This window comes from Coriobacteriia bacterium (genome assembly GCA_003149935.1).
Classification (GTDB): domain Bacteria; phylum Actinomycetota; class Coriobacteriia; order Coriobacteriales; family QAMH01; genus QAMH01.
The window spans coordinates 173,015-230,685 of sequence record QAMH01000010.1; the positions used below are offsets into that span (position 1 = coordinate 173,015).

General features: G+C 60.0%; 56 protein-coding genes and 3 tRNA genes (2 of these 59 running past the window's edge). 11 read left to right on the plus strand and 48 right to left on the minus strand.

From position 1 onward, the window contains the following. The 4 genes from DBY20_09370 to DBY20_09385 form a co-directional block, all read left to right on the plus strand. Positions 1-677: the 3' portion of an ABC transporter substrate-binding protein gene (locus tag DBY20_09370; protein ID PWL77554.1), read on the plus strand. The gene continues 439 nt to the left of window position 1, outside the view; the window shows 677 of its 1,116 coding nt (coding positions 440-1,116); the start codon falls outside the window, past its left edge; it ends in the stop codon at positions 675-677. A 116-nt stretch (positions 678-793) separates the two neighbouring features. Then, on the plus strand, positions 794-2,113 hold the full coding sequence (locus DBY20_09375) for a molybdopterin biosynthesis protein (GenBank protein PWL77627.1): 1,320 nt from the start codon (positions 794-796) through the stop codon (positions 2,111-2,113). 140 nt (positions 2,114-2,253) lie between these two features. After that, positions 2,254-2,883 (plus strand): transcriptional regulator, encoded by a 630-nt coding sequence (locus tag DBY20_09380; protein PWL77555.1) that lies wholly within the window; start codon positions 2,254-2,256, stop codon positions 2,881-2,883. 540 nt (positions 2,884-3,423) lie between these two features. After that, a complete protein-coding gene (locus DBY20_09385) occupies positions 3,424-3,699 on the plus strand; it encodes a toxin-antitoxin system toxin subunit (protein ID PWL77628.1) in 276 nt (91 codons plus the stop codon). Positions 3,700-3,780: 81 nt separating this feature from the next. Here the strand turns inward: DBY20_09385 and DBY20_09390 are convergent, their stop codons facing one another. The 4 genes from DBY20_09390 to DBY20_09405 form a co-directional block, all read right to left on the minus strand. Then, positions 3,781-4,155 (minus strand): hypothetical protein, encoded by a 375-nt coding sequence (locus DBY20_09390; protein PWL77556.1) that lies wholly within the window; start codon positions 4,153-4,155, stop codon positions 3,781-3,783. Beyond that, entirely contained in the window at positions 4,152-4,520 is a 369-nt protein-coding gene (locus DBY20_09395) for a hypothetical protein (GenBank protein ID PWL77557.1), read from the minus strand. The genes DBY20_09390 and DBY20_09395 overlap by 4 nt, the downstream gene beginning before the upstream one ends. Before the next feature lie 67 nt (positions 4,521-4,587). Further along, positions 4,588-4,664, minus strand: a tRNA-Met gene (locus DBY20_09400). A gap of 87 nt (positions 4,665-4,751) precedes the next feature. Further along, on the minus strand, positions 4,752-6,077 hold the full coding sequence (locus tag DBY20_09405) for a hypothetical protein (GenBank protein ID PWL77558.1): 1,326 nt from the start codon (positions 6,075-6,077) through the stop codon (positions 4,752-4,754). Between the two features lie 156 nt (positions 6,078-6,233). Between DBY20_09405 and DBY20_09410 the strand changes: the two genes are divergently transcribed. Next, complete coding sequence (locus DBY20_09410) at positions 6,234-6,644, plus strand: PaaI family thioesterase (protein PWL77559.1); 411 nt, start codon at positions 6,234-6,236, stop codon at positions 6,642-6,644. Between the two features lie 93 nt (positions 6,645-6,737). On the opposite strand, the gene groL is transcribed toward DBY20_09410, so the two are convergent. From groL to DBY20_09545, 27 genes are all read right to left on the minus strand, one after another. Then, on the minus strand, positions 6,738-8,372 hold the full coding sequence (groL, locus tag DBY20_09415; protein ID PWL77560.1) for a chaperonin GroEL: 1,635 nt from the start codon (positions 8,370-8,372) through the stop codon (positions 6,738-6,740). A gap of 28 nt (positions 8,373-8,400) precedes the next feature. Next, entirely contained in the window at positions 8,401-8,685 is a 285-nt protein-coding gene (locus DBY20_09420) for a co-chaperone GroES (GenBank protein ID PWL77561.1), read from the minus strand. A gap of 227 nt (positions 8,686-8,912) precedes the next feature. Further along, positions 8,913-10,775, minus strand: coding sequence for a hypothetical protein (locus DBY20_09425; protein ID PWL77562.1), 1,863 nt, complete (start codon positions 10,773-10,775; stop codon positions 8,913-8,915). Positions 10,776-10,783: 8 nt separating this feature from the next. After that, the gene (locus DBY20_09430; GenBank protein PWL77563.1) at positions 10,784-11,695 is read right to left on the minus strand and encodes a hypothetical protein; all 912 of its coding nucleotides are present in this window, start codon (positions 11,693-11,695) and stop codon (positions 10,784-10,786) included. A gap of 18 nt (positions 11,696-11,713) precedes the next feature. Next, entirely contained in the window at positions 11,714-12,466 is a 753-nt protein-coding gene (locus DBY20_09435) for a hypothetical protein (protein ID PWL77564.1), read from the minus strand. A 25-nt stretch (positions 12,467-12,491) separates the two neighbouring features. Then, positions 12,492-12,968: a tRNA (adenosine(37)-N6)-threonylcarbamoyltransferase complex ATPase subunit type 1 TsaE gene (locus DBY20_09440; protein ID PWL77565.1), complete on the minus strand. Its 477-nt coding sequence runs from the start codon at positions 12,966-12,968 to the stop codon at positions 12,492-12,494. Continuing rightward, positions 12,965-13,591, minus strand: coding sequence for a uracil-DNA glycosylase (locus DBY20_09445; protein PWL77566.1), 627 nt, complete (start codon positions 13,589-13,591; stop codon positions 12,965-12,967). Before DBY20_09445 ends, DBY20_09440 begins: the two co-directional genes overlap by 4 nt. A 27-nt stretch (positions 13,592-13,618) precedes the next feature. Beyond that, positions 13,619-14,875, minus strand: coding sequence for an alanine racemase (locus DBY20_09450; protein PWL77567.1), 1,257 nt, complete (start codon positions 14,873-14,875; stop codon positions 13,619-13,621). After that, complete coding sequence (locus DBY20_09455; GenBank protein PWL77568.1) at positions 14,872-15,777, minus strand: NAD(P)H-hydrate dehydratase; 906 nt, start codon at positions 15,775-15,777, stop codon at positions 14,872-14,874. The genes DBY20_09450 and DBY20_09455 overlap by 4 nt, the downstream gene beginning before the upstream one ends. Then, positions 15,749-16,288 (minus strand): holo-[acyl-carrier-protein] synthase, encoded by a 540-nt coding sequence (acpS, locus tag DBY20_09460; GenBank protein PWL77569.1) that lies wholly within the window; start codon positions 16,286-16,288, stop codon positions 15,749-15,751. Before acpS ends, DBY20_09455 begins: the two co-directional genes overlap by 29 nt. Next, entirely contained in the window at positions 16,285-18,117 is a 1,833-nt protein-coding gene (glmS, locus tag DBY20_09465) for a glutamine--fructose-6-phosphate transaminase (isomerizing) (GenBank protein PWL77570.1), read from the minus strand. Before glmS ends, acpS begins: the two co-directional genes overlap by 4 nt. Before the next feature lie 140 nt (positions 18,118-18,257). Continuing rightward, positions 18,258-18,509 carry a 50S ribosomal protein L27 gene (locus DBY20_09470; GenBank protein ID PWL77571.1) on the minus strand — a complete coding sequence of 84 codons (252 nt, stop codon included), beginning with the start codon at positions 18,507-18,509 and terminating at the stop codon, positions 18,258-18,260. 19 nt (positions 18,510-18,528) lie between these two features. After that, positions 18,529-19,113 (minus strand): 50S ribosomal protein L21, encoded by a 585-nt coding sequence (gene rplU, locus DBY20_09475; GenBank protein PWL77572.1) that lies wholly within the window; start codon positions 19,111-19,113, stop codon positions 18,529-18,531. A 294-nt stretch (positions 19,114-19,407) separates the two neighbouring features. Continuing rightward, positions 19,408-20,079 (minus strand): radical SAM protein, encoded by a 672-nt coding sequence (locus DBY20_09480; GenBank protein ID PWL77573.1) that lies wholly within the window; start codon positions 20,077-20,079, stop codon positions 19,408-19,410. Continuing rightward, entirely contained in the window at positions 20,076-22,028 is a 1,953-nt protein-coding gene (locus DBY20_09485) for a TIGR03960 family radical SAM protein (GenBank protein PWL77574.1), read from the minus strand. Before DBY20_09485 ends, DBY20_09480 begins: the two co-directional genes overlap by 4 nt. A gap of 23 nt (positions 22,029-22,051) precedes the next feature. Then, complete coding sequence (locus DBY20_09490) at positions 22,052-23,074, minus strand: hypothetical protein (GenBank protein ID PWL77575.1); 1,023 nt, start codon at positions 23,072-23,074, stop codon at positions 22,052-22,054. Positions 23,075-23,097: 23 nt separating this feature from the next. Then, a complete protein-coding gene (locus DBY20_09495; GenBank protein PWL77576.1) occupies positions 23,098-24,465 on the minus strand; it encodes a rod shape-determining protein RodA in 1,368 nt (455 codons plus the stop codon). Further along, positions 24,320-26,359 (minus strand): penicillin-binding protein 2, encoded by a 2,040-nt coding sequence (gene mrdA, locus DBY20_09500; GenBank protein ID PWL77577.1) that lies wholly within the window; start codon positions 26,357-26,359, stop codon positions 24,320-24,322. Before mrdA ends, DBY20_09495 begins: the two co-directional genes overlap by 146 nt. A 12-nt stretch (positions 26,360-26,371) precedes the next feature. Continuing rightward, positions 26,372-27,163, minus strand: a complete 792-nt coding sequence (gene mreD / locus DBY20_09505) for a rod shape-determining protein MreD (protein ID PWL77578.1) — start codon at positions 27,161-27,163, stop codon at positions 26,372-26,374. Continuing rightward, the gene (mreC, locus tag DBY20_09510; protein PWL77579.1) at positions 26,931-28,055 is read right to left on the minus strand and encodes a rod shape-determining protein MreC; all 1,125 of its coding nucleotides are present in this window, start codon (positions 28,053-28,055) and stop codon (positions 26,931-26,933) included. Before mreC ends, mreD begins: the two co-directional genes overlap by 233 nt. A 6-nt stretch (positions 28,056-28,061) precedes the next feature. Next, complete coding sequence (locus DBY20_09515; protein PWL77580.1) at positions 28,062-29,102, minus strand: rod shape-determining protein; 1,041 nt, start codon at positions 29,100-29,102, stop codon at positions 28,062-28,064. 186 nt (positions 29,103-29,288) lie between these two features. Beyond that, positions 29,289-29,690, minus strand: a complete 402-nt coding sequence (locus tag DBY20_09520; protein PWL77581.1) for a nucleoside-diphosphate kinase — start codon at positions 29,688-29,690, stop codon at positions 29,289-29,291. Positions 29,691-29,753: 63 nt separating this feature from the next. Then, positions 29,754-31,430, minus strand: a complete 1,677-nt coding sequence (locus tag DBY20_09525; GenBank protein PWL77582.1) for a hypothetical protein — start codon at positions 31,428-31,430, stop codon at positions 29,754-29,756. A 33-nt stretch (positions 31,431-31,463) separates the two neighbouring features. After that, a complete protein-coding gene (locus DBY20_09530; protein PWL77583.1) occupies positions 31,464-31,994 on the minus strand; it encodes a peptidylprolyl isomerase in 531 nt (176 codons plus the stop codon). Between the two features lie 112 nt (positions 31,995-32,106). Further along, a tRNA-Arg gene (locus DBY20_09535) sits at positions 32,107-32,183 on the minus strand. Between the two features lie 21 nt (positions 32,184-32,204). Next, on the minus strand, positions 32,205-33,539 hold the full coding sequence (locus DBY20_09540) for a 23S rRNA (uracil(1939)-C(5))-methyltransferase RlmD (protein PWL77584.1): 1,335 nt from the start codon (positions 33,537-33,539) through the stop codon (positions 32,205-32,207). Positions 33,540-33,623: 84 nt separating this feature from the next. Continuing rightward, positions 33,624-33,791, minus strand: coding sequence for a ferredoxin (locus DBY20_09545; GenBank protein ID PWL77585.1), 168 nt, complete (start codon positions 33,789-33,791; stop codon positions 33,624-33,626). A gap of 228 nt (positions 33,792-34,019) precedes the next feature. Here DBY20_09545 and DBY20_09550 point away from each other — a divergent pair, with 228 nt between their 5' ends. Both DBY20_09550 and DBY20_09555 read left to right on the plus strand, forming a co-directional pair. Then, a complete protein-coding gene (locus tag DBY20_09550; GenBank protein ID PWL77586.1) occupies positions 34,020-36,197 on the plus strand; it encodes a penicillin-binding protein in 2,178 nt (725 codons plus the stop codon). A 58-nt stretch (positions 36,198-36,255) separates the two neighbouring features. Continuing rightward, entirely contained in the window at positions 36,256-37,026 is a 771-nt protein-coding gene (locus tag DBY20_09555) for a hypothetical protein (GenBank protein PWL77587.1), read from the plus strand. An 89-nt stretch (positions 37,027-37,115) separates the two neighbouring features. On the opposite strand, the gene DBY20_09560 is transcribed toward DBY20_09555, so the two are convergent. The 9 genes from DBY20_09560 to DBY20_09600 form a co-directional block, all read right to left on the minus strand. Next, positions 37,116-38,024, minus strand: a complete 909-nt coding sequence (locus DBY20_09560; protein ID PWL77588.1) for a hypothetical protein — start codon at positions 38,022-38,024, stop codon at positions 37,116-37,118. A 37-nt stretch (positions 38,025-38,061) separates the two neighbouring features. Then, a tRNA-Ser gene (locus tag DBY20_09565) sits at positions 38,062-38,154 on the minus strand. Between the two features lie 68 nt (positions 38,155-38,222). Continuing rightward, positions 38,223-39,077, minus strand: coding sequence for a nucleotidyltransferase (locus DBY20_09570; protein ID PWL77589.1), 855 nt, complete (start codon positions 39,075-39,077; stop codon positions 38,223-38,225). Further along, complete coding sequence (leuB, locus tag DBY20_09575) at positions 39,074-40,177, minus strand: 3-isopropylmalate dehydrogenase (GenBank protein ID PWL77590.1); 1,104 nt, start codon at positions 40,175-40,177, stop codon at positions 39,074-39,076. The genes DBY20_09570 and leuB overlap by 4 nt, the downstream gene beginning before the upstream one ends. Beyond that, positions 40,177-40,836 (minus strand): 3-isopropylmalate dehydratase small subunit, encoded by a 660-nt coding sequence (gene leuD / locus DBY20_09580; protein ID PWL77591.1) that lies wholly within the window; start codon positions 40,834-40,836, stop codon positions 40,177-40,179. Before leuD ends, leuB begins: the two co-directional genes overlap by 1 nt. 124 nt (positions 40,837-40,960) lie before the next feature. After that, positions 40,961-42,223: a 3-isopropylmalate dehydratase large subunit gene (leuC, locus tag DBY20_09585; protein PWL77592.1), complete on the minus strand. Its 1,263-nt coding sequence runs from the start codon at positions 42,221-42,223 to the stop codon at positions 40,961-40,963. Beyond that, entirely contained in the window at positions 42,223-44,136 is a 1,914-nt protein-coding gene (locus DBY20_09590; GenBank protein ID PWL77629.1) for a threonine--tRNA ligase, read from the minus strand. The genes leuC and DBY20_09590 overlap by 1 nt, the downstream gene beginning before the upstream one ends. Before the next feature lie 118 nt (positions 44,137-44,254). After that, positions 44,255-44,707, minus strand: coding sequence for a zinc ribbon domain-containing protein (locus DBY20_09595; protein ID PWL77593.1), 453 nt, complete (start codon positions 44,705-44,707; stop codon positions 44,255-44,257). 46 nt (positions 44,708-44,753) lie between these two features. Then, a complete protein-coding gene (locus DBY20_09600) occupies positions 44,754-46,064 on the minus strand; it encodes a hypothetical protein (GenBank protein PWL77594.1) in 1,311 nt (436 codons plus the stop codon). Between the two features lie 246 nt (positions 46,065-46,310). Between DBY20_09600 and DBY20_09605 the strand changes: the two genes are divergently transcribed. After that, entirely contained in the window at positions 46,311-48,221 is a 1,911-nt protein-coding gene (locus DBY20_09605; GenBank protein ID PWL77595.1) for a molecular chaperone HtpG, read from the plus strand. A gap of 95 nt (positions 48,222-48,316) precedes the next feature. Next, entirely contained in the window at positions 48,317-48,937 is a 621-nt protein-coding gene (locus DBY20_09610; protein ID PWL77596.1) for an MBL fold metallo-hydrolase, read from the plus strand. 138 nt (positions 48,938-49,075) lie between these two features. On the opposite strand, the gene DBY20_09615 is transcribed toward DBY20_09610, so the two are convergent. Then, positions 49,076-49,489 (minus strand): universal stress protein, encoded by a 414-nt coding sequence (locus DBY20_09615; protein PWL77597.1) that lies wholly within the window; start codon positions 49,487-49,489, stop codon positions 49,076-49,078. A gap of 11 nt (positions 49,490-49,500) precedes the next feature. Beyond that, on the minus strand, positions 49,501-50,028 hold the full coding sequence (locus DBY20_09620; protein ID PWL77598.1) for a peptidylprolyl isomerase: 528 nt from the start codon (positions 50,026-50,028) through the stop codon (positions 49,501-49,503). Between the two features lie 106 nt (positions 50,029-50,134). Between DBY20_09620 and DBY20_09625 the strand changes: the two genes are divergently transcribed. Continuing rightward, positions 50,135-50,863, plus strand: a complete 729-nt coding sequence (locus DBY20_09625; GenBank protein PWL77599.1) for a hypothetical protein — start codon at positions 50,135-50,137, stop codon at positions 50,861-50,863. Between the two features lie 78 nt (positions 50,864-50,941). Here DBY20_09625 and DBY20_09630 read toward each other — a convergent pair whose 3' ends face one another. The 3 genes from DBY20_09630 to DBY20_09640 all read right to left on the minus strand — a co-directional run bounded on the left by DBY20_09630 (position 50,942) and on the right by DBY20_09640 (position 54,702). Next, positions 50,942-52,132, minus strand: coding sequence for an IS30 family transposase (locus DBY20_09630; protein PWL77600.1), 1,191 nt, complete (start codon positions 52,130-52,132; stop codon positions 50,942-50,944). Positions 52,133-52,278: 146 nt separating this feature from the next. Beyond that, positions 52,279-54,051 (minus strand): MFS transporter, encoded by a 1,773-nt coding sequence (locus tag DBY20_09635; GenBank protein PWL77601.1) that lies wholly within the window; start codon positions 54,049-54,051, stop codon positions 52,279-52,281. Positions 54,052-54,441: 390 nt separating this feature from the next. After that, positions 54,442-54,702: a hypothetical protein gene (locus DBY20_09640; protein PWL77602.1), complete on the minus strand. Its 261-nt coding sequence runs from the start codon at positions 54,700-54,702 to the stop codon at positions 54,442-54,444. Between the two features lie 396 nt (positions 54,703-55,098). Between DBY20_09640 and DBY20_09645 the strand changes: the two genes are divergently transcribed. Then, positions 55,099-55,425 (plus strand): hypothetical protein, encoded by a 327-nt coding sequence (locus tag DBY20_09645; protein ID PWL77603.1) that lies wholly within the window; start codon positions 55,099-55,101, stop codon positions 55,423-55,425. Here DBY20_09645 and larB read toward each other — a convergent pair. The 3 genes in view from larB to DBY20_09660 are tightly spaced (at most 18 nt apart) and all read right to left on the minus strand, a layout consistent with a single transcriptional unit that may run on beyond the window. Then, entirely contained in the window at positions 55,422-56,132 is a 711-nt protein-coding gene (gene larB / locus DBY20_09650; protein PWL77604.1) for a nickel pincer cofactor biosynthesis protein LarB, read from the minus strand. The two genes, DBY20_09645 and larB, sit on opposite strands and share 4 nt — an antisense overlap. Before the next feature lie 8 nt (positions 56,133-56,140). Beyond that, a complete protein-coding gene (locus tag DBY20_09655; protein ID PWL77605.1) occupies positions 56,141-56,731 on the minus strand; it encodes an ACP phosphodiesterase in 591 nt (196 codons plus the stop codon). An 18-nt stretch (positions 56,732-56,749) separates the two neighbouring features. Then, positions 56,750-57,671, minus strand: partial view of a valine--tRNA ligase gene (locus DBY20_09660; protein PWL77606.1) — the 3' end only. Its footprint extends 1,766 nt past the window's final position; only the last 922 of its 2,688 coding nucleotides appear in the window; its start codon lies beyond the right edge, outside the window; the stop codon is at positions 56,750-56,752.

Below are 57,671 nucleotides of genomic sequence, written 5' to 3' on the forward strand. Positions count from 1 at the left end.
AGAGCCTCGATGCCCTGCAGGAGCAACTCGGCATACCAGTCGTGTTCGTCGAGGCCTATCTGGAGGACTATGGCTCGGCATACAAAACCCTCGGCGAGTTGCTCGACATGGAGGAGCGTGGCAACCAGCTCTCCGAGTATTGCAATCGCGTGTACTCCAAGGTCGAGGACACGATGAAGACGATTCCCGAATCCCAGCGCGTCAACATGGCCTACCTGCTTGGCGAAAACGGACTGAACGCGATTGCGAAGACATCCGTCCAAGCACAGGTCATCGACATGGTCGCCAACAACGTGGTCGTCGTTGACGACGCATCCGGCAAGGGAAGCGGCAACGAGATCAGCCTCGAGCAAATCGCGGTCTGGAACCCGGACCTCATCATCTTCCAGAAGGGAAGCATCTACAACACCGCGGGTGATGATCCGGCGTGGCAGGGCATCTCCGCCATCGCGAACGACAACTACTACGAGGTGCCGAACAATCCCTGGTGCTGGATGAACAATCCCCCGACCGTAAACCAGCTCATGGGCATGCAGTGGCTTCCCAGGCTGCTCTATCCCGATGCCTTCGATGACAGCATCGAGGATGTCACGAAGGGCTACTACAAGACGATGTACAACTATGAGCTCACGGATGCGGAACTGAGCGAGTTGCTCACGGGCGCGCTTCCCAAATAGGGCGCAACCGCGATTTACGATGCTGCCCCCGACGCAATACAATGGGCGCCGGGGGCATGGGCCAAGCCGCGGAACATGATTGCACCGCGAACATGACGTCGATTTTGGAGAAGATGATGAGAGACCACTCGCTGCATGTCGAACTATCCCGCCAGGAAGCGGTTGCGGAAATGACCGATGCGCTCTCCGCGTCATTTGGCAAAATCCGGCCCGAACGAGTCGCCCTCGAGGACGCATATGGCCGCGTCCTGTCACGAGACATCACCTGCAAGAGCGACGTTCCCTCGGCACTCACGTGCGCGCTCGACTCGATAGCCGTCAAATGGGACGACTTTGCCGACCTCGAGCCGGGTGCCGTTCCCGATACCAGCTCGTGGGTTCGAGGCGTCGACTGGGAGTTCGCGAACACAGGCGTCGCCATGCCAGAGGGATTTGACACGGCAATCGTGATCGAGCACGTCGAGGTATCCGACGACGAGGAGCGCGTCACTATACTCGCGGCGCCCTCCGAAAGGTTCGCGGGTACGCGAGCAGCGGGGTCGAAGATGAAGGCGAGCGATATCGCCGTTGCCGCCCCTTGCATCATTACCCCAGATGTGGCCGCGCGCATCGCCAGCGCCGGACATTCCTCGGTCGAGGTGATGGCAAGGCCGCGCGTTGCCTTCATCCCGACGGGCAACGAGCTCGTCTCTCCGAACGTCCCGTTCTCGAAGCGCGCGCCGGACAGATTCGCGGGCGCGGGACGGGTCTACGAATCGAACAGCATCGTCGTAAAGGGTAAAGTCGAGCAATGGGGCGGCGTCTACGTGCCCTTTGATATCGTTCCCGATGACCGGGATGCAATCCAGACCGCCGTCGAGCGGGCGTGTGCCGTTGCCGACATCGTCGTGCTCAACGCCGGCTCATCGAAAGGCTCAGATGACTGGTCCGTGGAGGTGCTCGAAGAGATGGGGCGCATCATCTGCCATCAGACCAACCACGGACCAGGACATCACAGCTCGTATGCCATCGTGGACGATACGCCCATCGTGGGTATTTCCGGGCCGAGCGCGGGGGCGTCCTTCACCCTGAATTTCTACTTGCTACCGATCATGCGGAAGTTCCAGGGATTAGATCCAAATCCCACGCTCGTCCCCGCACGACTTAGCGCCGAGTTTCCCAAGGGCAAGATGCACAAGCGGGCGGAAGAGGACGGCCGTCCGCTGCCAGGCGAAGAGCGTCCGGCAGAGGCGACACGGCCGGGTGAGGAGTTCTTCTCGATCAAGTTCCTCGAGCTTGCCCCCGACGCCGACGGGTGCCTGGTGGCAACCCCGCTACCCGGCCGTCCCGGGTCGCCCCAGACATACGGCGCAAATGCGCTCTACATGCTACCAGCTGGCGCATCAGCCACGATGCCCTCCCCCGGCGACATCATCATGGTCGAGCCGCTCGTGTGACGCGCCGCCATGCGCTTCGCATAATCGAAAGAAACGTGCACGGCAGTCGCTCGGCGTCTCTATCCAAGCAACGATGCGAGCTTGCGCTATCATGACAAGGCAGCATACATTCGACCCGGTCATCTAAGAGAGGCGAATCCATGGCATTCGACTACAAGAAAGAATGCAAGGAGCTCTACCAGCCCAAGAAGACACCTTCGATCATCGACGTACCGCCTGCCAACTACGTCGCCGTGCGCGGTACGGGCAATCCCAACGTCGAGGGCGGTGCATACCAGCATGCCATGCAACTGCTCTACGGCATTTCCTTCACCATCAAGATGTCCCCCAAATCGGGATGGGACATCGACGGCTACTTCCCCTACGTCGTGCCGCCGCTCGAGGGCTTCTGGAAGCAGGCCGGCACCGACGGGGCGTTCGATCTGTCGCGCAAGGACGAGTTCGAATGGACGAGTTGCATCCGCCTTCCCGAATTCGTGACGCCGGACGTCTTCGAGCAGGCAAAGAACATCGCGACGGAGAAGAAGGGCGAGGATTATTCGCCTGCCGAATTTCTGACGATAGACGAGGGACTTTGCGTCCAGTGCATGCACATCGGCCCCTACGACGACGAGCCGGTGACTATCGAGGCCATGCACCGCTTTGCCGAGGAACAGGGCCGAACCATCGATTTGACGGACACACGCCTGCACCACGAGATCTACCTCTCCGACCCCCGCCGCTGCGCACCCGAAAAGCTTAGGACCGTCATTCGCATCCCTGTGTCGTAAACCGGAGCGCTTTGAGATATGAAAAGTTAAATAATTTCAATACTTTTTCTCAAAAATATTCCGTAAGTGGTATTATATTATCGGTGCGAGTACAGGAGCGCCGCGGCGGTCATTGGAGGGGATGACAATCCGGCTTACAGACGGTCAAGGCACCCAGTGCAACTGGCATCAAATGTATGCACGATGATTTGGAAGGGTGATTATCATGGCAGAAGAAAAGGGCAAGAGCGTGGAGTTCGAGAGCTTCGAGAGCGACGCTGACGAGACCATCTCCGTCGACGAGGCCAAGGAGCAGGAGAAGAAGGCCGAGGAGCTCCGCGACTAATAGGACGCAAGCCGGTAATCACCGGTGCCCAAACTCAAGAAGGCGGGCTGTCGAGGAATCCCCTCTACAGCCCGCCTTCTCTTTAGTAGTCACAGTGGCCTGAACCTACGACCTTCGGATTATGAGCCCGGAGGTCGTAAACTTTGTATAATGACCATACACCCACCCGCGCTTCGCGAAGGAGGATTGCCGGCATGACCGCAAAAGTCTATTCGATTGATGAAATCCGTCTCATGATCGAGCCCCTTCTGCTGAAGTACAACATGGCCTCGGCGAGCCTGTTCGGATCCTATGCTCGCGGAAACGCCGACGAGTCATCTGACATCGACGTGTTACTCGTCGGAAATGAGGGTTTCAAGGCCCTCGGCATATTCGGTCTTGCCGAGGAACTACATCGCATATCTGGCAAACAAGTTGACGTATACGAGCTTTCGGAGCTAGACTCCGGCTCCTTCCGCGATACCGTACTCAGAGAAGCGGTCGCCTTATGAGAGATGATGAATTTCGGCTGCAGCGTATCAGCGAAATCGGTGACCAGCTCTCATTATTCGCCCTTCGATAAAAGGATAGCCCTATCCCTCGGCAAGGGCAGCGTAGTTCACGTCGAACATCCACTGATTGAACCAACGCATCACGCTCGTGCTGTCGTTCCTGAAGGTATTGTCCCCAAAGACGTAGTCGTAGAGCTCCCACTCAGCCAATTTGAGGGTATCTTTCTCTCCCTTTGTGGTGCAGGGCGAGAGGTACGTCATGGCGCAAAACTCATCGAGTACGTCCCACTGCGACAAGAGCTTGTCGCTGCCTTCCTGGAAGTACTTGACGAGCCGGTAAGCCTCGCCGTATACGTCCTGCATCTGCTGTTTGAAGGAGCGCTGCGCCCAAAGCTCGAGTTCATCTTCTCGCCCATGATATTCGGAAGCTTGGGACATGAACTCATCTAGCGTCATAGCACGACCCACGCTTTCAGCACGTTGTCAACCTTTTGAATCAGATCTTGATCGGCAATAACACGTGGTGTCTCGCCCCATGATCCAATTTCCATATTTGGCTTTACGTTCAGCGTCGATTCGTATTCGATATGGGAATCATCGAAGAAGATGTTCCCACCTAGGAGTTCGTCCTCTGGACCCATCTCTTCCGCGCAATTTCTATGAACCTGCATACCAACGCTTACTTTATTTGTTTTCAGGTTCACGACGAATTTGACATAGTCATCAAAATGACGAGGGCTGAGCTGCTTCAGCCAATCCATATTAACATTGTCAGTCAGAATAATGCCCAGCTTGCCGGCTTCGGTGCTCACGTTGTTCATGGGGGGCCTCCATGCAACCGCTGAGATAAAAAGAGCTCCCAATACTATATTGAGAGCTCGTTGTTCTTGGTCGCGGGGGCTGGATTTGAACCAACGACCTCCGGGTTATGAGCCCGGCGAGCTACCAGACTGCTCCACCCCGCAATATGTCGAGCAGTGCGCTTCAAGCGCGTTTGGCTATATTACGCGCGGACATATGAAAATGCAAGAACTTTTTCGACTCGTTCCCGCCTAGTCCTCTTCGTCCTCGGACTCGGTTACGGTGACGACGCACCTGATCTTGTCGATACGATGGCGATCCATGCTCAGCACGGTGAACTTGACGTGCTTGTCGTAGTGATCCATCTCCGCGACATCACCTTCGTCGGGAATGCCATCGGTAAGCGCCATGAACAGACCGCCCACGGTCTCGACCTCGTCGGCCTGCTCGGGCCTGAACCCGATGATCTCCTCGAGGTCGTCGATGGCAAGCGCGCCGTCAATCTCGAAGTTGCCGTCGGAAAGCTCGACGACTTCCCCTTCTTCGTCATCGTGATAGTACTCGTCATCGACACGGCCCACGATCTGCTCGACCACATCGGACATGGTCACGATGCCAGCCGTGCCGCCGTGCTCGTCGATTACCTGGCAGATGCCCGTGCGGTTTTCCCTCAGCGTGTCGAGCAGACGCGCGATGGGCAACGTCTCGGGCACGGCGGGAAGCTCGCGGATGTTCCAGTCCTCAAGGGGCAGACCCCGCTCCTGATCGAAGAGGTCCTTTACGTGCACGAAGCCGATGACGTTGTCCTTCGAGCCACTACACACGGGATACCGCGTGTACTTATGCTCGTGAATGAGGGCAAGGTTCTCTTTGAGCGTATCCTCGGTATCGAGGCAAATCATGTCCATGCGCGGAGTCATGATGGCCTCGGCGTCCTTATCTCCCAAATCGAAGATGTTATCAACGTACTCGTTTTGCTCGGGGTCAATGAGTCCGCTTTCCGTCGACTCGTCGATGAGCAGCTTGATCTCCTCGTCGGTGTAAACCTCGTGCTCCTTTGCCGGATCATGTCCGGTCGCGCGCACGACGAGGTTGGTGATGCCGTTGAACAGCCACATGAACGGATAGGTGATCTTGTAGAAGAGCGCGAGAGGGCCTGCAGTCGCCAACGCGTACTTCTCGGTCGAGAAAATCGCGAAGGACTTGGGAATGAGCTCACCTACCACGACATGCAACGTCGTCACGATAAAAAAGCCGACGCCGACGCAGATGGGATAGATGGTGCTCTCGGGCAATCCGGCTGCAAGAAGCGGCATCTCGAGAACGGCAGACACGGCAGGCTCTCCCAGCCAGCCTATGGCAAGCGATGCGAGCGTGATACCGAGCTGGCAGGCCGAAAGGTACGCGTTTATGTTCTCGGCGATTTTCTTGGCAGCGCGTGCACCGGGCTTCTTCTCTTCGACGGCAAGCTCGATCTGAGATTTGCGGACACGTACCAGAGCGAATTCTGCGATGACGAAGAAGGCGTTCATCAAGAGGAAAAAGATGACGAGCAAAATGCTAATCACGGTAAACATTTTTGTTGCGCGGCTCCTTAACTACGACCATGCGCCCCTATTCTAGCGAATAATGCGTTTTCGGGCATCTCGGACGCGTCAATCCCGAACCCATGTACCAAGACGTTATCTATTGGTCTACACTGATGGCACTGTCTGCGAGGAAGAGGAGCAGCCATGGACTTCGACAACATCGAAGACATTCGCGCATACTTTGCCGATGACGAGTTCGCACGCAAGTGTCTGGGAGCAACCATTGACGACTACGACTTCGAGACTGGCGTCGCGACCGTGAGCATGGAAATCGATGACCGCCATCACAATGCCCAGGGCTTCGTGATGGGTGGGGTCTTTTTCTCGCTCGCGGATTACGCGCTCGCCGTCGCGAGCAACGTCAACCAATCACCGTCGGCCTCGACCAATTCCAGCATCGCCCACATGCGTCGCGTCAAGGGCAACAAGCTCAAGGCCGTAGCCCACCCCGACAAGCTCGGCCGTAACCTCGCCTTCTTCACGATCGACCTCTTCGACGAACCCGGCAATCTCGTCGCCCGCATGAGCGCAACCGTGATGCGCACAAATCACTAGCGCACCCAGCACTTACATAGCGCCCAAAGCAGCCGAAGCAACGAAAAGGGCCCGCATGAAGCGGGCCCCTCGAGTCGCCTATGGGCGCATGATTTACATCATGCCACCGGCGCCCTGCATGGCAGCGGCCATCTCGGCCATGTCTGGGCCGTCCTTGGGGACGTCGGACACGGTGGCAGCCGTAATGAGCAGCATGGTTGCCACGGAAGTGGCGTTCTGCAGCGCAGAGCGAACGACCTTGACCGGGTCAATGACACCCATGTCGATCATCTTGCCGTACTCGCCGGTCGCGGCATTCAAGCCGTAGCCGGTCTTGGAGTTCTTGATCTTGTCGATGACGACGGAGCCCTCGAAGCCCGAGTTCTCGGCGATGGCACGCATCGGAGCCTCGCATGCCTTGCTCACGATGTTGATGCCGACCTGCTCGTCGGTGTCCTCGGCCTTGAGGTCATCGAGGACGGTCATGGCGTCGATGAGCGCGGCGCCGCCGCCAGCGACGATACCCTCCTCGACAGCCGCATGCGTTGCCTGCAGCGCGTCGTCGATGCGGGACTTGGTCTCCTTGAGCTCGGCCTCGGTCGCAGCGCCGACCTTGATGACGGCAACGCCACCGGAAAGCTTGGCCTTGCGCTCCTGGAGCTTCTCGCGATCGAAATCGGAGCTTGTCTCCTCGATTTGCGCGTTGATGGTGTTGATGCGCTCCTCGATGTCGGCCTTCTTGCCCGCACCATCGACGATGGTCGTGGTGTCCTTGGTCACCTTGACGCTCTTGGCGGTACCGAGCATGTCGAGCGTGACGTCGGAAAGCGCGACACCGAGCTCCTCCATGATGGGCTGGCCACCGGTGACGATGGCGATGTCCTCGAGCATGCGCTTGCGACGGTCGCCAAAGCCGGGAGCCTTGACGGCGACAACATTGAGCGTGCCGCGAATCTTGTTGAGGACGAGCGTTGCCAGAGCCTCGCTCTCCACGTCCTCGGCGATGATGAGGAGCGGCTTGCCGGACTGCATGATGCCCTCGAGCAGCGGCAGGATGTCCTGGATGGCGGAAATCTTCTGGTCAGTGATGAGGATGTAGGGGTTGGAGAGCTCGGCCTTCATGGTCTCGGTGTTGTTGACCATGTAGGGGCTCAGATAGCCCTTGTCGAACTCCATGCCCTCGACGATGTCGATATCGATGCCAAAGGTGTTGGAATCCTCGACGGTGATGACGCCATCCTTGCCGACCTTCTCCATGGCATCGGCGATCTTCTCGCCGATCTGCGGATCACCCGCGGAGATGGCGCCGACGTTCTTGATCTCGTCGAAGGTCTTGACTTCCTTGGCGTCCTTCTTGATCTTCTCGACCAGCGCATCGACAGCCTTGTTCATGCCCGTGCGGATGGCGATCGGGTTGGCACCGGCGGTCACGTTCTTGAGACCATCGCGAATCATGACGTCGGCGAGCAGCGTGGCGGTGGTAGTGCCATCGCCGGCGACGTCGTTGGTCTTGACGGCAGCCTCGCGGATGAGCTGGGCACCCATGTTTTCGACCTTGTCCTCGAGCTCGATCTCCTTGGCGACGGTCACGCCGTCGTTGGTGATGAGCGGGGCGCCGAAGCTGCGCTCGCAGGCAACGTAGCGGCCCTTGGGGCCAAGCGTGACCTTGACAGCGTCGGCAAGTTTAGATGCACCGGCGGCAAGCGCGCTGCGCGCATCGGAATCAAAGCTAATGTTCTTAGCAGCCATTGGTAATCATTCCTTTCACATGTGATAGTTAGTCGACAACTGCGTACAGGTCTTCGGCGCGAAGAATGACGTACTCTTCGCCATCAACGGTGATGTCCTGTCCGCCATACTTGCCGTAGATAACGGTATCACCCGGCTTGACGGGAACGGGAACGAGGCTGCCATGATGGTACTTGCCCTCGCCCACGGCGATGACCTTGCCACGCTGCGGCTTTTCCTTGGAATTGCTCGTGAGAATCAGACCGGATGCGGTGGTTTCCTCCGCCTCGTCCTGCTTGATGATGACTCGATCGCCCAACGGCTTCAAATTCATCTTTGTGCCTCCTAGAACTACGGGGTGATAACAAAATAACGTTCCTCATAGTACGCGCGCACCGTGCGGATTCATACCCTTGTTAACATTCCGTAAGAAATAATCTACTAATATGACACTTAGATTTCCTTGTTACCCTTTTATATACCCGATATCGCCCTGACCTGCGAAACGACGGGGCTGCTGACGGGAATGAGATGGTGTGGCCCCCCCCCATCTCATTCCCGTCATTTGGTGCGCAGGGGCATGTGGGCTTGGGGGTCGGCATCGAGCCCGGTGCGCTTGCCCGCCTCGAAGAGATCGAGGCCCACCGACGCGATCATCGAAGCGTTGTCGGCACAATCCGAGAGCTCGGGCATGACAACGCGAATGCCGCGCTTGCCGAGCTCGTTTTTGAGGGCCTCGCGCAAGTCAGGGTTCGCTGCCACACCACCGCCAATGCACAGGATGTCAACGTCCGCTTGCTTGCACGCATCGAGCGACTTGGCCACAAGCACATCGACGATGGCGGCGGTGAAGCTCGCCGCAAGGTTGGGGATGTCGATATCCATTCCCGCCTTGCGCTGCTCGTTGATATAGGTGATGACGGCCGTCTTGAGGCCCGAGAGCGAGAACTGCAGGTTCCCGCTATGCATCATCGCGCGTGGGAAGTTGATAGCCTTGGCGTCACCATCCTGGGCGAGCTTGCTCAGAATGGGGCCACCGGGATACCCCAACTCGAGCGCCTTGGCGACCTTATCGAACGCCTCCCCCACGGCATCGTCGAGCGTACTTCCGAGTACCGCGTAGTCGCCCCAATCCTTCACGTGCACGAGCATGGTGTGGCCTCCGCTCACAAGCAGCGCAACGAAAGGCGGCTCAAGCGCGGGATCGACGTAGCGATTCGCATACAGATGCCCCTCGAGATGGTTCACGCCAATGAAGGGCAGGCCCGTCGCAAAGCATAGGCCCTTGGCAAAGGCAACGCCCACGACGAGCGCCCCAACCAAGCCCGGCCCGATCGTACACGCGACGGCCGAAAGATCGGAGAAATTCAGCCCCGCCTGCTCCATCGTGTACATGACCGTGGGAACGATGGCCTCGGTGTGCTTACGCGAGGCGATCTCGGGGACGACGCCGCCAAAGCGCTTGTGAAAGTCGATTTGGCTTGCGATGCAATCCGCGAGGATGGCCCGTTTGCCATCAATGACGGCTGCGGCCGTCTCATCGCAGGAGCTCTCGATTGCGAGAATGAAGGGCGCCTCGTGGCCTGCAGCACGCTCATGCGCGTGACTGGTCCTCGGTTGCGAGATGCGCATCTCGCGGTCATCACGTTCGATCTCGTGCTGCAGACGTGCACGCCTCTCCGCATCGCGCGGGTCGGTCATCTGGGCCAAACGCAGCTGCTCGTTTTCCTCGGCATCCGAAAGACGCGTGTACACGGGCACGAGTGCTGCGGCATCCCCCGAACCGACAGTACCAGTCGCAAACGCCTGTGCAAAGGCGCTGATGAGGCCCTGGCCGTCGGGCAGCCACAGCCCTTGCGGCGCAAGTTCGAACGGAGCGCCCTCGAAAAGTTGCGCGTATTTGAGCAGCCCGTCGCCCGTGAGCATGAGGGAGCTTTCCTCCGAAGCCCATTGCTGCGCGACCTGCGCCGGTTTGGCGACGGTATCAGGCTCCAGACGCGTCACGCCCGCATCATCGAGGGCGTAGCGCACGGGATACACTTCCTTGCGCATGGCATCGGCCACGACACCCAACCTGCCACGTACGCCGGCCCACCACGCGCGCCAGGCAACGGCGTCGAGCGTGGAAGCACCGTAAAGCGGCGCGGCCAGACCGCAGGCAAGTCCCTTCGCGGTCGCCACGCCGATGCGCACGCCCGTAAACGAGCCAGGACCCCGACCCACGACGATGGCGTCGATGTCGCTCACCTCGAGCCCTGCATCGGCAAGCAGCCGCGCAGCCTGCGTGAGCAGCACCTGGTTTGCCTGGCGCGGCGCATCGACCTGACACGAGGCAACCATCGTAGCCGATGCGTCCGCCTCGCCGAAGTCCGCCAACGCCAGCACCATCTGAGTGCTCGCGGTATCGAGTGCCAAGACCCGCATGCCCTCTCCTACTCGCTCAAATCGGCCCGAATGACAGTCTCGCTCGTCAGGATATCGCCCTTGACGATCCTGCTGCCGTCATCGCTCGTGCCCAAAAGCTCAACCTGATGCTGCTCGACCGTGCCGTTCGCGCGCACGATGTCCACATACGCCACATCGTCAATCTCGCGCACGGCGGTTGCGGGCACATAGAACACCTGGCCGTAGTCCTCGATGCGCATCTGCGCCACGATGGGGTCACCCACCTTGAGCGCCCCCGAATTGTCGAACATGATGGATGCATCGTAGAGCGCCTGGCCGCTACTCGTCAAAGATGCCGACGAGGGATTCTTCGAGAAGCCCGTGAGCATGCCCTGATAACGCACGCCGGGCGTCACCGTCGAGGTAATGCTCACGTATTGGCCGGCTTCGAGCAATACGGAGACGTATTCCGGAGTCTGCACAACGCCAATAAGCACGTTCATATCCGCAATCTGCAGGGCAGGCCCCTGTTGTGCAAGCTGATCGCTTGTCATGCCAACGGCGACCTTGAGGTTTGTCACGGTTCCTGCGACGCTGGCGGTGATAACCTGTGGCTCATCCTGTCCGTCGCGCATCTCGAACAGCACCGTCCCCTGTTTCACGTACTGGCCGTCCCGTACATGCACGACGGTAACACTGCCCTTTGCCTTCGTGTCCACATCCGTCACGCGAATCGGCATGACACTACCGTTGCATTCGATGGTGTTGGAATACGTCCCTGGCACAAGACGTGTCGTCGTGTATGCGCCTGTCGTCTTAATCAGACCGCTGGCATGGGCCCCCATCATGAAGAGGCCACCGCCAAACACGAGCGCGGCCACCACGATGAGCGCACTCGCTGCCGTGCGCAGCTTCATTTCCTGCCGAGCGTCTGCATTTCTCTTGCTCTCAAACAGCATGGCAAAGCCTTACGCACGCTACTCGAGCGGTACGTCAACCGTATAGGTCGCACCACCTGTGTAGTCGACCGCCGTGAACGAAAAGTCACGACGCAGCATGGGAGCGGTCGTGCTCGATGACGATGAGGAGCTTGCGCTCTCCGAGCTTCCATCGGCGTTGAGGGGCGCGGCCTGCTCCTTCGACGGCGTCTGCTGGTTAGTGAAGAGAAGCGAGTTGCGCCAAGCGGAGCATCCGCCCATGAAAATGTTGAGGGCGAGGTTGATGATGAGAATGAGCATGACCCATCTGAAACAGCCGTTTGCCGTGTTGCGCGCCTGCTCGCGCTGCTGACGCTGCTGTTCCTCGCGAGCTTCGCGATAGGCGTCTGACTGGCTCGCCTGCTGCCACTGGCGAAACATCTCCTCGAAGGGATCGTAGTATTGCCCGCCGCCCTGCTGCTGATCGCCGCCCGTGAAGGGCCCGTAATACCAGCCGCCTTGCTGCTGACCACCCTGGCCGCTTTGTCCTCCTCCATAGCCGCCGAAGGGGTTGCCACTCGGACCTTGCCCGCCATAGGGATTACCAGTGTTGACACGCGGGCCGTAGGGTGTGCCATTCATGATGGAATCGTACGCAGCGTTCACCTCGGCCATTTTCTTGGCTGCCTGCTCGTCGCCGGGATTGAGATCCGGGTGGTATTTTTTGGCAAGCTTGCGATATGCCTTGGTCACCTCTTCCTTGGAGGCGCCGGAAGGCACACCGAGCACTGAATATGGATCTCTCTGCTGCATGGCTGGCTATTGTACCGTGAATCTCCTAGGAAGAGGCGTCGAGGGCTTCCCCAAGCGCCGCTTCGAGCTGCGCCCCACGTGCGCCATGTCCCGTGATGGCAATGGCACGCGTCTCGTCATCGGCAACCGTGATCTGAACGTCGATACGCTCATCGGGCATGGCCGCAGGGAACTTGTCACCCCACTCGACGAGACACACGGCGCCGCTCTCGAGTAGCCCGAAAAAGTCGATGTCCGTGAGCTCGTCTTCTTCATCGAGTCTATACAAATCAAAGTGGAGGAGCGGAAGCTCGTCTCCGACGTACTCGAACAGGATGTTGAACGTCGGGCTTGTGATCTCATCGTCAACGCCGAGGCCCGCGGCAAAGCCCTTGGCAAACTGCGTCTTACCTGCACCAAGATCGCCGCTCAGCACAACGCAGTCGTTCATCTCCATGAGTCTGGCGATTGCCTCGCCCAACCGTATGGTGTCGTCAAGCGAATTACATCGACAGTGAATCAATGGACACTTCCCTTCTCGTTCTCGCGAGCATCGTCAGTATCGAGCAGGAGCTTGATGAGATCGAAGTCCTGCTCGATCGCGCCGATCTTGCTGCGGTCGTATATGGCTGCCGCGGGATGAAATGTCGGAATGACCCTAAACGGCCCCGTAACATGAATCTTGCCGCGCAAGCGCGTGATACCGGTGTTCGTCTGCAGGATGAACTTGGTCGAGAAATTGCCCATCGTCACGAGCACCGTGGGGTGTACGGCCTTGACCTGCTCGCGCAGCCAGGGCGTGCATACCTCGATTTCCTCGGGCTTGGGGTCGCGGTTACCCGGCGGACGGCACTTCAAGATGTTGGCGATGTAGATATCCTCGCGCGCGAGGCCGATGCGCTCGAGCATCTGGTTGAGCAGCTTGCCGGCCGCACCCACGAAGGGCTCGCCCTGCAAATCCTCGTTCTTGCCCGGCGCCTCGCCAATGAACATCACCTTGGCACGCGGATTACCGGCACCAGGCACGACATTCGTGCGCGTATCGCCCAATGCGCATTTATGGCAGCTATCGATACCCGCCAATGCCTCGCTCAGGGATTTGTGAATGTGATCGTCTAGATCTGTCACCGCTTGCGTCGTTGCCATCACGTGCTCCTCGTGCCAACCTCACACTTACACGTAGATGCGCGGAAGACGCGCACCGAACATGCAGATGAGCTCGTAGTTAATGGTATCGATCTCGTCGGCCATCATATCGGCGGTGATCTCGTAATCACCCTGCTGGCCCAGGATCACGACCTCGTCGCCAATTTTCGCCTTCTCGACACCGGCGTCGAAGGGAATCTCGATCATCATCATGTCCATGCAGATGTTGCCGACCTGCCTGCACGGACGGCCCTTGTAGAGCACGCGCATGCGCCCCGACAAGCTGCGGCGCACACCATCGGCATAACCGATGGGAACCGTGGCGATCTGCACGGGCTTGGCCACACGGTAGTTGAAACCATACGAGACGCCCTCGCCCATCTGGGGCTCGCGCACCTGGATAATCTGGGCCTTTACCGCCATCGCCGGATATAGATCATCGCTGCTGCGCAAGACAGGACTGGGAGCAAGACCATACATCGTGATGCCCACGCGCACCATGTCGAAGTAAGCTTCGGGATAACGCTGCGTCGCCGCGGAATTGGCACTATGCGCAAGACCGTAATCGATGCGGGCATTGCGCATGAGCTGGAGCGCCTCATTGAAACGTTGCAGTTGCATGCGGAAGTCCCAGTCACTCTCCTCGTCTGCCGTTGCGAAATGCGTGAAGACGCCGGCAAGCTCGAGACCGCGATGGAAATTGATGGACTGCAGAAAATCGACCACGTCCAAATAGAATATGCCGATGCGATTCATGCCTGTATCGATGGCGAGGTGGTACTTGGCGACCATGCCATTGAGATCGGCCTCCTCACCCAGAGCCAACGCGAACTCCTCCGTGATGACCGTGGGTGTAAGATCGTAGGCCAGCACATAGGGAATGGCGCGCATGGGTGGCTGCGAAAGCACCAAGATGGGAGCCTCGATGCCATGCTCGCGCAGCTCGACACCCTCCTCCACCGAGGAGACGGCCAGCTGGTCGACGCCCGCCTTGAGTGCGGTGCGAGCCACGTGTACGGAGCCATGACCGTAGCCATCGGCTTTGACGATCGCCATGATCTGGCGCTCGAGCCCGACGCGCTTGCGGATGACGCGGATGTTGTGCGCGATGGCGTTTAAATCGACTTCGACCCACGCTCCACGCGGGACGTTTTCGCGGGTGTAGCATTCCTTGAGTTTGAGCTCATCGCGATTGAGATGCTCATGCTCGTCTGTTGTGGCTTCGGAAGAGAATCCCTCAACGCGGGGATGCGCACCGAAGTAGTTGACCTCGTTCGTGCTCACGAGACGCCCTCAGCCTCCAAACCTAAGAGAACAGGACCAATTTTACAGATTATATCTTCCGGCATCACGGCGTGAACACTCAATTCGCGTGCAGCGAGTCTGCCTGCACGACCGTGAACGAACACCGCAAGCGTGGCGGCATCAAATGCATCGAGCCCTTGCGCGAGAAACGCGGCGATCATGCCGCCAAGCACATCGCCCGTGCCAGCCTTGGCAAGCTCGGGGCCCCCTTCGGCAACGGCGCGCAGTTCACCTGCCGGCGTCGCAATGAGCGTCTCGGGGCCTTTGAGGACGATGATCGCATCATATGTGCGGGCAAGCGTGATGGCATCCTCGTTGCGGTTGGTGACCTTGCGCCCCAACAGGCGGGCGGCCTCCCCTTCATGCGGCGTGAGGATGCGCGGATGCCGTGCGGGCATTTCGAGCAGCGCATGATTGCGCGCGATGAGATTGAGCGCGTCGGCATCGAATACCATGGGACGATCCTGCGGAAAGGAGGCGAGAAAGCGCTCGGCATCATCCGTCGCTCCCATGCCCGGTCCGATGAGAATGATCTGGCTCTTGGCCAGATCCTCCTGCGCTTGAAAGAGAGACGTCGCGCACAGGGTGCCCTCGAGGCCTTGGTCGCATGCCGAGACGGGAATCGAGATGAGGTGCGCATGCGCGCACGAGGCTGCGCCACGCGTCGTGACAAGACGCACGTAGCCCGCCCCGCAACGCGCGGCGGCGTTTGATGCCAGGATGGGTGCCCCGGGATACGGGGCACTTCCGCCTACGACGCCCACCGTTCCCCGCGAGTACTTGTTCGCATCAAGCGCTGGGTACGGGATAAGCATCCTGATGTCGTGCTCCGAAAGCATCAGCGCCAAAGGCTCACTCATCGCTATCGTCCGCCTCCCCATAGGCCTGGTCGACGTCGCTCTCGAGGTCGTCGAGCATGCTGCGCAGCTCGCGAAAACGCATCGCGAGCTCCTGGGCAGGTGTCGTCTTCTCCTCGACGACGGGGCGCGTCGCTGCCGTGACCGCAATGGCATTGGCGACGGCGGTCTCGTTGGTACGACTCAGCGACAGGGGAATCTCGAGAATGCCGAGCATGCTGGCAATTTGCTGCGCACGTCCATGCAACAGCGCGAGCGGCTTGCCCTTCTCGTCGTGCGTGACCTCGACATCGGTGAAGGCGATGCCATCGGCAAAACCCGTGCCAAGCGCCTTGAGGACGGCCTCCTTGGCGGCAAAGTGCGTCGCATAGCGCACGGCAGGCCGATGATGGCCCTCGCAATAGGCGCGCTCGTTATCGGTGAAAACGCGGTAGACAAAGCGGGGAGAACGCTGGAGGATATTCTCCATGCGCTCAATCTCGACAATATCCACCCCAAGCCCCGTCGAGGGAGCTTCCTGAGCGGCGCTCGTCATTCCACGGTCACCGACTTCGCAAGGTTACGCGGCTTGTCGACATCGCAGCCGCGCTCAAGCGCGATATAGCGCGCGAAGAGCTGCAACGGGACGCTTGCCGTGATGGCCGTGCACCAATCGGCAATGCGCGGGATGTAGAAGACGTAATCGGCGATATCGGCGACCTCTTGATCGCCCTCGGAGGCAACCGCCACGACGCGCGAACCACGTGCGAGAATCTCCTGCACGTTGCTGAGCGTCTGCATACGCGTGGGGGACTCGGTCACGACCGCGACAACGGGAACGTTCTCATCAAGCAACGCAATCGGGCCATGCTTGAGCTCGCCGGCCGGATAGGCCTCAGCGTGCAGGTAGCTAATCTCCTTGAGCTTGAGCGCTCCCTCCTTGCAGATGGGAGAGCCAATGCCGCGACCCACGTACATGACCGAATGGGCCTTCGCGACCTCCTTGGCCGCTTCCTCGATCACGGAGGTGTCCTGCAGGATGTCCTCGATCTGGGCGGGCGTCTCGCGCAGCTCGTAGTACAGCGATTTGACCTGACGCGTGGTTAGACGGCCCTTCTTCTGGCCCAGGAACATCGCGATGAGCGCAAGGCAGGAGATCTGCGCAAGAAAGGACTTGGTTGCCGCGACGGAAATCTCCATGTTCGCCTTGACGTAGAGCGTGCCGTCGGATTCGCGCGTGATGCGACTGCCCACGCAATTGGTGATGGCGAAGACGCGTGCGCCCTTGGAGCGCGCGATGCGCACGGCAGCGAGCGTGTCAGCGGTCTCTCCCGATTGTGAGATGGCAATGACAAGCGTCGAGGACGAGACGATGGGATTGCGGTAGCGAAACTCGCTCGCCACCTCGACTGTCGTCGGGATACGCGCCCAACGCTCGATAAGGTCGCGGGCAACGAGACCGGCATGATAGCTCGTGCCGCAACCGATGATGTAGACGTTGTCGATGGCGTCGATATCGTCATCGTCGAGCGCGAGGTTATCAAAGAGCACGTAGCCGTTCTTGACCGCACCGCTGATGGTATCGCGCACGGCACGCGGCTGTTCGTAAATCTCCTTGAGCATGAAGTCCGGGAAACCGCCGCGCTCGGCATCCTCGGCGTCCCAGTCGATGTGCATGGTCTCGAGCTCGACGGGCTCGCCCGGTGCGCTGAAGTAATCGATGCGCGTAGGCTGGAGCAGCGCGAATTGGCCGTCCTCGAGAAAGACGACGTCGCGCGTGAAATCCATGATGGCGACGATGTCACTGGCCACGAGCGCGGCAGGCTCATCGCCCTCGGAGAGGCCAACGACGATGGGGCTGTCCTTGCGCGTGACCGCAATCTCGCCCGGATGATCGACATGCATGACGGCCAGGCCGTAGGCGCCCTGCAGAACCTCCGTCGTGCGTGCGAGGGCATCGATCAAATCACCGTCATAGTACTTCTCGATGAGATGGGCGACGATCTCGGTGTCCGTCTCGCTCTTGAAGACGTGGCCCTCGGATTCGAGGAGGTCACGCAGCTGCACGAAGTTCTCGATTATGCCGTTATGCACGACGGCGATCTTGCCTGAGCAATCCGAGTGAGGATGCGCGTTCGGCTCGGTCGGGCGACCGTGCGTTGCCCAGCGCGTGTGACCGATGCCGCAAGTCGAGGTGACATCCCAGTCTTCGACCGCCTTGGCGAGCTCTTCGACTTTGCCGACACGTCGCACGATGCTGATCTTGTCGTTCGTCTCGACGGCAATGCCCGCCGAGTCGTAGCCGCGATACTCGAGCTTGCGCAGCCCTTCGAGCAATATGTCGCGTACGGGAGCAGTACCGGTGTAACCAACGATTCCGCACATGTGGAAACCGCCCTTTCAGGTGAGTCTTAAAGTACAGATTTTATCAAAGCGCCTTGCCCCAAACCACTGGGCGCACCGAGCTACATAAAAAGCCCCGTGCCATATGGCAACGGGGCTTTTCTTGCATTGCTTGAGGTGCGTTACGCCTGGGGAATCACATGGACCTTGCGCTTGAGACCCTTGGTGTACTTCACCGTGCCGGGAACCATCGCAAACAGGGTGTCATCCTTGCCGCGACCGACGTTCTCGCCGGGATGGAAGTGCGTGCCGCGCTGACGAACGAGGATCTCGCCCGCGTTGACAACCTGACCGGCAAAACGCTTGCAGCCAAGACGCTGCGCGTGGGAATCACGGCCGTTACGACTGGATCCGAGGCCTTTCTTGTGTGCCATAAGTCTTCAGCCCCCTTTGCTACTCTGCGTTGGTGATGGTCTCGATGATATCGGCCTTGCGAGCACCGCTCGGGAGCTTGATGTCATGCTCCTTGGCGTAATCCTTGAGCTCGGCAACCGTCATCTTGGTGAAATCGACATCGGCCTTCTTGGCAGGAGCGGCCGCCTTCGTCTCCTTCTTGGCGGGCTTCTCGGCGGCGGGCTTAGCGGCCTTTGCAGGCTTCTCGGCCTTGGCCGGCTTCTCTACGGCAGCCTTCTTGGGCGCCGGAGCAGCAGCCTTGGTGCCGTTCACGTCGACGATGCAAAGGCGGGTGAGCTGCTGGCGATGACCGCGCGTGCGCTTGTAGCCCTTGCGCTTCTTGAACTTGAAGATGATCTGCTTGTCACCCTTGTGCTGGTCGAGAATCTCGGCCGTGACATTGGTCTTGGCAAGAGCACTCGCGTCCGTGACGACGTTGGAGCCATCGTTGAGGAAGAGCACGTCGAGAGAGACCTTGTCGCCGGCCTCGCCCTCGATCTTCTCAACGTCGAGCACGTCGCCCGGCTTCACGGTGTACTGCTTGCCACCGGTTTTAACAATCGCGTACATGTTCGTACCTTTCATTACTCATTGACATGCCCGTATCGTGCGGGAAAGGGAAAAGAACCGTCACGAGGGGGCAAACGCCAATAGTCTACTAGGAGAATGGGGCTGTGACAAGGAAAAGTTTCGAAGAAGACAGGGAGCGGTCGGGCGTCCGCATGGGGCATCTCGAGTAGATGCGCTGTTCGCACGATGCGGGTTTGCGAGGACTGTCTGAGCGTGCGGTCTGTGCACGCGAGTTCCGCAGCAGCATCGCGCGAACAGCGCATCGGGTACGAGAGCAAGCCCCATGCGGACGCCCGAGCGCTCCGTGGCCTACTTTTCCCGCAGCTCCATGCGCGTAAGACTCCTGACGGCAACGGGTCCATCCATCAACTCGCAAGCTGCGGCGATGAATTTGTCGGGGCGTAATGCCCCCTCGTTGCCTTGGAAGGTGGAGAAGTCGACCGTCACGACATCGTCGTCGACAGTCACATGCGGACCATCCACAAGCCTGCCCGCAAATTCGACACGCTTGACCGTCGTCTTATGGCCCTTGGTCTTCGTGACCTCGATGAAGCCGCGATCAACCAGCCGCTCGAACGCGCGCACCACGTCATCGGCGCCGATTCCCGTGCACGCGAGCTCGGCCTTCCACACACTTACCGGATACATGACATCAATCGCATCGTCACCATGCGCGCAATAGGCGCACGCAGTGGGCATGAGGTTTTCCGGAGCAGCCGCCTGCAGCGCCGCGAGTGCAAGATCGGGTGAGACGTACTCGCGCAGGCGCAGGTCGAAGTATTCCGAGCGTGAGCCGGCTCCCACGGGCAATGCGGGGCCAAAGGCAATCTTCATATGCGGATTGAAGCCCTCGGTAATCGCGAAAGGCAGGCCAGCCCTGCGCACGACGCGCTCCATCGAACGCACGGTCTCGAGATGCGATAGATACGCGAGCCTGTCCGTGATCTGGTACTTGACGCGCAAACGGAACCCCTCGCTCATGCGCACTCACCTCGCAGGGTTCGCGTGCCTTCGATAACGTTCGTCATTCCCACAAGCGGGCAAACGCCGCACTGCGAGCAGCTCGTAAAGCTGCAATCGGGCGTCACCTCGCCCACGCGGGCACGGGCGCGTTCCTCACGCAGGAACTCCTCGCTCACGCCAGCAGAGATATGACTCCAGGGAAGAGGAGCGCCCTCCTCGTATTCGCAGGCAGCGCGCTGCATGATGGGCACGCCGCACACGTCACCGGCCTGCTCCCAGGCGGCAAAGGTAAACTGCTCGGTCCAGGCGTCAAAACGCGCACCTCGGCGCCATGCCTCCTCGATCAGCTCGGCGCACTCTCGTCCACCACGAGCCAAGACTGCCTCGACGTAGCTTGTGTCCGAATCATGCCAATGCAGATTGATGCCCTTTTTGGGAAAGCTCGCCCGCAGCACGTCAATGCGATGGCTAATCTCCGAAAGCGATATCTGGCCGTTCCACTGAAACGGCGTCATCGCCTTGGGAATGAAGAGCGCGACCGAGACATTGAGGCGGATGTTGCGCGGCTCCCCCTCGGGAACGGCATCCTTGGCAGCGGCATAGACGCGACGGCACAGGGCGCCGATGCCGGCAACGTCCTCGTCGGTCTCGCCTGGCAGCCCGATCATGAAGTAGAGCTTGAAGCCACGCCAGCCCGCCTCGACGGCGCTCGTCACGGCATGGAGCAGGTCTTCCTCGCTCACGCCCTTGTTGATGACATCGCGCATACGCTGCGTGCCCGCCTCGGGAGCAAGCGTAAGACTGCCCTTCTTTTCGCCCGCCGCGAGTCGCGCAAGCTCGACGCCGAGCGCATCGACACGCTGGCTCGGTAGGCTCACGCTCTTGCCCGTCTGCGAGAAGCTCCGGTTCAATCGCCTGAGCATGTGCTCGATAGTCGAGTGGTCCGTCGAGGAAAGCGAAGTGAGGGACACCTCGTCATAGCCCGTCGAGGCAAGGCCATCCATGACCGCCGCGATAACGGTATCGGCTTTGCGTTCGCGTACGGGACGGTAGATCATACCCGCCTGGCAAAAGCGGCAGCCGCGATTGCAGCCGCGCAGAATCTCGATTGCGAGACGGTCGTGTACGAGCTCGCAATACGGGACGATCTGGCGCGGCAGGGCAGGCAACGCATCGAAATCGCGAATGATGCGCTTTGTGACCTGCGCCGGCACCTCCGCGTCAACTGGCGTGACCGTCGTGTAGCCACGCATGCCTGCTGCCAGCTGCTCGTCGCGAATCTCATGCTCCTCGACGTTATAGAGACTCGGGACATATACGCCCTCGATGCGGGAGAGCTCGCGCAGAATCTCCGCACGCGACGCACCCCGCTTCTTGAGTGCGCGATGCCTGAGCGCGACTTCCACGTCGAGCTCTTCACCCTCACCCACGAAGATGAGATCGAAGAACGGCGCGAACGGCTCGGGGTTGTACGCACAGGGACCACCGCCCATGACGAGCGGTTCATCCTCCCCGCGCTCGTCGGCATGCAGCGTGATGCCGGCAAGATCAAGAAACTCGAGGATATTCGTGGCACAGAGCTCGTGCGGCAAGGTGATGCCGACGAAATCGAAATCGCGCACGGGCGTATAGGTCTCGAGAGACGCAAGCGGCAGCTCGTGCTCGCGCATGAGCGCGATCATATCGACCCAGGGCAGATAGGCACGCTCGCAGTAGATATGCCCGTTGGCGTTGAGGCAATCGTAGAGAATGGCGATGGCCTGGTTTGCCTGGCCAATCTCGTACGTGTCCGGATACACGAGCACTGCATGATAATCGGCGCCATCCTTCTCGGAAGGCGTGACGCTACCCCACTCCTGGCCCAAATAACGCGAGGGCTTCTCGACCCGAGCGAGAAGCGGCGCATAGCGTTGCCACAGATTGAGTTCCTGCACGTCGTCTGCCTCCAAGGCCGATTTTGAAATCATGGAATGCTGGCTTACGGTACTGCCTAGTTGTGAGCGGTCGCGCTGCTCACGACGTTGCCGACAAGGTCTTCGCCCTTGTTGACGACGGGAGCCGCCTTCTTGGCGACCTTGGCAGCCACATCGGAAAGCCCGTGCAGTTTGCCGTTCTCCTCGTAATATTCGATCGCGGCAATCGCCATGCCCATCGTTCCCGATGCGGCAACGGCGGGCTTGATGGCCCACCCCAGCATGGGGACGTGCGCGACGAGCTTGCGCGCCACGGCACGGCATCCAAACCCGCCCGCCGTCACGGCCAGCACCTCGCCGATGCGCTCCTTGTTCATCTCCTTGCCGTACACGGCGGCAATCTGAAGGACCATCTTGGCCTGGTTGAGCGCGATGAGCGGCATATCGGCACCCGGCACGAAGAAGACGAGCCCGATGGCACCGTTCTGGATGGTCGTCTGCTTGGCAAGCTCGACGGCCAGTGGATGACGTATGAACGGAAAGGCCCGCGCAAGCGAGAGGCGCTTGCTCGGCACGTTCTGGACGATCCAGGTGCCGAGCTGTTCGAGTGGACGTGCGGACTCCCCATCGAGTTCGAGGTCCACGAGGTTCTCGAGGTCGATGCCCCTGCCCACGCCAGGCGTATGGGCCGTACCCGTCAGGGTCGGGGCAGTATTCGCCGACAGCGTCATGTCGGCATAGTCCTGCGCCGAGCGCTTGTCATTCGCAAAGTAGGTCTTGCCGCGCTCGATGACGACGACCGCGGGGACGTCATGCTCCTCGGCCGCATGCACCACGTCGCCCAGCAGCAACGAGTCACCGCCGATGATGACGACGAGATCGGTATCCTTGGGGATGACGGGAACCTTTTTGTCGAGCACGACATCCGTGACATGGGCATTGGATGACACGTCAACGAATGCCTCAATCACCTTGTCGACGAGCGCGTTGCTCGCCGTCGGATCGAAGACGAGCTCGACGCGCGAAGGCAGATCACGCTGCTGCCCGATGGCCGTGATCGCGCTTAGTACCTTGCTTACGTCAATTGGCATGCTCGGCATAACGTGTCCGAACCTTTCTCTTCCTAGCCCAGAGCGTCATTGCGTCTTGACCAGACCGATAAGAGCAAGCCGACGCAAATGAAGTTGGTGAACATGAACGAGGAACCGTAGCTCATGAACGGCAACGGAATGCCCGTAATGGGCATGAGTCCCAAGTCCATGCCTATGTTCTCTACAATCTGGAACAACCACATCGCCATGATACCAGCTGCGATGAGCGAGCCGTACAAATCCGATGACGAAAGCCCGATGCCCAGCGCCGTCAAGAGCAGCGCCAGGTACAGCACAAGCAATATGAACGCCCCCACGAAGCCGAACTGCTCGGCGTAGACGCAGAAGATGAAGTCGGTCGCGGATTCGGGCAAGAAGCCGCCCGAGGACTGCGTCGCGTTGCCCCAGCCCTTGCCGACGAGCTCGCCGCTTCCGACGGCGATCTTCGCCTGGTTGAGGTTGTAGGCATCGTCTGCGTATTCGGGATTATCCGGGTCGATGAAGACGAGCAGACGACTCATCTGGTACTGCCTGATGAGCTGCACGTCGCCACCCGTCCAGTCATTCACGACGCCATTGATCCCGAGTAGGGCCGCGACGCCCACTACGGCCGTGGCGACCGAGATGATGAGCCACCGTCGCGCCACGCCGCCAATGAGCAGGATGCAGAAGCCGACGATGAGAATAACGAGGGCCGTACCCAAATCCTCGCGCATGAGCAGAACGAAGGGTATGAGCAAGATGCCGAGCAGCTTCAAGAAGTCAGCGCCTCGGACAATAGACCCCTGATACTGCGCGGTAGCCGCACCGATTGCGAGGATGGTCACCGGTTTGGCAAGCTCGGACGGTTGAAAGGTGAGCGAACCGATCCTGATCCACGACGTCGCGCCGTTCACCTCATGGCCAAGACCGGGAACCATCGGCAACAAGATGAGAATCGCATCGAGCACGATGAGGGGAACGATGAGATTGGCCAGACGTCGATAGTCGAAGAACCAAACGGCCACCATGATGACGATGCCAATCGCCACGCCGACGAGCTGGCGCGTGATCGAATACTCGGTTTCGGTCCTCGTCACCGCATAGAGCGTGATAAGGCCGCAGCACAGGATGAGCGCGATGATGACAAGCAGGATGATGTTGGCCGGAATAGAGAACGAGCGCTTTTCGCCCGAACGGGAAAGGTTGGCAGACGAAGCAGTGCGCGCGTGAACCTTGGGGGACTTTCCGAATGAGAACGACGGCATATCCGTATCAGCGCTCCTCTGTTGCGGAGCCGGAAACGTGCTCTGCAGACAGGCCGAAGGCAGCCGAAAGCACCGAGCGCACTGCGGGCGCGGCGCACGTGGCGCCCGATCCGCCTTCCTCGATGCAGCAGACGCACACGTACTCGGGTGCATCGGTCGGACCGTAGCCAACGTACCAGCCGTAGTCGTCCTTGCCGGCGACCTCGCCGGTGCCCGTCTTGCCAGAGGTTGCGATTCCCATATCCTCGAAAACGCGGGAAACCGATCCGTTCTCGACAACGCCGCGGAAACCGCTGCGCATGATGTCGATGTTCTTCTGGTCAAACTCGGGCTGGATAATGCTTCCCTGATAGCGTGCGCCATCGACTGCCGTCATGGTTCCGTCCGTGGATATGACGGAATGCAGTAGCACGGGCTTGGGCACGCGGCCGGTTGCAAGCCCCGCATAACCACAGCAAATCTGCAGCGGCGTCACGAGCAGGTCGCCCTGGCCGATGATGAGGTTCGAGAGGTCACCTGGCAGCCATGCCTGGCTCTCGGGCGCATCACGGTTGAACTTCTTCTTCCATTCGGGCGTGGGCACGCGGCCCTCGGATTCACCCGAAAGCTCGATACCCGTCTTGGATCCAAATCCCCAGCTCTTGAGATAGTCTTGCAATGCCGTCTCGTTCTCGCTGTACTGGTAGAAGTTCTTGGCGATCTCGTAGAAGACGACGTCACAGCTCTCGACGATGCCCTTGTGGAAGCCAATCGATCCGTGACCACTCGTCTTCCAGCACTTCTGGGGCCACTCCTCGCCAAATCCCGTCCAGGTGCCCTCGCACTCCCACACCGAGCTGTCGGTGACGAAGCCGTATTCCAGGCCCGCCAGACCCGTGAAGCCCTTGAAGGTGGAGGCAGCCGGGTACAAGCCGGCGATGCAACGATTCGAGAGCGGGTAGGCCGAGTCTTCGCTCGTCATCTCCTCCCAGACATCCGACGATATGCCGCCGATGAACTGGCTCGGGCTATACGACGGAGCCGAAGCCATGGCGATGACCTCGCCGGTATTGCAGTTCATGCAGACAATGGCACCGGAGCGGGCACTGTCGTTGCCCGACACAGCCGCGTCGGCAAAGGCACGACGCAGGGCCTCCTCGGCAACCTTCTGCACGTTCGCGTCAATGGTGATGCGGATGTCATTGCCTTGCACGGGTTCGACCGAATCGACGGCGTTCACGACCTCGCCAGCTGCATTGACCTCAACGCGCTTGATGCCGCGATCGCCCTGCAGGTAGGACTCGAAGGCCTGCTCGACGCCATCCTTGCCGACGATGTCGCCCGACTCGTAGGTCAGGCCATTGATCTCGCGCTTGAGTTCCTCCTGGGAGATGGTGCCCGTATAGCCGAGCACATGTGCCGCCAGGTCGTCATTCGGATACGTGCGCACGGTGCGGCTCTCGATGCGTACGCCGGGAAACGCGTTGGGATGCTCGGAGATGTAGGCGACGGCGCGGTCATCGACATCGAGCGCGATGAGTCGGTCGGCCTGCGCGCCCTGCGTCTGCGAAGCGGCAAGCGATGCAATGGTCTCACGTGGAATGCCGAGCACGTCGGAGAGGCGCTGTATCACGAGCTTATCGTTTTGCACGTCGGCACTCGCCAAGACAGCAAAGGTCGAGCGATTGCCAACGAGCTCGACGCCATTGCGATCGAAAATGCGACCGCGCGGCGCGATGGTCGTGTACTCGTTGATGCGATTGCCCTCGGCCTTGGCAGTGTACTCGGCACCAGAGATGACCTGCATCGACCACAGTTTGACGATGAGCGCGCCTATGCAGGCGGCGATGACGGCCACGAAGCCAAAGAAGCGGCGACGCGTCGGACCCTGGCTGTCACCGCCAGGGCCACCATGTGCTTCGGTGCTCATGGCAAGCTCGGATGCGTTGCGCGTGTCGATGGGGATGCGTGTTGGCCTGCGTCGTCCCGAGCGGATGACGATAACGATGATGGCAATGGCCACGACTATGAGAAGAACGCTGATTGCTGCAAAAATTGCCGCTGTCATGCACTCATCTCCCTACTTGAGACGTGACTTCATGTGGGACATCGCGCGTTTGTTCCCGTCGCGGTGCTCGCCCAGACGCGTGGGCATGCCCGCGCTGTCATCGGCGATTACCAGGCCAATGGTAACGAGAGCGATGACCGCGAACACGGCCGTGTACAGGGCCGAGGGAAGCGAATAGCTCAACATCGTCGACATGACGCCACCGCCCTCCGAAGACGTGAGAATGGCGGCGATGCCATAGCCGATCTCGAGCAAAAGCGACGAGAGGACGGCAACGCCAATGGTCACGATGGGTGTGAGCAAGTCCATGCTCTCGCCCGCGACACCCACGATGAAGGCGATGAGCGTGAGCACGAGGGCCATGCAGCCAATGGTGCCACTGCCCATGAGGTCGTAGAGCAAGCCGAGGGAGAAGCCCGTGATACTTCCGGCGGCCGTCCCCGAGCGCATGCTGATGAGGAGCACGGGGATGAGCAAGAAGTTGGGCTTGCATCCCATGATGGCAATGGCAGGGGCGATGCCTGCCTGCAACAGGATGCATAGGACGATGGTGATGAGGTAGACCGTCTGCTTACTCACCGGCACTACCTCCACTTGAACCCGTACCGGCTTCGCCTTCCGAGCCCGAGCCTGAGCCCGAGCCAGAACCGGAGCCGCCGGAACCCGTCTGGTCCCCTGCGGCCGCTTGCCTCTCGCGTGCTGCCTGCTCTTCTGCCCTGCGCTGGGCCTCGGCGGCGCGGTATGCCTCGTTCGCCTCGTTGAGTAGCGCCTTGGCGATGGCTCCGACCCTCGCGGAAGAGGCATTCACCGAGTTGGCCGAGTCGATGATGAGCTGCAGGAGCTCCTCGTTCAGGATGCGCTCGGTCTCGGTTTCGTTGCCGGTCAAGACGAGTACTTCCTCGCAGGATTCGATGTTGAAGAGAGGGTCGACGGTAATGCGGTGATAGAGCTTGGACGAGTCTGCCTCGATGGCGCGCACGGTGCCGACGACGATACCGCGCGGATAGGTTCCGCCGCTTCCCGACGCGATGACGATATCGCCTTCGCCCACGGTTGCATCGATTGGCACGTATTCGAGGGTGAGCGTACCGTCGTAGGAACCGTGCATGATGCCGTGTGCGCGCGAGTTCTGGACCATGACCGCCACGGACGAATTCGGGTCATTGATGAGGCGCACGACGCTCGCGGCTTCGGTCACGGACTCGACCTGCCCGTAGAGACCACAGGTGCTCATGACGCCCATGCCGACACGCACGCCGTCACGCGATCCCTTGTTGATGGTCGCGGTGCGATCCCAGCCGGAGGTCATGGAGATGACCTCTGCGCTTAGGGTCTCCAAGCCGTATATGTCGGAGAACTGCAGCATCGCGGTAAGGCGCTGGTCTTGCTGACGGTACTCCTCGAGCTCTGCCACGAGCGTGCGTAGCTGGCTGTTCTCTTCCTGAAGGCGTGCGACCTCCTCATCGACATCGACAGCACCGACGTTTGCAAAGGGCGTCGAGACGACAGAGCAGACCTGCGCGATGGGCTGGGTCACGGTCTGCACGACGCCGCGCGCGACCGCGAAGGGGCCCGAGTTCCCAAAGCGCACGCACAGCGTGATGAGCATGACAGATATGACAATCAGAACAATCGGAATCAACCAAAGACCCGAGCGTCTGTTCTGACTCTGGTTGCTAAACGAGAGTCCAGGCATGAAGCGTTACCTCTGCTGCATGTATGATTGCGAGAGAAAATCAGGTGCCTCAAGAACCATGGCGCAGCCCTCGACAACGTTGATGAGAGCCGTCTCCGATACGTGCACGGGAACACCGATCTCGGCGCGTAAGCGCTCGTCGAGGCCGCGTAACATACCGCCACCGCCCGTGAGCGTAATGCCGTATTCCATGAGGTCGCTCGCCAGATCAGGCGGCGTCTCGTCAAGCGTGTCCTTGACCGCCTGAATCATCTTGGCAATGGGCTCCTCGAGAGCCTCTCGCACATCTTCGCTTTCAATTCGCACGGTTCGCGGCAGGCCCGATAAAAGGTCACGACCGCGCACCTCAACATCGACTTCCTCGACAAGCGGTGCCGCCGAGCCGATGGTGATTTTGATTTCCTCTGCCGTGCGCTCACCGATGGCAATGTTGTAGTGGGTCTTGGCGTACTGCACGACAGCCGCGTCAAACGCATCGCCCGCGATACGGATGGATGTCGCGTTGACGATGCCGCCCATGCTGATGACGGCGACCTCGGTCGTACCGCCACCGATGTCGACGACCATGGAACCGGTCGGGCTATCGACGGGCAGCCCCGCGCCGATGGCGGCGGCCATGGGCTCCTCGATGAGGAAGGCCTGACGTGCGCCAGCCGTGATGGTCGCCTCGAAGACGGCGCGCTTCTCGACGGAAGTGACGCCGCTGGGAACGCAGACGACGACGCGCGGCTTGGGATGCCACGGCATGCGCTTGCCCTGGGCGCGCGAGATGAAGTAACGGAGCATGGCCTCGGTCACGTCAAAGTCGGCAATGACGCCGTCCTTGAGTGGACGCATGGCGATGATGCTGCCCGGCGTGCGGCCGAGCATCTCCTTGGCATCGGTGCCAACGGCCAGAACGCGCTGGTCCTGCTTCTCGATGGCAACGACCGAAGGCTCGTTGATGACAATGCCCTGACCTCGCACGGACACGAGCGTATTAGCCGTACCAAGGTCGATAGCCATATCGCTACCGAAATTGCCAAAGAGTCTGTCTGTCAGCGACATAGTCGCTCCTTACTTTATCTGGCTCATATTTGAAGCGTGGCCTGCAAGTGTAGCACGGCACCGTTTTTCAATCGGGACTGCTGCCAAATCTGAACCTATTCCACATAAATTGCTACGGTTTTGAAAATAAAAGGTAACGCACGAAGGCCCGCCATCGCAGACGGGCCTTCGCCTCAAGATAATCTCCTAGCCGAAGAAGACGCCGATCTCGCGCTCGGCGCTGGCAACGGAATCACTGCCATGGATGACGTTCTCGTCCATGGTCAAGCCGAAGTCGCCGCGAATCGTGCCCGGAGCGGCATCAGCCGGGTTGGTGGCGCCCATGAGCTTGCGCACGGTAGCAACGGCGTTCTCGCCACTCACGACCATCTTCACAACCGGACCGCTCGTGATGTAGGCGATGAGACCCTCGTAGAAGGGCTTGCCCTCATGCTCGGCGTAGTTGGCCTTGGCGAGCTCCTCGCTCACCATGCCGAGCTCCATGCGCTCGACGGTGAGGCCCACGCGCTCGAAACGGTTCACGATCTCGCCGATGTGACCGTTGCGAACGCCGTCCGGCTTAATCATGGTGTAAGTCTTCTCGATCATCTTGCTTCAATCCTTTCACTTTCACCCGCGTCATCGTGACCCGGGCCTTATCTGGTGTTTCTTTTACTGCTCGCTCGGGAAGTAGAGCTGAACGAACTCGATTGCCCACGAGATGCCGTTGCGCGTGAGAACGACCTCATAGTCGATGGTGCCACCTTGCGCGAGCGTGGCCTTCACGAAGACCGCAGTCTGATCCATGCTGCGTTGCACGGCCTCGACGCTATAGGAAGTCAGGTCTTGCAGCGATGCCTCCTGGGCACGCTGCATGCTCGGGCTCACGTCCTTGGCCCAGTACTGGCTTGTATCACCATCGTTCTGGACGGCGGCGAAGAAATCCTCGGTGACCGTCTCCTGCAACGGATACCCGTAGCCAAGTACGTAGGCGGCGCAGGCTGCGCCGGCGACGAGAATGCAGAGGACAACAAACACGATGGCAATCTTCAAGCCGCAACCACGCGCCTTGCGGTTCTGGCGCTTGCCCTGACGTGCGTTGCTCTTGATTTGCTGCTCGGTGATGTCGAAGAAGGCCGTGTCCTCGGGCGAGGGCATGTGCATCTCCGTGGAATCCATGAGCTCGGCAGACTCGCGCACGTCGGCGTACTCGTCGCCGAAGTCGAAGGCGACACCGTACTCGTAGCCAGGCTGCTCGTTGTAGGTGAAGGGCGTCTCGTCGAGACCGGAATCATATACCTGCTCGCCAGATGCATCGCCCTGCGAGGCGGGACCGGCCTCCTGGGGGAGCTCGATCTTGCCCGTGGCATCCGCATCACTCGCGTTGTCGCTCGGAAGCGGCGTGGGCAGCGCCTCCATGGCAATCGTCTGCGCACGCGAGGGATCAAGCGTCTCGCCCGCAGCCTCGACAGGTGCCGCCGGTTGCGTCTGCTCGGTTGGCTGTGTGTCATCCTGAGCCGTGCTCTGCGCATCGCGCGGAGCAAACGGGTCGAAGTCCTCGGCCTCCTCGGGCGCGCTTGCGTCAGTGGCGACGGGCAGGATGTAGCCCGTGTCGAGGATGCCAGGCGCACGCGAGTCGACACGCTCCTTGAGCGTGCGTGCGATCTCGTAATCGTGCATGGCAAGCGAGGGCATTTCCTCGCCGATTTCCTCGGCCTTCTCGAAAGCGTTGAGCGCACGCGGGACGCGGCCCTGTGCCATGTAGGCCTGGCCTAGGTTAGCGTAGGCCTTCGCACGGGCGCGATCGTCGAGATCGAAATCGAGGGCCGTCTCGTACACGGAAACGGCATCTTCGGGACGTCCGAGCTCCATAAAGCAAACGCCCAGGTTGACGAGCGACTTGGCAGGAGCCGGATTGGCGGGATCGAGCGCGGCCTCGCGATATGCGGCGCCCGCCTCGACCATGTTGCCGAGCTTGAGCTGTGCGGCACCGATACCGGCATACGCCTTATAGGGCGTCGTGTAGATGGGATAGTCGAGCGCGCGCCCGAATGCCTCGAGCGCGTTCTCGTAATCCTTCGTGCCCAGCAACGCCGTGCCCAAGTTGACGTAGAGCGACGGCTTGCGCTTCTCGGGACTGCCCGTGAGCGCCTTGAGATAGTACTCGGCGGCAGAGCGCGGGTCATTGCTCTTCACGTAGCAATTGCCAATGAGGTGGTAGAACTTGCTGAGGTCGGCGGGCGCAAGACCTGCAACGTCATGCGTGCAGGCGATGAAGCCCTCGAGGGCGGCCTTGTAGTCACCCTTGGCATAGGCTTCCTGCGCCTCTTTGAAAACCTCGACTTTCATGATGGAAAGCTCCCTTTGGTAGACGTGCGCCTACTAGTCTGCGTTCTCGATCGTGATGTTCTCGATGACGCTACCAGCGCGAAGCTTGCTGATGACGTCGAGGCCCTCGATGGTGTCGCCGAAAACCGTGTAGTCGGTATCGAGGAAGTGCTGGGGACCGAGGCAGAAGTAGAACTGGCTACCGGCGGAATCGGGCATGGAGCTACGTGCCATTGCCAGAGTGCCATCCTCATGCGAGTTGTTGGGGTTGGTCTTCCACTCGCCCTTGATGGAATAGCCAGGGTTGCCGGTACCCGGCATGCCCTCGGGGCCGCTCTTGCCAGCGGCAACGTCGGCAGCGGACATGTCACGCGTATTGGGGCAGCCGCCCTGGATGACAAAGCCCGGCACATAGCGATGGAACTTCAGGCCATCGTAAAAGCCCTTCTGGGCGAGCTCGACGAAGTTGCCGACGTGGATGGGTGCGTCCTCGCCGTGAAGCTGGACGCGAATCGTGCCCTCATCGGTGGTGATGACGGCGACTTCCTTGCCATTGGGCTTATATTCCGGCGTATACAGAGCCATGATTCCTCCTGAATGTAGTACATGATGAAGTTGCTAAACTCTATGATTTTAGACGATAAGTGAACAGACGGCAAAAAGGCCAGCGGCAATAGCCCCTGGCCTGCGGTTTTTCTGGTGCCCCCTACAGGATTCGAACCTGCGGCCTTTTGCTCCGGAGGCAAACGCTCTATCCAGCTGAGCTAAGGGGACTGGTTTGTAAATCTACCACATCTAGGACGTCTTCGTGAGAATCGCGACCGTCTCGACATGATAGGTTTGCGGAAACATGTCGACCGGAGTCACGCGCTCCACCTGATAACCCCCCGCCTGGAGCTGGACCAGATCACGGGCAAGCGTCGTCGGATTGCACGACACGTAGGCAATTGCGCGAGCGCCACTCGCACATAGGCCTTGAATGGCCTTCTCGCCCAAGCCGCTGCGCGGAGGATCGACGACGACCTTGTCGGGTGCACCCAGGCCACTCAGCTCGCGTGCGGCATCGCCCCCGATGACATCAGCGTCCAGCTTGTTGCGCTCGAGATTGCGCCGCAAATCGCGTACCGACGAGCCAGCGGACTCGACCGCCGCAACGCGCTGTACTTCGTGCGCAAGCGGCAAGGTGAAGGTTCCGGCCCCCGAATAGAGGTCGAGCATGTAATCGAGCCCGTTGGGATGTAGCCCTTCGAAGACGAGGCGCGTGAGCACCTCGGCACCTGGCGTGTTCACCTGGAAAAACGAGGGTGCCGAAATGAGCATGTTCATGCCGTTGATGACTTCGTTCCAGGACCCGCGTCCCCGCAGCGACTCGACACCGGCAACCTTGCGCTCCTTTGCCGAGCCCTTGAGCAGCACCCGTGTCACACCGAGGCCCTTCACGGACATGCTCTCGCCCACCACCTGCGCAACGCGCGCACGCGGAAAGCGTCCCGTGCTCGTCCAAAGGGCAACCTCGACGTCGTTGGTGCGTGTCGAAACGCGGATGCCCACGCGCTCGATGCCGAGATCTTCCTGGCCAGCGGCAAAGCGCAGCGCTCCCGTAAGCGCCTTGGGAGCTTGCGAGAACTTGCCGGGGATGAGCGCGCAACTCGAAATCGGCGTGAAGTCGCCGCCACGCGCATGCATGCCGAGCGTGAAGCGTCCCGCCACGTCAAGCCCGACCTCGAACTCGACCTTGTTGCGGTAATGCCATTCGCGCTTGCTCGCGATGCACGCGGGCACGTGCGCATCGACCCAGGCGGCATCCATGTGCGCGATGCGCTCGAGCGCATCGATGACGGCCTGGCGCTTCCAGCGCAGCTGCGCATCGTAGGCAAGGCCGGCCCAGGGACAGCCCCCGCACCTGCCGCTCGCGGCTTCGGGGCAAAGGGGCTGCACGCGCTCGGGAGACGCCTCGACGAGGTTCTCGAGCCTTGCGCGCACGAAGCGATCGTCGGTGTTCACGTACGCGACCTGACACTCGTCACCGGGAAAGCCCCCTGCGACGAAGGCGACGCGCCCATCGGCAAGATGGCCTACGCCATCACCGCCGTACGCGAGCGATTCGATGGAAATTGTCTCGGTGTTCATAGGAGTAATTACCTTCGGACATGACGAAGGGCTGCCAAAAGAGGATTCACCCCTCTCGACAGCCCTTGCTCATGTACCTGATGCTTAGAGGCTCAGCGAATCGGTCGGGCACACGGAGACGCAGGAGCCGCAATCGATGCACTCATCGGCATTGACCACGGCATGATCGGCGATGGTGATCGCGTCGACGGGGCAGGCATCTGCGCAAGCGCCACAGGCGATGCAGGTATCCTCGTTCACAGTTACAGCCATGGGAATCCTCCTTCTCTACAGCCCGCACCTTGCGGGCTGTCAAAAAACAACACGAAGCAGATTGTAGCCAAAATGGGAGGCGTGATGCCGCTCGATTGGATGCCGAGCGGTAAACGACAGCAGACACAACAGACTTTTGCGTTCGGACGACGGCACAAGACGCACGTTGTGACACCTTCGGTGAATTTTGAACGCAGTTCAATACCATGCGCGCGTATTTAAGGCATAATGTGCTCACATCGAAAGGAGACCGAGTTGCCCTCGTCAAGCCGTAACCGCAAACGCCGCCAGAAATCACAGCGACGCTCAGTCAATCTCCTCACCATTCTTGGATGTATCGCCGGAGCATTTTGCCTGGTGGTTGTCCTTGCCTGCGTGGTAGGCGCGACCTGGCTCATAGGCCTGCCCGATTACAGCACCATCAGTTCGTACGCGAACACGGGCATCACGACCATCTACGCGAATGACCGCGAGACGGTCCTCGCAAAGCTCTATCTCGAAAATCGCATCGAGGTTACGCAGGACGAGGTCGTCGATTACGTGCTCGAGGGAACGATCGCAACCGAGGACGAGCGCTTCTACGAGCATGGCGGCATCGACCCTATCGGCATTGCCCGTGCCGTCATCGTCAACGCCGCCTCCCGCGGCGCCTCCGAAGGCGCCTCGACCATCACCCAGCAGCTCGTGCGCAATACCGTCCTGCTCGACGAGATGAACGACATCTCCATCAAGCGCAAGGTGCGCGAGATGTACATCGCCTCGCAGGTCGAGCGTCAGTACAGCAAAGATGACATCCTCATGATGTACATCAACGTCGTCAACTACGGCGATGGCTGCTATGGCATCGAGGCGGCAAGTCGCGACTACTTCGGCAAACACGCAGATGAGCTCACGCTCTCCGAGGCGGCCCTGCTCGTCGGCATCCCGCAATCGCCCAACGCGTATAACCCCCGCGAGCACATGGACAAGGCGATGGCGCGTCGCGCAACCGTGCTGCAGCGCATGCTCTCGAATGGCTATATCACGCAGACCGAGTACGACGAGGCGCTCGCAGACACGCCCGTGCTCTCGACCGAGAAGATGACCGACGAGACCATCTCCGACATCGCCCCCTACTTCATCGACTACGTGCGTCGCGAGCTCGACGAGAACCCGCGCTTTCCCGCCACCGTCATCGCGCATGGCGGCCTGACGGTGTACACGACGCTCGACCCCGATTTGCAAAAGGACGCCAACGACGCCATCTCGCAGAACATGCGTTGGAGCGACAGCCAGCTCGATGCCGCTCTCGTCTCCGTCGTCCCTGACGACGGAGAGATCGTTGCCATGGTCGGTGGCAGGGATTACGAAACCAACAAGTTCAACCTCGCCACGCAGATGAGTCGCCAGGCTGGCTCCTCCTTCAAGACCTTCACCCTGCTCTCCGCCCTCAACGAGGGACTCGATCCAGATAACACCTACATCGACTCCTCGAGCCCGGTGCAGGTCGGCAAGGACTGGACCGTCAACAACTCCGAGGGTCACGGACACGGGTCGATGAGCGTCACCGATGCCACCATCTCCTCGGTCAATACCGTCTACGCGCAGCTCGTCCACGCCATCGGGGCGCAGAAGACCATCGACATCGCCCATGCCTGCGGCATCAAGTCCGAGCTCGAGAAAGACGACACGGTCTCGCTCGGCTCAAGCGGCGTCAACCCACTCGAAATGGCAAGCGCCTATGCCACGATCGCCAACGGCGGCTACTACTACGAGCCCTACGCCGTCACCGAGATCGTCGACCCTTCCGGCAAGACCGTCTACACGCACGAGGCCGAGCAGCCGCAGCGAGTGCTTTCGGCAGCCGTCGCGCAGAAGGCAACCGACATTCTCGAGCGCGTCATTAGCTCGGGTACGGGCACGAGTGCCAACCTCAGCAACGGCCAGCCCTGCGCCGGCAAGACGGGCACCTCCGAGCATGGTCGTGACCTCTGGTTCTGCGGGTTCACGCCGCAGTACTCCACGGCTGTCTGGGCGGGTTATCGTATCGAACGCGAAACCTCGATGTACGGCGGCAGCACCTGTGGCCCCATCTGGCGCGACTTCATGAACGCGGCACTCGCAGGTCAACCCATCAAGCAATTCCCCTCGACGAGCGAGAAGATCAACTACAAGCCGGCACGCACCTGGGACTTCACCAAGGACGTCACGATCATTGGCGGAGACGACGATTGGACGCCCCCCGAAGAGTCCTCGAGCACGAGCAGCTCCTCGACCGACCCAAACGCAAGCTCAACGGCAGACCCGAACGCTCCCAATCCCGAGCAGCCCCAGGAGCCGAGTGACCCAGGCTCGGAAGGCGGCAACGAGGGCGGCGGTGACGAAGGTGGCGGCGGTGAGCCTGCACCCGAATCCCCAGCCGAATAAGCGTTGGCCAGAGGAACCATTGACGCTGTGATAGTATTCCCGCAGGAGGAAAGACCGCATGTTTGAAGACACAAAGGCCGTCGCGTTTGCACTCGACGGTACGGTATATCGGGGCTCCAAGCTCATCGACGGCATTGACGAGGTCATTCGCCATTGTCGCAAGCTGGGCAAATCCGTCTTCTTCCTCACTAACAACTCCTCCGAGACCCGCTCCCAGATCTTTCACAAGCTACGCAACATGGGCATCGACTGCACTTTCAGAGAGGTTCTGACGAGCGGATACGCCGCGGCTCTTTACGCGCATCGCGAGCGCCTCACCAACATTTACGTGTGCGGCTCCAAGAACCTCGTCAGCGAGTGCGAAAAACTCAGCGTGCATTCCGTCGAGCCCGAAGAGGCCGAGAACATGCTCATCGGTCTAGACCCGGAATTCGACTATGAGAAGCTCGCCATTGCCAGCAACGTCGCCCTCAAGGTCGACAAGGTCATCGCCTGCAACAAGGAGCGCTCCTATCCGGGCGAGGAAGACTGCCTCATGCCCGGCTGCGGCGGCATGGTCTCATCGGTCGAGTGGTGCTCGGGGCGCATGGTCGACCTCACGATCGGCAAGCCCAACACCTTCATGCTCAAGGAGGTCAGCGAGCAACTCGGCCTGGCGCCGGAGGAGATTCTCGTCGTGGGTGACAACTACGACACCGACATCGTCATGGCAGGCAAGTTTGGCAGTCCCGCAATCATCATCAGCTCGCATGTCTACGGAGATGCCGTGAGCGTGGAAAACGTCGGCGAGCTGCTTAACCTCATCGGCGAGCCAGCAAAACCGGAGTAGCCGGCGGGTGAGACACATTGGACAGGTACATCTGTCTCACTGCATGCAGTGAGACAGATGTACCTGTCCAATGTGTCTCACCCGCCGGCCTAGAACTTGCTTCTCAGGATATTCCAGCGCAGCTTGCTCGTGCGTGGATTCGTCGGCAGCATGATGTCCGTGCGTCCGGCAAGAAAGCGACGCGCCTTGGCCGAGACATGCCTGACCGCGACCGCCTCGACGAGCTTGGCGGCATCCGGATTCATGGATTGTTCGTACTCGCGCAAAAGCACCCGCGCCATGGTGGTCGCCTGGTCCGCGAGCTCGGGATCGAGGTCATCGCAGACAGGCAGCACTGACTGCCCTGGCGCAAGGCGTCTATCGACGTAGCAGTGCGGCAAATCGCAGAAGACATAGCCATCGCAGTAGAGTGCGACTGCGTGAATCCAGGTATCGTAGCTACGCGCGAAATCGAAGACGGGACGGCGGCGCAGGAGTTTGACGAGCGCCCCGTTCATGAGCATCGTGCAGCCCAGAGCCCAGTTACGCACGAGCAGGAGACTGCCCGGATGCGACGCACAGACCTCGTACCCGTCGAATTCATCGCCAATCACCCTGCCCCGCGCATCGATGCAAACGCTGCCCGCATAGTAGAGCTCGGGACGGCTCGTGTTCGCCGAGATGTGGTCGGTACCGGCCGCGAGCTTGCCGGAAAGCCAGATATCGTCCTGGTTCGCAAGCGCAATGTAGTCGAACTCCTCGACCGGCGCATCGTAGACGAGCTGCATGATGGTGCGCGTCTTGCCCTGGTGCGTGCTGTTGTAGATGATCTCGATGTTGTCGTGCTCGGAAGCGTAGGTCTCGAGAATCCGAAAGGTACTGTCGGTCGAGCAATCATCGGAGACGCGCACGAAGACCTCGACGCCCTCCTGGCTCAAGATGCTATCGAGTTGCTCGGCAAGGTGCTCTTGGCCGTTGTAGGTGGCCATGAGAACGAGCACACGTGCGATGCTGCTCATGACTCCCCTTTCGAGCTGCGTTGCCCAGCTTGCCAGCTGGCGGAGGGACAGGGATTCGAACCCTGGAGGCGGCTCAGCACCGCCTGACGGTTTTCAAGACCGTTGCATTCAACCACTCTGCCATCCCTCCGCATGTGGCGCGCATCGCTGTATTCTACACCAGACAAATGCACGTGCACCCATCTGGCTGCTGCGCATTTACGCGAAGAGCGAGCCGACCGTCTCCTTGAGATATGCGGCGATCTTGGGATCCTTCATGGCCTGGGCGACATTCGCGGCGATCCACGAGGGAACCGTGCCCGTGTCATATCCATCGCGCGGATCGATGACGAGCGCGTACATGTCCTCATGGTCGAGCAGCGATACGAGGGCATCGGTGAGTTGGATTTCTCCACCGGCACCAGGCTCGGTCGTGGCAAGCAGCTCCATGACCCTTGGAGTCAGCAGATAGCGACCGAAGCTCGCGAGATTGCTCGGCGCGTCCTCGAGTGCCGGCTTCTCGATCATCTCCGTGACCTTCCAGACGCCATCGCCCAGGTCCTCGCCGCCGATGATGCCAAAGCGGCTCACCTCGTCATCGGATACGGGCAGTACGGCAATTACGCTCGCATTGTCATGCGCCTCGGATACCTCGCGCATCTTCTGGCAGATGCCGTTCTCGGGTACGAGCACGTCACCGAGCATGACGAAGAACATGTCGTCACCGGTCTCGGGCGCGGCGACGTGAACGGCGTGACCGAGGCCGAGCGGCTCATCCTGATACACGAAGCTCACGGGCAACGCACCCGCATACTCGACGGCGTCGGCATATGCGTCCTTGCCCACGCCGCGCAAATGCCCGACAAGCGCGTCGTGCGGGGAAAACTGGTCCTCGATGGACTTCTTGTCACGGCTGTTGACGATGATGACCTCGTCGACGCCTGCCTCGAGAGCCTCTTCGACGATGTACTGAATCGCCGGCTTATCGAGTACGGGGAGCATCTCCTTGGGCTGAGCCTTCGTCGCAGGCAAGAAGCGGCTTCCCAAACCAGCAGCGGGTATTACAGCTTTCATCTTTCCTCCTCGATGCAGGCGACGATCTTCTCGCCCATCTCAGTCGTTCCCAGAACATGCCCGGCATCCGTCGCTTCCTGCGCGATGTCAGCCGTACGCCAACCCTGCGCCAAGACGCAATCGACCGCGCGTCTCACATCGGATGCGGCCTCATCCAAACCCAAGCCGTGCGCAAGCATCATAGCAGCCGAAAGCACCTGAGCCAGGGGATTGGCGATGTTTTTGCCCGCGATATCGGGAGCCGAGCCGTGACAGGGCTCGAATAGCGATGTCCCATCCCCGAGCGAGGCGCTTGCGAGCAAGCCAAGCGACCCTGCCAACACCGACGCCTCGTCGGAAAGTATGTCGCCAAAGGTGTTCTCGGTGAGGATGACATCGAACCGCCCCGGATTCATGACAAGCTGCATCGCGCAATTATCGACGAGCATGTCGACAAGCTCGACATCGGGATAATCGACGGCGACACGATGCACGACCTTTCGCCAGAGACGCCCCGTGTCGAGCACGTTGGCCTTATCAACACTCGTGACCTTGCCACGACGCTTCGCAGCCGCATCGAAAGCCTGCCGCGCGATACGCTCGATCTCGTACTCGTCATACTGCATGACATCGTGCGCATGCATCCCCGCGGCAGTCTCCACGGTTGCATGCTCGCCAAAGTACAGGCCTCCCGTGAGCTCGCGAACGATGAGGATATCGCAGCCGCGCACTGCCTCGGGTTTGAGCGGTGAGGCAGCGACAAGCGCATCGTAGACGTGCACGGGGCGCAAGTTCGCATAGAGCCCGAGCTCCTTGCGTATGCCGAGGAGCCCGTCCTCAGGACGCGGCTTGTCCGGATCAACCGTATCCCAACGCGGACCCCCGACGGCCCCGAGCAGTACCGCGTCGGCGCGGCGGGCAAGTTCGAGCGTCGCCTCGGGAAGTGCGCTGCCGCATGCGTCAATTGCGCAACCGCCGATAAAAGCCTCGGTGCATGTGAACTCGATGTCGTACTTGCGTCCGACGGCATGTAGAGCATCGAGCGCGACTCGCATGATCTCCGGGCCGATGCCGTCACCCGGCAAGATGCAAATTTCGTATCGTTGCTTGTTCACAATCATCACCTGCGCGCCTTCGTGCGGGCCACAAGCCCACCCGCCTCGATGATTTCCTGTATGAAAGGCTCGAAGGGGCGGACGTTCCAGCTCTCCCCCGTAGTCAGGTCTTCGATGATGCCCGTGCCCGTATCGGCAAAAACCGCATCGTCCTCCTCGATGCCATCGGCGGCCTCGGGGCATTCGATGATGGGTAGCCCTACGTTGATGGCGTTGCGATAGAAGATGCGCGCGAAGCTCTTGGCGATGACGCAGGAGATGCCCGCTGCCTTGATGCAGCTCGGCGCATGCTCACGCGACGATCCACAGCCAAAGTTCTCGCCGGCGATGATGATGTCGCCGGGTTTGACGCGTTGCGTGAATGTCGGATCGAGATCCTCCATGCAGTGAGCCGCAAGCTCGTCCATATCAGACGAATTCAGGTAGCGCGCCGCGATGATGGCGTCGGTGTCGACGTCACGTCCGTATTTGATTGCGGTGCCGTTAAATTGCATAGCGTAGCCTATCCTCCGAATGACGTCCGTCGAACATTTACCTCGCGCAATGGCTCGCACCCGAGGCGCCAGAATTGCGAGACCGCTGCGGAACTCGCGCGCAAGAACAGCGCGCTCAAACAGTCCTCGCAAGACCGCCTCGCAATTCTGGCGCCTCTGCTCACCGGGCATCGGAAAATGTTCGACGGACGTTTAGGGTCATTTTGCAATTCTAGCGCTTCGGCCCTTAAGACGCTGCAAGGCCATACCGCAATTCTTGCACGGACCAATCATCGAACACACAAGGTGGGGGGTATTAAAGTTGCCCTGGCGTACAGACGTAGCCCGCGACGGCGCTGGCGGCGGCCACGGCAGGACTCGCGAGGATGACCTCGCTGTCCTTGGCCCCCATGCGGCCGACAAAGTTGCGGTTGGTCGTGGCGACGCAGCGTTCGCCCGAGGCGAGCACACCCATATACCCGCCCAGACATGGACCGCAGGTAGGTGTCGATACGGCACAGTGAGCATCGAGGAACACGTCGAGAAGTCCCTCGTGCATGCACTGGCGGTACACGTCTTGCGTTGCGGGGATGATGATGCAGCGCACGTCAGAAGCGACCTCGCGGCCACGCAACACATCGGCAGCCGTGCGCATGTCCTCGATGCGCCCGTTCGTGCAGCTGCCAATGATGACCTGGTCGATGCGCATATCGTTGCAGTCAGCAGCCGACCTCGTGTTGCTCGGCAGGTGCGGCAACGAGACCGTTGGGGTAAGCTGCGAAACGTCGATATGAATCGTGCGGGCATAGTGCGCATCCTCATCCGAGGCATACTCGACCCAAGGCCGCTCGGCACGTGGCTCCACATAGGCGCGCGTCACGTCATCGACAGCAAAGATGCCCGTCTTGGCACCAGCTTCGATGGCCATGTTGCAGATCGTGAAACGCCCGTCCATCGAGATTTGCGCGACAGCCGGACCGGTGAACTCCAACACCTGATAGAGCGCCCCATCAACGCCAATCTGGCCGATGATGTACAGGATGAGGTCCTTCGCGCTTACACCGGGAGCGAAGTTCCCCTCGAGCACGACTTTGATGCTCTCGGGCACCTTGAACCAGGCGCTGCCCGTCGCAAAGGCGACACCCACATCGGTCGATCCCATGCCCGTCGAAAACGCCCCGAGCGCACCATAGGTGCAGGTATGCGAATCAGCTCCTATGGTGAGATCGCCTGGCACCACCACGCCTTTCTCGGGCAGCAGTGCGTGCTCGATTCCCGCGCACCCGACCTCATAGTAGTGTTCGATACCCTGCTCGTGCGCAAACTCGCGCATGAGCTTTGCCTGCTCGGCGCTCTTGATGTCCTTGTTCGGCGTGTAATGGTCCGGAACGAGAACCACGCGCGCGGGATCAAAGACCCCCTCGCCCACCTGACGGCATACGTCGATGGCGATGGGGGCCGTGATGTCATTGGCGTGCACCACGTCGAGCGTGCACTCGATGAGCTGACCTGGAACGACCTCGTCGAGCCCCGCGTGCGCCGCAAGGATCTTCTCGGCGATGGTCATGGGCCGCGCCATTAGACCTGAGCTTCCTCGATGATCTTCGTGAAGTACTCGAGCTTCATCGAGCCCAAGTCGCCCTCATGGCGCTCACGCACTGCAACCTCGCCATTCTCGACTTCCTTGTCGCCAATGACGAGCATGTAGGGAACGCGTTGCCCCTGCGCCTTGGCAATCTTCACGCGCATGGGCTCGTTCTGCTCGTAAACCTCGACGCGCCCACCATGTGCGCGCAACTCGGCCGCGACCTGCTCGGCAGCCTCGACGTGGCGATCGGCAATGGGAATGATGACAGCCTGCGTCGGCGCAAGCCACAACGGCAGGTTGCCACTTGTGTGCTCGATGAGGATGCCGAGGAAGCGCTCGATGGAGCCGAAAAGCGCGCGATGGAGCATCCACGGACGCTCGCTCGTGTTATCGGCCGTGCGATACGTGACGTCGAAGCGCTCGGGCAAATTGAAGTCGACCTGCACCGTCGAGCACTGCCACCAGCGACCGAGGGCGTCCTTGACCTTGATGTCGATCTTGGGGCCATAGAAGGCGCCGTCGCCAGGGTTGATCTCGTATGGAATGCCACGACGCTCGATGGCCTCGCGCAAGAAGCTCTCGGCCTTTTCCCACATCTCGTCGGTGCCGATGGACTTCTCGGGACGGGTCGATATCTCGGCCATGTACTCGAAGCCGAACTCCTTCATGATGGAGTCCGCCAGATCGAGGATTGCGCAGACCTCGTCGACAACCTGATCTTCGCGACAAAAGACATGCGCATCGTCCTGCGTGAAGCCGCGGGCGCGCATAAGGCCATGCACGGCGCCGCTCATCTCGTGACGATACACGGTACCGAACTCGAAGTACCTGATGGGCAGTTCGCGATACGAGTGGATGTCGTTCTTGTAGAGGATCACGTGGCCGGGGCAGTTCATCGGCTTAACGCCATACTCGCTCAGACGCGGCTCCTCATCGCTTCCCTCGTTAATCTCGAAGAAGTACATGTTGTCCTTGTAGTACCCGTAATGGCCACTCGTCTTCCAGACATCCGCCTTGTAGATGTGCGGGGTGATGACCTCTTCGTAGCCCCTGCGATACAGCTCCTTGCGCAGCCACTCCTGCATGATGCGGATGATGCGCGCGCCAGCCGGCAGATACAACGGCAAGCCAACACCGGCCTCCTCGTCCATCATGTAAATGCCGAGCTCGCGACCGAGCTTGCGATGGTCGCGCTTCTCGGCCTCCTCGAGCATGAAGAGGTATTCCTTCATGTCCTTCTTGTCGAAGAACGCCGTACCGTAGAGACGTTGCAGCTGCTCGTTCTCGGCATCGCCCTTCCAGTAGGCACCGGCGAGCTTCATGAGCTTGAAGGCGCCGATCTTGCGCGAGCTGGGGATGTGCGGGCCCTTGCACAGGTCAACGAAGTCACCATGGCGATAGATGGAGATTTCGGCGTCCTCGGGCAGGTCGTCGATATGCTCGAGCTTGAACTTTTGGTCTTTGAAGATTTCCTTGGCCTCATCGCGCGTGACAACCTCGCGCACGAAAGGCTCGTCCTTCTTGATGATCTCCTTCATCTTGGCCTCGATGGCCTCGAAATCATCGGAGGAAAGGTTCTCGGTCAAGCCGAAGTCGTAGAAGAAGCCGTCATCGGTTTGCGGGCCAAAGGCGATCTGGGCGCCGGGGAAGAGCTCCTGCACAGCCTCTGCCATGATGTGCGCCGTCGAGTGGCGCAAGATGCCGAGACCCTCGGGTGATGTCTTGGTGACGATCTCGACCTGCGCGCCGTCGGCGAGCGGCGCATCGAGACCGACGAGCTCTCCGTCGATCTTGCCGGCAACGGCGGCCTTGGCGAGGACGCTGCCAATTGCAGCCGCGAGATCGGCTACCGTCGCGCCCTCTTCGAGCTCTCTGGTGGAATTGTCGGGGAGAATGACAGAAATCGTGCTCATGGCTGTTCCTTTCCGCCCGTTCTCGGTCACAAACCGAGTGGGACCTATCGTTAAAAGCACATGGCGAGAATCTACACCGCAAACAGGCGTGATGCAAGGAGAACTTGCGCTAGGCCGAGCGCTGGCGCGTCTGACGCGTGAGCGGCTGCGCGCAATAGGGACATATCTGCCAACTGGGCTCGAGCGGACGTCCGCAACTGTTGCATACGTTACGCAGCTGGACACGACAGTTGGGGCAAGCGATGTAGTCACTCTTCACTGGCTCGCCGCAACGGGGACAGTTACCGTAATCGGAGAGCTGCCGCCCCATGAGCTCAAGGTTCATGACCTGCTCGGTGGAGTCGGCCGCGTTGAGGGGCGGACGCAGCAGGCAGTAGGCAACCAAGCCGGCGACGGGTACGGCGGCGATGACGGTCCATAGCAGCACGGGAGCCTCGCGTGTCTTGGCATCCCTGTTGACCCAGATGATGCATACGACCCAGAGCCCCACGAAGATGATTGCCGTCACGATGAGGACGACGAGCACGGGAGGTGTGAGTACCGACGCGAGAATAGCGGACATGCTGCCTTCTTACTGCCTGTGGTAGTGGACTATTGGTGAGATTCTATCACCAAATATCCTTCACCTCACCAGCAACGGTTATCGAGCCCGTAGCGATAACGGGCTCGTGGCGCAGTAACTCGCGGGCCTCGGATATGCTCGTGGCAATCTCGGGGCGCATGCCGCATTCCTCCTCGACGAGCGCGGCAAGCTCCACCGCAGGAATGGAGCGCGGCGACGACGATGCCGTGACGACGATGCGCGAGAACAGCGGGCAGAGCTCGCGGATGATGTCACGGGCGTCCTTGTCGTCCAGCACGCCGAGCAGCAAGGTAGGCGTGGCGCGTGACGGGGGGACGGGAAGGTGACAGGGGGACGGGGGTTCTGTCACGCGAATTCGGCGTGACAGAACCCCCGTCCCCCTGTCACCTTCCCGTCCCCCCGTCACGCGCCCGTCGAAGAATCTCTTCAGCTCTTCGGCAAGGGCGTGGGCAGATTGCGGATTATGTGCCGCATCGATAATCACGAGCGGGTCATGTCGCAGAATCTCAAAGCGTCCGGGAATGATGAGCCCACTCAGCGCCATGCGGACGCTCTCGGGCGAGGGCGCATGACCAAGCGCCGCGGTAACAGCCGCCAGAGCCGTCGCGAGGTTTGAGCGCTGATAGACGGGCAGGCTGGCGAGCTCGCCCTCAAATGGGGTGATGGCCTCGAGATTAGCGTTCTCGTACGGCACACAGACTTGCTGCGCCTGCCGTTCGAAGACCTCCCGTGCGGCAAGGTCGTGTGCAAAAACCGCCTTGCAGCCCGGTTTGATGATGGCCGCTTTCTCGGCCGCAATCTTTTCGATCGTATCACCGAGAATCGCGGTGTGTTCAAGCGCCACGCCCGTAATGACGGCGACTTGCGGGTCCACGACACTCGTGGCATCCCAGCGCCCGCCCAGGCCACACTCGAGAACAGCCCAGTCGGCGCCCTCTTGCGCGAACAGCCACAGGGCGGCAGCCGTGAGCAGCTCGAATTCCGTGGCCTCAACGTGCGCATGCGCAGCTGCGTCGAGCGCCGCCTTGATGCCCCGTGCAAAGGATTCATCGTTCACGATGCGTCCGTCGATCTCGATGCGCTCGGGATACTTGACCAGATGCGGCGAGACATACAACCCGACGCGCAGGCCCTGAGCATGCAAAAGAGCCGCTATCATGCGCGTCGTCGATGACTTGCCATTGGTGCCGGCAACCTGCACGCAACGGTAGCGCTTCTGCGGATTACCCATCGCCGCGCACATCGCCCTAATCGGTTCGAGCGAGGGGTTCATCCCGAACTTGAGCGCACCCTCGAGCGTGGCAACGGCATCGTCATATGTCATGTGCTGAGTCATGGACGCTATTCTACATCGATACGAATCCTTAATGTGTGTCAGGGGGTCTGACCCCCTGACACAGAGTGCGAGAGCAAGCCCGCAATCGCCTCTCGGGACGTCTCTAACATCTGCTATCTATCGACTTAGATATTCTAAATAACCGCAGTTAGGTAACATATCAGTGACAGGGCGTGCATAATCTATGCCCCCTCTTCTACAATCGCTGTTTGTACATATATAACGCACGCGAAAGGACACATACCCATGCGTAAATTCAAGACAGAGAGCAAAAAGCTGCTCGACTTGATGATTAATTCCATCTATACCAATCGCGAAATCTTCCTGCGTGAGCTCATCTCCAACGCATCGGATTCGCTCGATAAGCTCTACCTCACCTCGCTCGAGAACAAAGACAGCTCCATTATGCGCAGCGATCTGCGCATTCAGATTGCCATTGACGAGGACGCTCGCACGCTCACCATCAGTGACGATGGTATTGGCATGACCAAGGACGAGCTCGACAAGAATCTCGGCACCATCGCCCATTCGGGTTCGCTCGAATTCAAGAGCTCGGATTCCGAGAAGCTCGAGGAAGTCGACATCATCGGCCAGTTCGGCGTCGGCTTCTACTCTTCGTTCATGGTCGCCGACAAGGTCACCGTCATCTCGAAGGCATACGGCAGCGACGAGGCCTTCAAGTGGGAAAGCGATGGCATCGAGGGCTACAACATCAGCGAGACCACCCGCGAGAAGCGCGGCACGGACATCATCCTGCATCTGCGCGAGAACACCGACGAGGTCAATTACGACGAGTACCTCTCGCAGGCTCTCATCAAGCATTTGGTCAAGCGCTACAGCGATTACATCCGCTACCCGATCATCATGGACGCTGAGAAGACGCGCACGCTCGAGAAGCCCGAGGACGCTGGCGACGATTACGTGCCCGCAACCGAGACCTTCGTCGAGGAGGAAATCCTCAACTCGATGATTCCCATCTGGACCAAGAAGAAATCCGAGGTCTCCGACGAGGAGTACGCCGATTTCTACCAGGCCCAGTTCCACACGGCAGACACGCCCCTGCGCACCATCTCCATGCATGCCGAGGGCAGCCTGAACTACGACGCGTTGCTCTTCATCCCCACCGATGCGCCCATGAACCTGTATGCCAAGGACTTCCAACGAGGACTGGCGCTCTACAGCAACAACGTCATGATCATGGAGCATTGCGAGGACCTGCTGCCGGACTGCTTCGGCTTCGTGCGCGGCGTCGTCGATAGCCCGGACCTCAACCTCAACATCTCGCGCGAGACGCTCCAGCAAGACCGCCAGCTCATCGCCATCGAGCGTCGCATCGAGAAGAAGATCAAGCAGGAGCTCGAGAAGCTCTGCAAAGACGACCGTGAAGCCTACGTCGATTTCTTCAGCAAGTTCGGCCACGTGCTCAAGTACGACATCTACTCCACCTACGGAGCGCACAAGGACCTGCTGCAGGACCTGCTGCTCTTCCACTCCGCCAAGGAGGACAAGCCCATCACCCTGGCCGAGTACGTCGCCGGCATGCAGGAGGGCCAGGAGAACATCTTCTTCGCTTCCGGTGACACCGTCGCGCGTCTGGCCCAAAGCCCGAGCGTCACGTCGGTCGTCTCGCGTGGCTACGACGTCCTGCTCTGCGGTGACAACGTCGACGAGTTCTGCCTGCTCTCCATCGGCAGCTATGACGACAAGGAGATGCGCAACGTCGCCAGCGGCGAGGACCTTGGTCTCGAGACCGAGGAGGAGAAGGAGGAAGTCGCCAAGCAGCGCGAGGAGAACAGCACGCTGTTCGAGGCGATGACTGAGGCGCTTCCCGACGACATCACCAATGTCACCGCGACCTCTCGCCTGGCTGATGCGGCCTGCTGTATCGTCGCCGATGGCCCTGTGAGCCTGGGTATGGAGAAGTACTTCGCGACCATCCCGGCTGCCGCCGGCGAGCGTCCCGAGGCAAAGCACGTGCTCGAGCTCAACCCCAATCACCCTGTCTTCGCAACGCTGCAGGCGGCGCAAGAGGCTGGCGAGACCGAGAAGGTCGCCCAGTACGCCAACCTGCTCTACAACCAGGCACGTTTGGCGGAGGGTCTCGAAATCGCAGATTCGGCAGCATTCAACGAGGCTATTTGCGAGCTGATGAAATAAACATTTCTCGTGATAATTTCGGTTATAGGCAGTGCATTATATTGTGCGCTGCCTATAATCTTATATGGATATAAAAGCGAGCGAGGAGGCTTATCATGACTACGATGCTATTTCAGGGGCACGGCTCCTACAGGTTCACGCTCGACGACAGCACGGTCATCTACGTCGATCCATACTTCGGAAAGGAATACGAGCTCGAGGCGGACCTCGTCCTGGTCACGCATAGGCATTTCGACCACGATGCCGTGGACAAGATGCCCCATGCGTCTGGCTGCGAGGTAATCTGGCCCGAGGACCTACATCCCACGAGCGATGAGTATCTCTCCACGGAGTCTCACGGCGTGAAGATCCAGGCGGTGCAGGCATACAACGAGAACCATCCGTCTGACGAGTGCGTTGGCTACGTGCTCGAGTTCGATGGCGTCTCGTTCTATGCAGCAGGCGACACGAGCATGACCGAGGACATGAAGTCCGGCAAGCTTGCCGCCATGAAGCTCGACTATGCGACGTTCCCGTGCGACGGGGTGTACAACATGGACGCGGACGAGGCTTCCGAGTGCGCCAAGCTCGTCGGTGCCAAGCACAACATTCCCGTCCATGAGGTGCCCATCGACTCCGCCGACGCTACGGTCGCCGAGTACGACGAGGCCAAGCTCGAGGCATTCCAAGCTCCCGGACGCATCATCCTCGTCCCCGGGGCCGAGCTGCATATGTAAAAAATGGAGCAGGGCGCGCAATGCGCGCCCTGCCTGCAATGCGAGATTTCTCGACTCCGCTCCGCTTCGCTCGGAATGACAGGGGCAGACGCGTAGCGCCACCGTCCCCTTGTCATTTCGACCGAAGTGGAGAAATCCCTACTTCACGACAAGCACCGGACACTTGGCGTGCGTGAGAACCTTGTGGCTCACGCTGCCGAGCGCAAACTCGCGCAGGGCGCCCAGACCGCGACTGCCCATCACGAGCAAATCAGCTTCCGACTCCGTCGCGTAGCGAATGATTTCGTCGGCAGGACGGCCGTGCAGCAGCACGATCTCATGGTCGATGCCAGCGTCTGCCAAAACCTGTGCCGCATCCTTGATAATCTCACGCTGGGCCTCACCATGTGCCTCGATCGGGTCGTAGACCATGTCCGAGTACACGTCGATGGCGATGACCGAGACGATCTTGACCTGCGCATCGCCCTCAAGGGACGCGATGTAGGCTGCCTGCTCCGTTGCGCGCAGTGAGTTTTCCGATCCATCGGCGGCAACGAGAATGTTCTTGTACATAGCGCAATCCCCTACATGATGAGGTCGAGGGGGTCCTTGGGAATCTCCCTCTTGGGGGCATTGGGGTCATCGGCCGTGGACTCATCGACCTTGATGAGCTCGACATCGAAGGTAAGATCCTTGCCCGCCAGCGGATGGTTGTAATCGAGCGTCACGGCCTCCGGGGTGATGTCCTTGACCGTAACCGGAACCTTCTCCTCGTCTTCGGTGATCATCCAGATGACCTTGCCGATTTCGAGGCCCTTCATGTTGGGCATGACCTCCATCGGGATTTCCTCGGTGTGCTCGTCGAGATACTCGCCGAATGCCTCCCAATCCTTGATGGTGAAGGTCTTCTTCTCGCCCTCGGCCATCTCGCGCACCTCGCGCTCGAAACCATCGAGCACCATGTCGTGACCAACCTGGAACACGAGGGGGTTCTCGGCGGTCATCTTGTCGTAAACGGAGCCATCTGGCAGACGACCTTCGAAAGTCAGGGTTACGGTTGTTCCATCGAGCATGACGATAGTCCTCTCATCCGAGTGCGCGTAATGCGCCATTTCTCACGCGAAAAAGCGTCCTCATGACAGTACCGCATGCGGGGAATTCTGCAAGGGTATCTGGGCTATAATTGCCAAAGCGTAACCGCAAATCAAAGGGGATTTCGTGGCTCAGAAATTTAATAAGATCTACATCCAGCAGGATGCCATTGCCAAGCACGAGGACTTCGACACCTGGTACGAAGACGGGGATGTCTTCCTCCAGTTCAAGAGCAAGGAAGGCTGGAAGCGAGAGAAGGACAAGGTGCAGATCATGGGCCGCATGGGTGGTCAGGTCGGCCTCATCAAACCCGACAATCACGTGCTTAACTACTACATTCGCTACGAGCGCTGGGAGTACATCCTGCACACGTTCGTTATCAATCACCACTACTACATCGAGGGCATGGTGTGGGATCTCTACGGGTGTGCACACGAGCCCCCGTGCACCTTCGTCGAGGAAACGCTCACGAGCTTCGAGCGCAAGGCTGTGCATATCAAGCTCGTCAACTTCAAGGATAAGGGCATGTGCTACGAGATTCATGCCCACGAGCTTGAAAAGCTGCGCATTGCCGTGGCGGCGTTTGTCGCCATTCTCATCAAGGAGGAATGGAAGGGCTTGAGCGAGGGCAACGACTACACCCCTGCCGGGCTCCTCAACAACCTCAAGAGCCGCATCTTCGAGAACAAGGGCTTCACCTACGAGGAAGTCCAGGAGCTCATCGAGGCCGACTCCCCCTACGTGCGCATCATCAGGCCGGAGGGCCGTCCCATCGACCACAAGGATTCCAAGCTGAAGAAGGACAAGCGCGGCCACGTCCTGGAAAAGCGCAAGAGCGATTCGATAAAGAAGTAAGCAACAAGCTTTGCGGCGTGACAGGGGGACGGGGGTTCTGGTCACGCTGGATTCGCATGACAGAACCCCCGGGCGGGTTCAGGCGATCATTGCACCTTCCGCCAACACTTCCTGCATAGCCTCGGAAGGGAACTTCCAGCCCAGGACCTTCCTCGGACGGTTGTTGAGCAGCCACCGCACCTTGCCCACCTCTTCGTCCGACACCTCCGTGAAGTCAGTCTCTTTGGGGAAGAACTCCCTGATCAGCCCGTTCACATTCTCATTGGTGGGCCGCTGCCAAGGAGAGTGCGGATCGCAGAAATACACCTCGAAGCCAGAGGAGAGCTTGAACCTGTCCACGCATGCCATCTCCGACCCCTGATCCCAGGTGAGCGTGCGCCTGAGCTCCTCGGGGATCCCCTCGGCCATCTGCGCCATGCGCTCTGCGACCGTGTCCGCGTCATGGCAGGCCAGCCTCGACATCAAAAGGAAGCGCGACCTTCTCTCCACGAGGGTTATGAGGCAGCTCGACAGGTCGCTTCCAATGATCAGGTCCCCTTCCCAATGCCCGGGGATGGAGCGGTCACCCGCCTCCGGGGGCCTCTTGGATATATGCGCATCCTTAAGCCAGGGCCTGTTCTTTGCGGGGAGCTTGGATGCCGGTTTGCGACCGCGGCGCTTGGTGCGCAAGGCGTACTCGACGCCGAGCTCATGGCGCAGCGTCCCGTAGCCTTGCACATAAAGGGACTGGTATATCGTCTCGTGGCTTATGCGCATCTCCTCGTCATCCGGGAAGTCTTCTTCGATCCGCTTGGAGACCTGCTCGGGCGACCATCTGCTGGCAAGCATCTGCAGCACATAGGCCCTGAGGGGGCCTCGGGCATCGAGCTTGCGGGGTTTTGGCCTTTTCGCCTTCTTCCTCGCATCAAGCTGGGCGTGCCTCGGATCGTAGGGTCCTTGCACCCGGGAAAGCTCGCGAGCGACGGTCGTCCTGCTGATGTTCATTTTATCGGCAATCTCTTGGTTGGTGCGCCCGACATCGAGAAGGGCCGCGATAAAGCAGCGGTCCTCGTATGTCAGGCGCTGCTTGGGCGATGTTCTTGCGCTCGGGGTCGGGCAGCTCGCGGCGTCCATTGTAAGCACCATCCGATCCGGAGGGCGGTCCATTCGGCTCCACTTGAAAACGGCACCACGTCCGATTCCGGTCCGCCTTGCGCACTCCCTGATCGAATCACCCGCGCGAAGCCTCTCTTTGACCGCCGTCCAATCATCGATAGAGTATTTAGCCATTGCACCACATCCTTTCCATGCGTGCAATGACCGCTAGAATCCGCCCCGTCCCCCTGTCACAAATGACAAACAAGAAGGCCCCCGGCATTACGCCGGGGGCCTTCCGTTGCGCTAGCAAGAGCTAACGACAAGTGCAGGGGCACAACTTAGAGAATGTTGGCACCCTCTGCCTTTGCCTTCTTCTCCTTGCCGAGGCCCAGACCGCCAAATACGAAGAAGTAGATGAACGGAAGGAGCATGGCAACGAGCATGATGGGCAGAGCCATAGCCGTCTTGGAGAAGCCGGGGATGGCCAGCGGGCACACGATGCAGCCGATGAAGTTGATGACAACCACGGCGATCATGATCCAGAAGCGGCCATTGCCGTCCGTCTCGGACAGCGGATTCTCCTCGGAGAGCTTCTGCAGCTCGTCCATCGTCTTTCCGCCCGTGTTCTTCACGAAGAGCAGCGTGCAGAGGAGACCAAGGACGAACGGGATGAGCAGAACGAGCACAACCATGGACCAGTTGTTGGACATAACGCCATTGACGTCATGCTGGAACATGGCCAGGCCGGCAGCAGCACCGAGAACGATGGAGGAGCCGGAACCACCGAAGCGAGCGAACGCCTGGCACCAAGAAGTACCGGTGTTGCGGAGCGTGGTGGGATAGGACTCGGGCATCAGGGGCTGGACAGCCGTAATGGCGTAGTTCAGGCAGAAGCCGAAGAGGAGCATCAGGAAGATGCAGGGAACGAAGTTGCCCGCAGCAGCGCCAGCGAGGGGTGCGCCATTCACGGGAGCCTCGCCCGGGAACATCGGGACGAACACGGAGCAGGCGATGATCGCAACGATACAAGCGACCCAGCCAATCCACAGTGCACGCTTACGGCCGATGGCGTCAGAGACAAAGCCAACGACGATATTCGAGGCGATAGCGGCAACGTTGTTCCAGGTCTGCAGGGTTACAGACTCGGCTGCGGTAAAGCCATTGCCCTGGAACCAGGTGGGAATCCAGGCGTTCATGCCATAGACGCAGAACTGGCCGACGAAGTAAGCGGACCAAATTGCGCAGGTGGCAACGATGAACTTGCTGGAGAACAGAACCGCAGGGCCAGACTTGGCAGGCTTGGGCGGAACGATCAGCAGGTTGGCATCGAAGTGCACATCGACGTGGCGGGTAGCCTTGACGATCTGCTCAAGACGGGCAACAGCCTTGTCCTTCTGGTCATGGTTTGCATACCAGTGCGGAGTCTCATGCATCGCGAAGAGCAGGATGATTCCGTAGACGACCGGCAGAGCGCCGATCAGGTAGCAGACACGCCAGTTCTGCACAGCAGTCGCGCCAGTTGCGAGCGTGATCTGACCGTCGCAGAGACCAGGGATGATCGGGTTCGGGTTGGAGCAGACGGGAGCTGCAACCAGACCAGCGATAACCCAACCCATAACCATGAAGGCCATGCCGAAGGTAACGAAAATGCCGCGCTGCTTGGAAGGCATGCTCTCGGAGAACACGGTGGTTACAACCGGGATGCAGGAGCCGACACCAAAGCCAGCGATGAGGCGGAACGCGCAGAAGAAGGCGTAATCCGGCGCGAAAGCCTGGGGTAGGGTGAACAGACCGTAGAAGATAACTGCGATCGTGAGCATCTTCTTACGACCGATCATGTCGGAGAGGATACCTCCGACGGCGCCACCAAGAACCATGCCGAGCAGGCCCCACGTGGTCAGGGAGCCGGTAAGAGCCGCGATGGGCTGACCAGCAGCAATCTGAGCCGCGAAGAACGTAGGTGCAACATAGGTGTTGGTGGAATTGACGATCATGAAGTCGTAGCCGTCGAAAATCATGGCGAAGGCCAAGAGAACGAACACGACCCATGTGTGGGCAGAAATGCCCGCGCGGTCAATGACTTCGGAAACAGTAAACTCTTTACCGTCCATCAGTCCCTCCTTAAATCCAATATCTCAATCATGAGAAATGAGTATTCGGGAAAGCCCCCCAGCTTTCCCAACAACAAAGAGGCAGATATCCCATCACCTAGAATCAAGACCCCAGAAAACTCGATTCCAAGTGATCGTCACTCGTCTCCTTGCTGCTCTTCTAGCAGTTTTGCCCTGCGCATCTGGCAGATGACGACTGGCTTTCCATCATTGATGCGATACATACGGTATCCACAATTGCCATAGCCACTGCACGCACGACATGTGATCTCGTTGAGAGGTAACCCCCCTAGATCCTCTTCCGTTAGTTGGAGGTTCTTTGGTTTAACGACAGACACGGGTACCCTCACTTCTCACGGGCAAAACTGCGTAAAAGCGAGCTAAAAATCCTTACGCACCAGGAGCCTTGGGAGCGCCGGGAGCACCAGGAGCCGCGGGGGCACCAGGAGCGCCAGGAGCCGCGGGGGCACCAGGAGCGGCAGCGCCGGCGGGACCGCCGAGCTGAGTCTGGAAGTCTTCCATGTCCTGCTCAGTGAACTCATACTTGCAGAACGGGCACTTCTTGAGAACGGTATTGCCGATGACGGGCAGCTTCTTGCCGCACGACGGGCAGTTGAGATCGATCTCTACACCTGCGGGCCTAAAACACATAGTCAACTCCTTTTCCTTTGTCCCATACGGGACGTCCTACAATTCGTCCGTCAGCCTTCTAGACCGATGCCCGTCCCAAAGGGGGACAAGCGGCTGCCAGACGATACGGCGTTTACTCCCATCGAAGCGATAGGAGGCCGTCTTCGCATCAAGGATGAGACGAAGACGATGACCTGCGGATTATAGGGAAAAAAGAACGCCGTGATGGCTCACGCGCGTCCATGTCTTCGATATCCTCCACAAAATCGCCATATAGAATAGCACACTGTACTGAGAATTGCTTTCAAGAAGCTCTTTTTGCGTAAACGGCGATTGCCTCATACTCAGAGAATTAGGTAGTTACATGGTGTACACTCTCCCCTACCGTTTGTCGCGCCGCGCGAAAAGGAGCCCTCCGTGGGGAAGAGCAAGACTCAAAAACCAAGCATCATGCGAGAGGCCGCGAACAAGCGTGCCGAATACCGCAAATGGCTCATACGTCTCGTCGTCGGGCTCGTCATATGCCTGGCTGCCATAGCCGTGTACTATCTCCTGGTCATCAACTACGTCATCGAGAACGCGCCGGGCATCACCTGGATACTCGCCGCCATAGCGGCGATTTTCCTGGGCTGGTTCGGCAACAAGTTCTCCAAGACGCATCGGGCCTACACCGGCTACCTTGCCGAGCGTGGGCTCACTAACGAGGACGTCGTCGAATTCCTGAAGGCCAGCGGCCGCGGCTAAAAACCAGAAAAACGCTCGGGTGGGCAATTGATTCGATGTGCGATCTGCCCCGCCCCAAAACCATTATCGATGTTGACGACCGACACTCCCCCTGCACATGAGTTGAGCATGGAAAGCAGTGCGGTAACGCCGCCAAAGCTTGCCCCATAACCCACGCTTGTGGGAACGCCCACGACCGGGACATCGACCAAGCCCGCCACGAGCGAGGCGAGGGCCCCCTCCATGCCGGCAACCACGACGATGGCATGGGCACCACGCAAATCGTCGACATGCGCAAGCGTGCGGTGCACGCCTGCGACACCGACATCGGCGAGCAGCTGCACGCGCGAGCCCATGAGTCGCGCCGTGAGCGCCGCCTCCTCGGCGATGTTCATGTCACTCGTGCCCGCGCACACGACGAGCACCTGGCCCTCGGCCCGATTAGCGCAACTCAGAATCTCCTCGAGCGTGTCGCCCTCAACGGGGCGCTCACGACGGTCGGCGAAGAGAAAGCCCGAGCGTTCGAACCAGCGAGCGTCGCGGATGTGACCGCATACGACATCGGCCGCCTGGGCGCTCACACGCGTCGCAACGACGACGCCGTGACGCTCGAGTAGCTGCTCGGCGATGGCGCAGATTTGCTCGGGAGTCTTGCTTGCCCCGTAGATGACCTCGGGAAAACCACAACGTTGCGCGCGATCGTAATCAAGATTAGCGTAATCGTCCATGACATCTCCTAGAGCTGGGCGCGGGCAAGCTCCTCGAGCGCTTCGGTCATGATGGCTTCGGGGTCATTCGTGATGATGTCGAGTCCCTCGGCCCTGAAGCAACGCACGTCCTCGATGCCAAAGTAGAGCTGGCACAAGGCCTTGACCTGATCATAGCCATAGTCCCAGTCACCACTGTATCCACCGACAGTCGTGACGAAATACGCGCGCTTGGCATTGCACATGCCCGTGGGAATGCCCTCGGGGCTGTATACGAAGGTCACGCCTTGGGCGCAAAGCAACTCGAAGTAGATCTTCAACAGAGCGGGGAACGAGAAGTCCCAGTACGGTGCCGCGAAGACGACTTCATCGACCTCGGCAAACTGCTTCGCGTAATCGAAAACGGGGTGATTGAAATCACCGGCCTTTGACCACGCCATACGCTGGTTGGAAAGCTCGCCCGTAAGAGGCAGCAAGTTCTTCTCATCCTCCAGCACAAGCGTCTCGATCTCGACATCCGGACCATCCAGACGCTCGAGAAGCGCCTGGGCGAGCCGCTCGGTGCGTGAGGTGTCACGATTGACGCAGGCATCCACATACAGGATTTTCTTCACGGTCATCCCCTTTCGGAACTGCTGCTACTCCTCGAGCTGCGCTTTTATAAGCTTGAGCTCTTGGGTGAGCTCGGCGTGCTCGGTGCGGACCTTCTCGACGGCCTCGGGTGCGGCCTTGTCGAGGAAGTTCTGGTTGCCGAGCTTCTTGTCGAGCTTCTCAAGCTCCTTGAGAGCCTTGGCGCGACGCGTCTCAAGTCTCTTGCGCTCCTCGGCAAAATCGACCAAGCCGGACAGCGCGGTATACACCTCGATATCGCCCACGAAATCGATACCGCTCTCGGCAGGGCGCGGAGCGTCCGCCTCGAGAATATCAAGGCTCGACAGTTTGGCGAGCGCCATGATGAGGTCGCGCTGTTGCTCGACGAGCGTGCGCTCGGCGGTAGCCTTCTCGTCGTCATCCGCGAAGCGCAGGGCCACGGCAAGCTCCTGGCGCGGGCTGATGCCATAGGCAGCACGCGTGGCGCGCACGGAGGTGACGAGTTGCACGACGAGCTGGATGGCCTGCTCGGCCTCATCGTCGATCCAGCGCGAGAGCTCTCCCGCATCGGGCCAAGAAGCGACCATGAGCGCCGGAGCATCATCCTCGACGGGCAGGTACTCCCAAATGGCCTCGGTGACGAAGGGCATGACCGGGTGCAGCAGGCGCAGGGCGCTGTCGAGCACGAAGACGAGATTGCGCTGCGCGATCAAACGGGCATCACCCTCCTGTGCAAGGCGTGCCTTGCACAGCTCGATGTACCAGTCGCAGAACTCGTTCCAGAAGAACGCGTAGAGCTCACGGGCGATGTCGCCAAAGCGATACTCCTCGATACCGGCCGTGACGGATGCCGTGAGCTTGGCCAGGCGCGAAAGAATCCACGCATCGGCGGCCGTCGCCGCCTGGGGCTCGCCCGGCTCGTAGCCATCCATGTTGAGCATGACGAAACGTGCCGCGTTCCAGATCTTG

What these genes read in the sequence shown, in the direction of transcription:
- DBY20_09655 (PWL77605.1), bottom strand. Translation starts at nt 56,731, where the DNA reads ATGACCGTGAAGAAAATCCTGTATGTGGATGCCTGCGTCAATCGTGAC.
- DBY20_09605 (PWL77595.1), top strand. Translation starts at nt 46,311, where the DNA reads ATGCGTAAATTCAAGACAGAGAGCAAAAAGCTGCTCGACTTGATGATT.
- groL (PWL77560.1), bottom strand. Translation starts at nt 8,372, where the DNA reads ATGGCTGCTAAGAACATTAGCTTTGATTCCGATGCGCGCAGCGCGCTT.
- mreC (PWL77579.1), bottom strand. Translation starts at nt 28,055, where the DNA reads ATGCCTGGACTCTCGTTTAGCAACCAGAGTCAGAACAGACGCTCGGGT.
- DBY20_09430 (PWL77563.1), bottom strand. Translation starts at nt 11,695, where the DNA reads ATGCTGTTTGAGAGCAAGAGAAATGCAGACGCTCGGCAGGAAATGAAG.
- DBY20_09560 (PWL77588.1), bottom strand. Translation starts at nt 38,024, where the DNA reads ATGAGCAGCATCGCACGTGTGCTCGTTCTCATGGCCACCTACAACGGC.
- mrdA (PWL77577.1), bottom strand. Translation starts at nt 26,359, where the DNA reads ATGACAGCGGCAATTTTTGCAGCAATCAGCGTTCTTCTCATAGTCGTG.
- DBY20_09390 (PWL77556.1), bottom strand. Translation starts at nt 4,155, where the DNA reads ATGACGCTAGATGAGTTCATGTCCCAAGCTTCCGAATATCATGGGCGA.
- DBY20_09380 (PWL77555.1), top strand. Translation starts at nt 2,254, where the DNA reads ATGGCATTCGACTACAAGAAAGAATGCAAGGAGCTCTACCAGCCCAAG.
- glmS (PWL77570.1), bottom strand. Translation starts at nt 18,117, where the DNA reads ATGTGCGGAATCGTTGGTTACACCGGTACTGCTCCCGTACGCGACATA.
- DBY20_09485 (PWL77574.1), bottom strand. Translation starts at nt 22,028, where the DNA reads ATGATTTCAAAATCGGCCTTGGAGGCAGACGACGTGCAGGAACTCAAT.
- DBY20_09420 (PWL77561.1), bottom strand. Translation starts at nt 8,685, where the DNA reads ATGAATTTGAAGCCGTTGGGCGATCGAGTCATCATCAAGCAGGACGAG.
- acpS (PWL77569.1), bottom strand. Translation starts at nt 16,288, where the DNA reads ATGACGAGCGCCGCTCAGGAAGCTCCCTCGACGGGGCTTGGGGTGGAT.
- DBY20_09630 (PWL77600.1), bottom strand. Translation starts at nt 52,132, where the DNA reads ATGGCTAAATACTCTATCGATGATTGGACGGCGGTCAAAGAGAGGCTT.
- DBY20_09490 (PWL77575.1), bottom strand. Translation starts at nt 23,074, where the DNA reads ATGCCGAGCATGCCAATTGACGTAAGCAAGGTACTAAGCGCGATCACG.
- DBY20_09395 (PWL77557.1), bottom strand. Translation starts at nt 4,520, where the DNA reads ATGAACAACGTGAGCACCGAAGCCGGCAAGCTGGGCATTATTCTGACT.
- DBY20_09550 (PWL77586.1), top strand. Translation starts at nt 34,020, where the DNA reads ATGTGCTCACATCGAAAGGAGACCGAGTTGCCCTCGTCAAGCCGTAAC.
- DBY20_09615 (PWL77597.1), bottom strand. Translation starts at nt 49,489, where the DNA reads ATGTACAAGAACATTCTCGTTGCCGCCGATGGATCGGAAAACTCACTG.
- DBY20_09445 (PWL77566.1), bottom strand. Translation starts at nt 13,591, where the DNA reads ATGGCAACGACGCAAGCGGTGACAGATCTAGACGATCACATTCACAAA.
- DBY20_09405 (PWL77558.1), bottom strand. Translation starts at nt 6,077, where the DNA reads ATGTTTACCGTGATTAGCATTTTGCTCGTCATCTTTTTCCTCTTGATG.
- DBY20_09495 (PWL77576.1), bottom strand. Translation starts at nt 24,465, where the DNA reads ATGCACCCGAGTACGTGTGCGTCTGCTGCATCGAGGAAGGCGGATCGG.
- leuB (PWL77590.1), bottom strand. Translation starts at nt 40,177, where the DNA reads ATGATTGTGAACAAGCAACGATACGAAATTTGCATCTTGCCGGGTGAC.
- DBY20_09470 (PWL77571.1), bottom strand. Translation starts at nt 18,509, where the DNA reads ATGGCACACAAGAAAGGCCTCGGATCCAGTCGTAACGGCCGTGATTCC.
- DBY20_09640 (PWL77602.1), bottom strand. Translation starts at nt 54,702, where the DNA reads ATGTGTTTTAGGCCCGCAGGTGTAGAGATCGATCTCAACTGCCCGTCG.
- DBY20_09600 (PWL77594.1), bottom strand. Translation starts at nt 46,064, where the DNA reads ATGACTCAGCACATGACATATGACGATGCCGTTGCCACGCTCGAGGGT.
- DBY20_09530 (PWL77583.1), bottom strand. Translation starts at nt 31,994, where the DNA reads ATGGCTCTGTATACGCCGGAATATAAGCCCAATGGCAAGGAAGTCGCC.
- DBY20_09540 (PWL77584.1), bottom strand. Translation starts at nt 33,539, where the DNA reads ATGAACACCGAGACAATTTCCATCGAATCGCTCGCGTACGGCGGTGAT.
- DBY20_09435 (PWL77564.1), bottom strand. Translation starts at nt 12,466, where the DNA reads ATGCAGCAGAGAGATCCATATTCAGTGCTCGGTGTGCCTTCCGGCGCC.
- DBY20_09635 (PWL77601.1), bottom strand. Translation starts at nt 54,051, where the DNA reads ATGGACGGTAAAGAGTTTACTGTTTCCGAAGTCATTGACCGCGCGGGC.
- DBY20_09480 (PWL77573.1), bottom strand. Translation starts at nt 20,079, where the DNA reads ATGAGCGAGGGGTTCCGTTTGCGCGTCAAGTACCAGATCACGGACAGG.
- rplU (PWL77572.1), bottom strand. Translation starts at nt 19,113, where the DNA reads ATGAAAGGTACGAACATGTACGCGATTGTTAAAACCGGTGGCAAGCAG.
- mreD (PWL77578.1), bottom strand. Translation starts at nt 27,163, where the DNA reads ATGCCTCTTCCGCGAGGGTCGGAGCCATCGCCAAGGCGCTACTCAACG.
- DBY20_09545 (PWL77585.1), bottom strand. Translation starts at nt 33,791, where the DNA reads ATGGCTGTAACTGTGAACGAGGATACCTGCATCGCCTGTGGCGCTTGC.
- leuC (PWL77592.1), bottom strand. Translation starts at nt 42,223, where the DNA reads ATGGCGCGGCCCATGACCATCGCCGAGAAGATCCTTGCGGCGCACGCG.
- leuD (PWL77591.1), bottom strand. Translation starts at nt 40,836, where the DNA reads ATGCCCGGTGAGCAGAGGCGCCAGAATTGCGAGGCGGTCTTGCGAGGA.
- DBY20_09515 (PWL77580.1), bottom strand. Translation starts at nt 29,102, where the DNA reads ATGTCGCTGACAGACAGACTCTTTGGCAATTTCGGTAGCGATATGGCT.
- DBY20_09455 (PWL77568.1), bottom strand. Translation starts at nt 15,777, where the DNA reads ATGGGGAGGCGGACGATAGCGATGAGTGAGCCTTTGGCGCTGATGCTT.
- DBY20_09595 (PWL77593.1), bottom strand. Translation starts at nt 44,707, where the DNA reads ATGTCCGCTATTCTCGCGTCGGTACTCACACCTCCCGTGCTCGTCGTC.
- DBY20_09520 (PWL77581.1), bottom strand. Translation starts at nt 29,690, where the DNA reads ATGATCGAGAAGACTTACACCATGATTAAGCCGGACGGCGTTCGCAAC.
- DBY20_09555 (PWL77587.1), top strand. Translation starts at nt 36,256, where the DNA reads ATGTTTGAAGACACAAAGGCCGTCGCGTTTGCACTCGACGGTACGGTA.
- DBY20_09620 (PWL77598.1), bottom strand. Translation starts at nt 50,028, where the DNA reads ATGGCGCATTACGCGCACTCGGATGAGAGGACTATCGTCATGCTCGAT.
- DBY20_09570 (PWL77589.1), bottom strand. Translation starts at nt 39,077, where the DNA reads ATGAAAGCTGTAATACCCGCTGCTGGTTTGGGAAGCCGCTTCTTGCCT.
- DBY20_09410 (PWL77559.1), top strand. Translation starts at nt 6,234, where the DNA reads ATGGACTTCGACAACATCGAAGACATTCGCGCATACTTTGCCGATGAC.
- DBY20_09425 (PWL77562.1), bottom strand. Translation starts at nt 10,775, where the DNA reads ATGCGGGTCTTGGCACTCGATACCGCGAGCACTCAGATGGTGCTGGCG.
- DBY20_09610 (PWL77596.1), top strand. Translation starts at nt 48,317, where the DNA reads ATGACTACGATGCTATTTCAGGGGCACGGCTCCTACAGGTTCACGCTC.
- DBY20_09375 (PWL77627.1), top strand. Translation starts at nt 794, where the DNA reads ATGAGAGACCACTCGCTGCATGTCGAACTATCCCGCCAGGAAGCGGTT.
- DBY20_09525 (PWL77582.1), bottom strand. Translation starts at nt 31,430, where the DNA reads ATGAAAGTCGAGGTTTTCAAAGAGGCGCAGGAAGCCTATGCCAAGGGT.
- larB (PWL77604.1), bottom strand. Translation starts at nt 56,132, where the DNA reads ATGGACGATTACGCTAATCTTGATTACGATCGCGCGCAACGTTGTGGT.